We start from the raw sequence: 57671 nt of genomic DNA on the forward strand, positions 1-57671 counted from the left end.
ACAGCGCCCGGCGCCCCCGGCCACGCCGGCATCAACTACAAAGAAACCAACCAGCTGTCACAAACAGCTTGATAGATACCGCCCGCACGTCGAGTGCGCACGGAGCCATCGAATCGGTGGCAACGGGTGGCCGTGCCGGGTGGTGGCAACGGGTGGCCGCGCCGGGCCCGGCCGCCGTCACAGAGTGGCCAGGAGCCCGGCCGTCCGCTCCAGCGCTCCGGGAACCAGCGAGTAGTACGCCCAGGTACCCCGCTTTTCGCGGTGCAGGAGGCCGGCGTCGACCAGGATCTTCAAATGGTGCGAGACGGTCGGCTGACCCAGCCCCAGTGGCTCGGTGAGGTCGCAGACGCAGGATTCCCCCGATTCGCCGGCCTTGACGATAGAGAGCAGGCGCAGCCGATTCGGATCGGCCAGTGCCTTAAATATCAGCGCCTTCTGCCGCGCATCCCCGGCGTTGAGTGCGGGTGCGGCCGAGGGTACGCAGCAGTCCGGTTGGGCAGCCGGTGCGGGCGTCTGAAGTGAGGTCATGTGACCATTATCCAACAATATTGACATCCATCAATATATCCGCGGATACTTTATATCGATCACCATCAATCTTCACCAATCTGCAGGAGCCCCGTGAGTATCCAGACAATCCCACCGGCGCAACGGTCCGGAGAGGCCGCCGTCGCCGGCAGGCTCTCCACCCTGGACCGGTACCTGCCCGTCTGGATTATCGCCGCGATGGCCGCCGGTCTGCTGCTGGGCAATTTTGTCCCCGGCCTGAACACCGCACTGGACTCCGTGAAGGTCGGCGAAGTGTCGCTGCCGATCGCGGTGGGCCTGCTGGTGATGATGTACCCGGTGCTGGCGAAAGTCCGCTATGACCAGGCACACCGGGTTATCGGGGACCGGAAACTGCTGATCACCTCGCTGGTGATCAACTGGCTGGCCGCACCGGCGTTTATGTTCGCCCTGGCCTGGATTTTCCTTCCGGACCTCCCTGAATACCGCACGGGCCTGATCATTGTGGGCCTGGCGCGCTGCATCGCAATGGTGATGATCTGGAATGATCTCGCCTGCGGCGACCGTGAAGCCGCCGCCGTGCTGGTCGCGATCAACTCTGTCTTCCAGGTGTTTGCCTTCGGCGCCCTCGGCTGGTTCTACCTGCAGGTCCTGCCGGCGTGGCTGGGGTTGCCCGCCACCAGCGCCGACTTCTCTGTCTGGGCCATCACCGGCTCCGTCCTGGTCTTCCTCGGCATCCCGCTGCTCGCCGGTTACCTGACCCGCACCCTCGGCGAGAAAGCCAAGGGACGTCAATGGTACGAGGCCAAGTTCCTGCCCCGGCTCGGGCCCTGGGCTCTGTACGGACTGTTGTTCACTATCACCCTGCTGTTCGCCCTGCAGGGCGGCACCATCACGTCCCGCCCGCTGGATGTCGCCCGGATTGCCCTGCCGCTGCTGGTCTACTTCGTGGTCGTCTTCGGTGCCGGGATGCTCGCCGGGCGCCTGCTGGACCTGGGCTACGCGAAGACCACCACGCTGGCCTTTACCGCGGCCGGAAACAACTTCGAACTCGCAATCGCCGTCGCGATCAGCACCTTTGGGGTGACCTCGGGGCAGGCGCTTGCCGGCGTCGTCGGACCCTTGATCGAAGTCCCCGCCCTGGTGGCCCTGGTTTACGCGGCCCTGTGGACCAGGGACCGCTACTTCACCCCCGATAACCTCCGCCCCATCCGGACAGAAACTGCAGGAGAAAAACCTTGAGTACCGAAGCCAGCAAGAAGCCCTCCGTCCTGTTCGTCTGCATCCACAACGCGGGCCGGTCGCAAATGGCCGCGGCCTTCCTCACCACGCTCGGCGAAGGCGCGATCGAGGTCCGTTCCGCCGGCTCCCAGCCCGCGGACAAGGTCAACCCCGCCGCCGTCGAGGCCATGGCCGAACTCGGCATCGATATGTCCGCCGAAATCCCCAAAATACTCACCACCGAGGCCGTTAAAGAATCCGACGTTGTGATCACGATGGGCTGCGGCGATGAATGCCCGTACTTCCCGGGCAAGCGCTACGAGGACTGGGTTCTGGAGGACCCCGCCGGGCAGGGCGTGGCAGCCGTCCGCCCGATCCGGGACGAGATCAAGACCCGCATCGAGGCCCTGATCGCCTCCCTGACATGAACTGAGGCCACGTTGGATTCACTCAACAAACTTCCCGTTGCCGTAATCGGCGCCGGCCCCGTGGGCCTGGCTGCCGCGGCACACCTCCTCAAACGCGGTCTCGAACCCTTGATCTTCGAAGCCGGGCCCGCCGCCGGTGCCGCCATTGAACAATGGCGCCACATCCGGCTCTTCTCTCCCTGGCGGATCAACATCGACGCCGCCTCCGTCCGGCTGCTGGAGGCCGCCGGATGGGAAGCGCCGCGACCCACCGCGCTTCCGTACGGCGGAGACCTGATCGACCAGTACCTGGCGCCGCTGGCCGCCCTTCCCGTCATCAGCCCACGGCTGCACACAGGCGCCAGGGTTCTTGCGGTGACCCGTGCCGGGCTGGACAAGACCCACAGCCGCAGCCGCGAGGCCGCGCCCTTCATTGTTCGCGTCGAGCACGCGGACGGCGGCACCCGGGACCACACCGTCGCTGCCGTCATCGACGCCTCCGGCACCTGGCACACCCGCAACCCGCTCGGAACCTCCGGGCTGCCCGCCACCGGAGAAGACGCCGCGGGGACCTGGATCTCCGCACCGCTGCCGGACGTCACAGGCCGGGACCGCGCATCCTTCGCCGGACGTCGCGTCCTGGTCGTCGGCGCCGGGCACTCCGCCGCCAACACACTCATCAGCCTCGCCGGCCTGGCCAAAGAAGAACCGCAGACCCGGATCCTGTGGACCGTCCGCGGTGCCTCCGCCGGGAAGGTCCTCGGCGGGGGCGACGCCGATGGACTGCCGGCACGCGGGCAGCTCGGGAGCCGGCTGCGCCGGCTCGTCGAGGCCGGAACCGTCGAGCTGCACACCGGCTTCGGCATCAGCTCGCTGACGGCCCGCGCCGCGCAGGTAAGGGTCGCAGCTGTTGACGGCCGGACCTTGGACGTCGACGTCGTGGTGCCCTGCACCGGCTTCCGCCCGGACCTGGGCATCCTCCGCGAACTCCGGCTTGACCTTGACCCTGCTGTGGAAGCGCCGCGGCAGCTCGGCCCGCTGATCGACCCCGAATTCCACTCCTGCGGTACCGTCCCGCCGCACGGCGCCCGGTTGCTGGCCCACCCGGAGCAGGACTTCTACATTGTCGGCACGAAATCGTACGGCCGGGCGCCGACCTTCCTGCTCGCCACCGGCTACGAGCAGGTCCGCTCCGTCGTCGCGGCCCTGGCGGGGGACCGGGAAGCAGCGGACACCCTCCGGCTGGAATTTCCCGGGACCGGAGCCTGCTCCACCGACGCGGGCACCCGTGGCGACGACCCCGCCGTTCCGACGGCAGAACCGGCGGAGGACAGCTGCTGCGGCACCCCGGAACCAGTGCTGGTCGGGCTCCCCAACCAGGCTGTCTGACGGCCCCGCGGGCGGCAACTGAACGGGTGACCGCCACTGCGGGACCGCGCCCCGGAGCGGAGCGCGGGTCAACCCGCCGCTGTCCCGACGGTCCCGGAATGGCGGCGGAACAGGCTAGGGTAAAGGATCCGTGACGAGGATCCGCACCGCGCAGGCCTGGGCAGCGGCGGTCTTCAGCGCGGCGGCCTTGGGATCCGGGACGTCCAGGAACCGCAGCCTGGCCAGCGCGGCGTAGCGTTTCAGCGCGGGTTCGGCGAGGACGAGCTCCAGCAACGGCCGGTCCCCGCCGGGCGCCACATACTCTACCCGGTGGTCCGCGAAGATCCTGGCAGCGTGTTCAGCGACGACCCCGGCCAAGGCATCGGCCTGATTGGCGCGGCGCCGTGCCATGCGTTGCTGGGACGAGCCGCCCGTGGACGGGCGCCCTTGGATCCGGCCGGTGCCGGTTTTGGACGCCAGGATCTCCCCGTCGCGAATAACTGCCACGGAATATCCGCCGCGCCGGACCAGGACCGCGCCGATGCAGCGGGGCTGTCCGGCGAGGGAAATCAGGCGGGCCAGAACGTCGCTGCCGCGTCCGGGCCGTCCGTCCGCCGGCCACGGCGGTTGAAGCAGGGCGACGGCGCCATCCGGCGCACCCAGCTGCAGCCCGCCGTCGACGTCGGTCAGGACAGGCGTGCCATGGGCGGTGCTGAACCGCTCCACCCAGCCGGCAAGCCGGTCGCCGGAGACAAATGCCACCCGGGTGGTCGAACCGTCGTTAACTGCCATAAGTGCACCCTCTGCCTGAACCTTGTCCGTGGAAACTAGAAGTAGCCTATCTATGTGGATGATCTCTTTGGCACCGGACCCGACGACGACGACGGCGACGCCGATGGATCCTCCGCGGCGCCCCGGACCTCAGGCGGCCCCGCTTCGCCGCGCAGCCCGCTGGCCGTCCGGATGCGGCCCCGGACGCTCGATGACGTGGTGGGACAGCAGCACCTGCTGGGCCAGGGATCGCCGCTGCGGCAACTGGCGGCCGGGACCGACGCCACCGGCCCCGCAGGTCCGAGCTCCCTCATCCTGTGGGGCCCCCCGGGGACGGGTAAGACCACCCTCGCGCATGTCATTGCCAAGGGACCCGGCCGGAAGTTCGTCGAGCTCTCCGCCATCACAGCCGGCGTAAAAGACGTGCGCCGGGTGATGGATGAGGCCCTGACCGCCCGGGACCTGTTCAAGACCACCACGGTGCTTTTCCTTGACGAGATCCACCGCTTCAACAAGGCCCAGCAGGACGCGCTGCTGCCCGGCGTCGAGAACCGATGGGTGGTGCTCGTCGCCGCCACCACCGAGAATCCGTCCTTCTCCGTTGTGTCGCCGCTCCTGTCCCGGTCGCTGCTGCTCACCCTCAAGCCACTGACCGACGCCGATGTCGAGGGACTCCTGCACCGTGCGGTCACGGACGTCCGTGGACTCAGTGCCCGGGTGGAGCTCAGCGCCGAGGCTCTCGCCCACCTGGTCCGGCTCTCCGGCGGGGACGCACGCCGGGCCCTGACCGCGCTTGAGGCCGCTGCGGGGGTCGCATTCGGCGACGCCGACGACGCGTCAGCAGAGACCACCGTCCTGATCGAGCTCAAGCACACGGAGCGGGCGCTCGATGTCGCGGCCGTGCGCTATGACCGGGCCGGTGACCAGCACTACGACGTCGCCAGCGCTTTCATCAAATCCATCCGCGGCTCCGATGTTGACGCGGCACTGCATTATCTGGCCCGGATGCTGGAGGCGGGGGAGGACCCCCGGTTTGTGGCCCGGAGGATTGTCATCTCGGCGGCCGAGGACATCGGCATGGCCGATCCGACGGCGCTCCAGACCGCCGTCGCAGCAGCCCAGGCCGTCCAGCTGATCGGTATGCCCGAGGGCCGGATTGTCCTGGCGGAGGCCGTGGTGCACCTGGCCACGGCCCCCAAATCCAACGCAGCCTATCTGGGCATCAACCAGGCCATTGCCGATGTCCGGGCCGGCCTGGGCAACGGCATCCCGGCCCACCTCCGGGACGCCCACTATCCCGGATCCAAGCAGCTCGGCCACGGCCAGGGCTACAAGTACGCCCACGACGCCCCGCACTCAGTGGCCGCGCAGCAGTACCCACCCGATGACCTGGTGGGCCGCGACTACTACCAGCCCACGGCCAACGGCGCGGAACGGGAAATCGCCCCCCGGCTGGAACGGCTGCGGAACATCATCCGCGGAACCTGAGGGGCGGCTACACCGGCTGAGCCCACCGTTGACTTCCGCCCACGGAGGTCTAACGTGGAAACTGCGGCGGCATGAATCTGCTGACCGCTTGTGCGGCGCCGGGGACAGCGACACGCATCGCCGGAAGCCACATCAGCGACCCCGACGGGCCGGCGGAATCACGTTCCATCCCCGCGAACACTTTGAGCCCCAGGTAGGGTCCCATGCCCGTAAATTGCGTCACAGCCATGGCCATCAAGTCATTCGACACCCCGGACCGGAAGCGCCGCCCTGACAAGGCAGAGTTCGACCTGGTCACCGTGAACGACTACACGGTCGCACGGCTGGTCCTTGACCCGGGATGGCGGTGGTCAGGGGACATCAGGCAATACGAACAGACCGACTCCTGTCAGCACCACCATCTTGGATTCTGCATCTCGGGCGAGCTGGAAATAGCAACGGCCGACGGCCTGCGCTCAAAGATCCACGCCAATGACACTTACGCGATCCCCCCGGGCCACGACGAATGGGTGGTCGGGCAGGAACCGTTCGTGGCCGTGGAGTTCCTCGGGGCGGCCTCCTTCGGCCGGCGAAGCAGCCGGGGCGCCCACTCGCGGCTGTAACCTCGGCGTGTTCCCGACACGTCGCCTCCCGCAGCGGGTCCGCGCCAGGTCAGGCGCGGACTGCGCCGGGCCCCTCATGGTAGGATTGATCTTTGTCTGGCAAGGCACAGACGCGCTCCCCACCAAATCCCTGATTTGATCCGGCGGTGCCCTGTGCCCAGTAGCAAAAGGCAGCGGTTGGCCGATGCTCTCCATCGTGGAGGCCAGTAACACTGACACACCGCAGATATTGGAAGGACACAAGTGGCTAACAACACTCGTGCTCGCCGCACCGCACGCCTTTCGCGTGCACTCGGCATCGCTCTGACCCCCAAGGCCGCCAAGTACATGGAGCGCCGCCCGTACGGCCCCGGTGAGCATGGCCGTGCCCGTAAGAAGCAGGACTCCGACTACGCCGTACGTCTGCGCGAAAAGCAGCGTCTGCGCGCCCAGTACGGTATCCGCGAAGCCCAGATGACCCGTGCCTTCGAAGAAGCACGCCGCACCAAGGGCCTGACCGGCGAAAACCTGATCGAACTGCTCGAAATGCGTCTCGACGCCCTCGTGCTGCGTGCCGGTTTCGCCCGCACCATCGCATCAGCCCGCCAGCTGGTTGTGCACCGTCACATCATGGTTGACGGCATCCGCGTTGACCGCCCGTCCTTCCGCGTCGGCGAGGGCCAGCTGGTCCACGTCCACAGCCGCAGCGAGACCATGGCTCCGTTCCAGGTCGCAGCAGCAGGCGCCCACCGCGACGTTCTGCCCATGGTTCCGGCCTACCTGGACGTCAAGCTTGACGCCCTGCAGGCCCGCCTGGTGCGCCGCCCGAAGCGCTCCGAAGTTCCCGTAACCTGCGAAGAGCAGCTCGTCGTGGAATTCTACGCACGCTAGATCCAAGGCACGACCTACAAAGAAGCCCGTGGCAAGCGCCACGGGCTTCTTTGTATGTAAGGTACTGGGGGGAGTTCCCGGGTTGCCGGATGCGTCCTGCAGCCAATCCCCCCGGGGAATTGACGCACAACGCAGGTAACCACTGCAGTCCAAGGAGATGATTGACGATGTCTGGTGGCGATATTGCCGGCCTGGTAGCGGCCGGAGTGTTTGCACTGCTGGTTCTGTTGCTGGCCGTCCCGATTCTCAAGCTCGGAGCCGTCTTTGACGAGGTGCGCGGTTCCATCCGCTCACTCAGCGATGGCGCCACGCCGCTGCTGGACGAAGTCACCGCCACTGTCTCCACCACCAACGAGCAGTTGAAGAAGGTCGACGGGATCGCCTCAAACGTCTCGGACGCGTCGGCGAACATTTCTGCCCTGTCCTCGCTCGTGGCCGCGACCGTCGGGTCGCCACTGATCAAGGTGGCCGCCTTCAGCTACGGCGTCCGTTCGGCGTTCAGCGCCAGGAAAAAACCCGCCACCGGCCGCCGTAGCCGCTAAGCACTGCTGGAGAACCTGACATGAAGAGAATTATCTGGATGGGCATCGGCGTCGCGATCGGCGTCATAGCTTTCCGTAAGATCACCGAGGCACAGTCCGCCCTCGGTCCCGAGGGCCTGAACCGCGCCGTCGGGCGGCTCGCCGACGGGTTCTACGACTTCGCCGACGCAGTCCGGGACGGCATGAGCGAGCGGGAAACCGAGCTCCGTTCCGCCCTCGGCGTGGACGCGACGGGCTCCGGCCGGGATGCGGACCGGCGCTAGCCGGGAGAGAATTAGTCATAACGGTGCCCGGAAGGGCATCCCGGTGCGGCCGCCACGGCCGGGTCCATGCCGGAACTCCACCTGTCCCGCGGACGATGCCCGGGACCCCATTACGCAGTGAATACTGAAGGGTAAGAAAACAGCTCATGAAGTCGCAGGAGATCACCAAGCGCTGGATCGACTTTTTTGTCAGCAAGGGCCACACGGCGGTTCCCTCCGCCTCACTGGTCTCCAGCGACCCTTCCCTGCTGTTCACGGTGGCCGGCATGGTCCCGTTCATCCCGTACCTGACCGCCCGTGAGGAAGCCCCCTACAACCGGGCCACCAGCGTTCAAAAGTGCATCCGCACCGGCGACATCGAGGAAGTCGGCAAAACCGCACGCCACGGCACGTTCTTCCAGATGTGCGGAAACTTCTCCTTCGGCGACTACTTCAAGGAAGACGCCATCAAGTTCGCGTGGGAGCTGCTGACCACCGGCGTCGACGACGGCGGCTACGGGCTGCCGCCCGAGCGGCTCTGGGTCACCGTCTACGAAGAAGACGACGAAGCCAAGGAACTGTGGCTCAAGAACACCGGAGTCCCCGCTGAACGCATTCAGCGGATGGGCAAGGCCGATAACTACTGGTCCACCGGCCAGCCGGGCCCGGCCGGTCCCTGCTCGGAGATCTATTACGACCGCGGTCCTGCCTACGGCATCGAGGGCGGTCCTCTGGCCGACGAGACCCGGTATATCGAAATCTGGAACCTCGTGTTTATGCAGTACCAGATCGACAACGTCCGCTCCAAGGTCGACTTCGACATCACCGGTGAGCTGCCCAAGAAGAACATTGACACCGGCCTCGGCATGGAGCGTCTCGCGATGATCCTGCAGGGCGTTGAAAACATGTACGAGACCGACCAAGTCCGGCCCGTGATCGACAAAGCCGCCGAACTCTCCGGCAAGGACTACACCTCGGCCGAAACGACCGCGGACCCGCACCACACGGACGACGTCCGGATGCGCGTCGTTGGCGACCACATCCGGTCCGCGCTGATGCTGATCGCTGACGGCGTCAGCCCGTCCAACGAAGGCCGCGGTTACGTGCTGCGCCGCCTGATCCGCCGTGCTGTGCGCTCCATGCGGCTGCTTGGCGTCGAGAAAGCCTGCCTGCCGGACCTGCTGCCGGCATCCCGGGACGCCATGAAGGGCGTCTACCCGATCGTCGAGACCGACTTCGACCGCATCAGCCGGATCGCCTACGCGGAGGAGAAAGCGTTCCTGCGGACCATCGCCTCGGGCACGGCCCGGCTTGAGGACGCCGTCCAGGAGTCCAAAGCCGCCGGCCAGCCGCTGTCCGGCGCCGACGCCTTCGCCCTGCACGACACTTACGGCTTCCCGATCGACCTCACCCTCGAAATGGCCGAGGAAGCCGGGCTCAAGGTTGACGAACCCGAATTCCGCAAGCTCATGCTGGAACAGCGCCAGCGCGCCCAGGCCGACGCCAAGGGCAAGAAGGGCGCCCACGCCGACCTCTCCGCTTTCCAGGAACTGCTGGCCGCCGGCGAAACCGTCTTCACCGGGTACACCGAGCTCCAGGGCGAATCAAAGGTCCGCGGTCTTCTCTCCGGTGGCCGAAAGGTCAACCAGGCCTCCACGGGCGATGAAATCGAACTCGTCCTGGCCGAGACACCGTTCTACGCCGAAGCAGGCGGCCAGTCCGCCGACACCGGGCTTATCACCGGAGACGGCTTCGTCGTCGAGGTCCTGGACGTCCAGCGCCCGATCAAGGGCCTGAGCGTTCACAAGGCCATCGTCCGGGAGGGCGAAATCGGCGCCGATTCAATGGTCCAGGCCGCCGTGGACCGGGAACGCCGCCACGCCGCCGAGCAGGCCCACACCGGCACCCACATCGTGCACGCCGCCCTGCACCAGGTTCTTGGCCCGGAAGCGCTCCAGCGCGGCTCTTTCAACAAGGCAGGTTACCTGCGCTTCGACTTCGCCTGGGGCGAAGGCCTTAGCGCCGCCACGCGCTCCGAAATTGAGGAAGTTTCCAACATCGCCATCCGGAACAACTTCCGGGTCGAAACGAAGGTGATGGGCCTCGCCGAAGCCAAGGAACTTGGAGCCATGGCCCTCTTCGGCGAGAACTACGGCAACGAAGTCCGCGTCGTGGAGATCGACGGCGACTGGTCCCGGGAACTGTGCGGCGGCACCCACGTCGACAACACGTCCCTGATCGGCAGCCTGTCCCTGCTCGGTGAACAGTCCGTCGGCTCGGGAAACCGCCGCGTGGAGGCGTTCGTCGGGATGGACGCGTTCCGCCACCTCGCCGCCGAACGCGCCCTCGTCACCGAACTCACCGAAATGCTCAAGGTCCCCTCAGGGCTGCTCACGGACCGGATCGCCAGCACCCTCGCCAAGCTCAAGACGGCCGAGAAAGAACTTGAGCGGCTCCGCAAGTCGCAGCTCTCGGCCGCTGCCGCGCAGCTCGTCGGAACGGCCACGGACGCCGCGGGCATCGCAGTCATCTCCCACGACGCCGGCCAGGTCAGCGGCGCCGATGACCTCCGCGGCCTCGCCCTGGATCTGCGTGCCCGGCTCGGGTCCGCAGCCAGCGCTGTCGCCGTCGCCGGCGTCAGCAACGACCGCCCGGTGATCCTGATCGCCACCAATGACGCTGCCCGCGCCGCCGGAGTGAAGGCCGGCGCGCTCGTCCGCCTCGCGGCCGGCATCCTCGGCGGCGGCGGCGGTGGCAAGGACGACGTCGCCCAGGGCGGCGGCACCGACGCATCCAAGGTCGGTGCTGCCCTCAGCGCCGTCGTGGATTCCATCACCCGCCGATAACGGGACTCTCCGTGACTGAAGCTGCCGCGCCCCCCGACTACCCCCACGGTGTGAAACTGGGGGTGGACGTCGGAACCGTCCGTGTGGGAGTCGCCGTCTGCGACCGGGATGGCATTTTGGCGACCCCGCTGCGCACCCTGGCACGCAATGCGAAGAAAAACACGGACGTGCGCATCCTCGCGGCACTCGCCGCCGAGCTGGATGCCGTGGAGATTTTCGTCGGGTTGCCGCGGACGATGAAGGGCGAGGAACACGCCTCCGCACGGATGGCCACCGAGTACGCGACGCTGCTGGCCGGAGCCCTCCGGGGCGCCGGATCTAAAGTGCCCGTGCGTCTGGTGGATGAGCGGCTCAGTACCGTAACGGCCCACCGCAACCTGCATCAGGCTGGCATGAGCAGCAGGGATCACCGTAAAGTGGTGGATCAGGTTGCGGCCGCGGGTATCCTGCAACATGCAATCGATATGCAAAAGGCCAGGGGGACGGAGGTCGGGGTCCGCGTCAACGCGGAGCCCGTTCCGGGGCCGGCAGGAGATGGCGCAGCCGCCGAAACGGCGGTGCACGCGCCGGCAGAGCAAGAGCCGGCAGAACACACACGATCCTCGGACCATGGAAGGCTACAGTGAGCCCCGTCAACAGTGATGACTCCGCCGGTGAGGTTTCTGGCGGCGGCCGACCGCTGACTCGCAAGGAGATCAGGGCCAGGGAGAAGCTCCAGACCACCCAAGGGCAAAGCATCATCCCGCCGCAGGCCTTCGAAACCGGCCCGGCCGGGGACCCGACACCGCCGGAGCCTGCGCAGCAGATGCCATCCAAGCCGGAGCCTGCGCGGCCGGAGCCTTCTCTGCCGCAGCCGGCAGACCCGCAGACGATGATGCAGCCTGCGCAACCGCCGGCTGACGCTCCCGGTGAATCCTATCCCGGAGACGCCGGAGACGAGCCGGCGATTGATTCCCGGGACCACCCGCAGGCCGCACCCACGGTGCACGAACCGGAAACCACGGCACTGTATACCGTCGCGGCTGACAATCCGGCCCCGGCAGCGGACAACGGGTACTACGACCACCATGAGGACGCGCCCACTGGCCCGTACGCCGAAACAGAGGCGCATTATGTTTATCAGGACGCCGGGCTCCACCCGGCAGGCACGTACTCACCTGACGGGCAGGCCGGCGTCGAGTATCACGGCGACGACGGAGAGGACCTGATGGCGCGCGCTGCCAGCCGTGCCCCCAAGGGACCGTCCAAGAAGATCCGGCGGCGGCGCCGTTTCCTGGCACTGGTCCTGACCCTGACCCTTTTTGTTGTGGCGTTTTCCGTGGGTTCGCAGTTACTGAAACCCCTGCTCGGGGCCGATGCGGTGGCAGATTACCCGGGCCCCGGAACCGGCGAGGTGACGATCACCGTGCCGCCGGGGTCCGGTGCCAAGGCGGTCGCCGATGAACTGCGCGCGAAAAACGTCGTGGCCAGCGCCGATGCCTTCCTCAAGGATTTCATGGCAGCCGGCGGTGCCCTGAGCCCGGGCGACTTTTCGATGCGCGAAGAGATGAAGAACTCGGACGCCGTCGCGGTTCTGCTGGACAGGGAACAGGGCAAGGTTATGTACATCGCCTTGAGTGCCGGGTTGCGCGTCAACGAATCGCTCCAGGCTATCTCCGAGGGCACCGGAGTCTCCGTCCCCGAACTGACAGCCCTCAGCAACGACCCCGGCCAGTTCGGTGTCCCGAGCCGGGCGAAAAACCTCGAGGGCTTCCTTGCCCCGGGGGAATACCGGTTCCCGCTCGGCACGTCCGCCACGGACATCCTGCAGAAGCTCGTCACAACCACCCTGGACGAACTCAAGGCACAAGGCATCACCGATCCGGCCAAGCAGTATGACGTCGTCACCGTCGCCAGCATCGTGCAGGCGGAAGGCGGCCAGGCCGAGTACGGCGATGTTGCGGGAGCCATTTACAACCGGCTCAAGCCCACCAATACCGAAACCAATGGACTCATCCAGTCCGATGCCACCGTCACGTACGGGCTCGGCATCAGGAGCTTCTACATCGATGAAGACCAGAAGGCCGACAAAACCAACCCGTACAACACGTACGCCAACACCGGGCTGCCTGCCGGACCCATTGGATCGCCCGGCAAGACGGCTATCGACGCCGCCGCCAAGCCCACCTCCAACGACTACATGTACTGGGTGACCATTAACCTGGACACCAAGGAAACCAAGTTCTCCCGCACCCTGGCCCAGCACAACGTCTACGTGGCACAGTACAACGCGTGGTGCAACGACAACCCCGGACGCTGCGTATGAGGCAACGGGCGGCCGTCCTGGGCCATCCGATCGGCCACTCAAAGTCCCCGGCGCTCCATCAGGCCGCCTACGCGTCGCTGACCGCGGAGATCGGCTACACGGCCATCGACGTCACGGCAGCAGCACTGCCGGATTTTATGGCCCGGGTGCGGCACGAAGTAGAAGCCGGAGAAGGCTGGCGCGGGTTGTCCGTGACGATGCCGCTGAAGTCCGCCATGGTCGGCGAGGTCGATGAGGTCCGCGGAGTGGCCCTCGCCCTCGGGGTAATCAACACGGTCGTCTGTGACCGCGGCAGCCGCAGCGACGGTCCGGCCCGCCTGATCGGCTACAACACCGACGTCACCGGCATCGTCAACGCCCTGCTGTACGCGGGCGTGGCACCCGGGCCCGCTTCCGTTGTACTCGGCGGCGGAGGGACAGCGGCCGCGGCCATCGCGGCACTGCAGGAACTCGGCGCACCGTCCGCCGCCGTGTACGTGCGGGACGTGACCCGGGCCGCCGAGGCCCGTGCCGCGGCAGCCATGCTCCGGTTCCCGATCGACGTGTACCCGATCGCCGGTGCGGCGGCCGCCATGGCCGCTGCCGACGTCGTAGTCTCCACCCTGCCGCCGCGGGCAGCGGACCCCCAGGCTGCAGCCCTCATACAGGAACTGGCCGGCCGCTCCGAAGCCGGGACGGCGCCCGCCGTGCCCGGGGTGCTTCTGGACGTTGCCTACGATCCGTGGCCCAGCCGCATTGCCGCGGTCTGGCAGAACGCAGGCGGGACAGTTGTCCCGGGCCTGGAAATGCTCATCTACCAGGCCGTGGAGCAGGTGCGCCACTTCACCGGACTGGATGGCGCCGTACCTGCCGAAGTCATAGATGTGATGTGTGACGCAGTCGGGGCACCCCGGCGGGTGTTCTAAGTGCCGGACATGGCAGGATGGATTGTATGTTGCGTTGGTTGACTGCCGGAGAATCCCATGGTCCGGCCCTGGTCGGAATTATTGAAGGCGTGCCCGCCGGTGTCGAGCTCACCAGCGCCCGGATCGGTGAGGCACTGGCACGGCGCCGCCTCGGCTACGGCCGTGGCGCACGGATGAAGTTTGAGCAGGATGTTGTCACGATCCTTGGCGGCGTCCGTCACGGGCTGACCCAGGGCGGCCCCGTCGCCATCCAGGTCGGCAACACCGAATGGCCCAAATGGGAGCAGATCATGTCTGCAGACCCTGTTGATCCCGAAATCCTGGCCGACCAGGCGCGTAACGCCCCGCTGACCCGGCCCCGGCCCGGCCATGCCGACTTCACCGGCATGCAGAAATACGGCTTCGACGAGGCCCGCCCCGTCCTTGAGCGGGCCAGCGCCCGTGAGACCGCCACCCGTGTGGCCCTCGGCACCGTCGCTGCGGCGTTCCTGCAGCAGCTGGGCATCGAGCTCGTGTCCCACACCGTCTCCATCGCCAGTGTCGCCGTCCCGGAAGGCCGGCCGCTCCCGCTGCCCGGCGACGTGATTGCCCTCGACACCGACCCCCTGCGCTGCTTCGACCGCGAAACATCGGACGCCATGGTCGCTGAAGTCGACATCGCGCACAAAGAAGGCGAAACCCTCGGCGGCGTCGTCGAAGTGCTCGCCTACGGCCTGCCGCCGGGACTGGGCAGCTACGTCCACTGGGACCGGCGCCTCGACTCCCGCCTTGCCGCCGCCCTGATGGGTATCCAGGCGATCAAGGGCGTGGAGGTCGGCGACGGCTTCCTGACGGCCGCGCGCCGCGGCTCCGCTGCGCACGACGAAATCGTCAAAGACTCCGCCGGCAGGATCATCCGCACGAGCAACCGCGCCGGCGGGATCGAAGGCGGCATGAGCATCGGCGACGTGCTGCGGGTGCGGGCTGCCATGAAACCGATCGCCACCGTTCCCCGGGCGCTCAAGACCATTGACGTCAGCACCGGGGAGGCGGCCAAGGCCCATCACCAGCGCTCGGACGTCTGTGCCGTCCCGGCCGCCGGGGTTGTCGCCGAAGCCATGGTCGCACTGGTCCTGGCAGAGGCCGTGGCCGAGAAGTTCGGCGGAGACTCCGTCGCGGAGACCGCCCGGAACATCAAGGGGTACCTGGGCAGCATTCCGGCGTCCCTGGACTCGATCGGGCACTAGTGCGGGCACGGGGTAACGACCGGCCCGGCGCTGCAGGGCAGGAGTTCACGGCAGCGACGCCGATCGTCCTGATCGGACCGATGGCCGTCGGCAAGTCGGCCATCGGACGGCAGCTGGCCAATCACCGGGCCGCAACGTTCGTGGACACCGACGATCTCGTGGTCGGTCAGCACGGTCCCATTGCGGAGATTTTCGCCAGGAGGGGTGAGCCGGCATTCCGCGAGATCGAGGCGCGTGCCGTTGCCCAGGCCATTGAACAATCACTGGGCAACAGCGCCGTCATTTCACTCGGCGGCGGAGCGGTCCTGGACTCGGGCACCCAACAGCTCCTCGGCCGGTGCATGGTGGTCTATCTCGAATGCGACGCCGCCACCGTCGCAGAACGCATCGCGAGAAATTCCGTCCGGCCGCTCCTGGCGGGCGATGCCATTGGCCGGTGGCAGACTCTGTTCGCCGCGCGGAAGCCGGTCTATGAACGGCTCGCCAATCTTGTTCTCGATGTCCGCAGCGGTACCGTTCCTGAGCTGACGCGCCGGCTCGAAAATGCGCTGCAGGGGTACGCCGCCGAGACGGCCGCCGTCGCTCCCATGCCAGCGGCAACAAAGAAAGTTGACTAGTGAATACCGAATCAACCGTCATCAAGGTCACCGGCACCACCCCCGGTGAAAACTACGACGTCGTAGTGGGCCGCGGACTGCTGGCCAGCCTGCCGGCACTCCTGGGGGAGCGGGTCCAACGCGTCCTCGTTATCCACCCGCGCGCGCTGCGCCTCACCGGCGACACCGTCCGGGAAGAGCTGGCCGCGGCCGGATTCAACGCCCTGACTGCCGAGATACCGGATGCCGAAGAAGGCAAACACATCGAGGTCGCCTCCTTCTGCTGGCAGGTTCTGGGGCAAAACGACTTCACCCGCTCCGATGCCGTGGTCACCGTCGGCGGCGGCGCCGTGACCGATCTCGGCGGTTTCGTCGCGGCCACCTGGCTGCGCGGCGTCAAGGTCATTCACATGCCCACCAGCCTGCTCGGCATGGTGGATGCGGCCGTCGGCGGCAAGACCGGCATCAACACCGCCGAAGGCAAAAACCTCGTTGGCGCGTTCCACCCGCCGGCCGGTGTGCTCGCTGACCTTGACACCCTGGACACGCTGCCGAAAAATGAACTCATCTCCGGCATGGCCGAGGTGATCAAATGCGGATTCATCGCCGACCCGATAATCCTGGACCTGATCGAAAAGGACACGGCCGCCGTCGCCGACCCCCGGTCGGCGCTCCTGCGGGAGTTGATCGAGCGGGCCATCAGCGTCAAAGCCGAGGTCGTCTCCGAGGACCTTAAGGAATCCGGGCGGCGTGAGATCCTCAATTACGGACACACCCTGGGCCACGCGATTGAACTCGCCGAACGGTACTCCTGGCGGCACGGGGCCGCCGTGTCCGTGGGCATGATGTTCGCCGCCGAGCTGGCCCGCAGTGTCGGGCGCCTCAGCGACGCCGACGCCGACCGGCACCGCAGCATCCTGGAAAGCCTGGGCCTGCCCATCACCTACCGCCGGGACCGCTGGCAGGCGCTGCTGGACGGCATGCGCCGGGACAAGAAGTCGCGGGGCGACCTGCTGCGTTTCGTGGTGCTCGACGGCGTGGCCAAGCCGGGGATCCTGGACGTCCCTGACACCTCTCTGCTGTTCGCCGCCTACCAGGAAATCGCCTCCTGATGCTCCTGGCCGCATCCTCCAGCGAATGGCCCGAGTCGGGATTTACAGGCATAAAAATCAACCCGGAAAGTCTGCTCCCGGAGGTTGTTAATGCGGAATCGTGCGCCGCGGCCTTGGCTGCATCCACGGATCCCGCAGACCTGATCTACGTCCGACTCGTTGAGGGTCGGACGGCTGAGGCTGCGGAACTGCTGGCCTCGGCCCGTTGCCGGCAGCCGAGCGCGATTCGTCTGCGCCTCTTTGAAGCCGTTCTGCTGCGCATGGCCAACCGGCTGGACGCATCCGCGGAGCTCTATGCCCAGTTGCTGGCTGAGACGCAGGGCACCCTGCAGGAGGCAGCCGTCCTGCAGCACCAGGGCCGCTCGCACTTCGCGGTGGGGAACATCGCCGCCGCCGTGGACAGCCTCGCAGCGGCACTGGATCTTCGGGTGGCCGCTTCCGACGACGCTGCCCTGATCTACGCGTCCACCGTGGCGCTGCAGCGTGCCAGGCATGTGCTCGAACAGGCCAGCTAAGGTCCGTCCGGGGGCCGCGTCGGGCAGGCCTCCCGGGAAACCGGTAGAATAAGTTTTGGATTTTTGATAATACGAGCGGGCATGCCGTTTGGCATGCCCGCCTGACATACCCGGCCGGCAGCTCGACCCCGCCGGAAACGAAACCAGAGGATACAGTGGCAACCACTAACGACATCAAGAATGGAACCGTCCTTAAGCTTGAGGGCCAGCTTTGGAACATCATCGAGTTCCAGCACGTCAAGCCGGGCAAGGGCGGGGCGTTCGTCCGCACCAAGATGCGCAACGTGATGTCCGGCAAGGTCGTTGACAAGACCTTCAACGCCGGGCTCAAGATCGAGACCGCCACCGTCGACCGCCGCGACTACCAGTACCTGTACCAGGACGGCGCTGACTACGTGTTTATGGACACCAGCGACTTTGACCAGCTCACGGTCTCCGCTGCCACCGTCGGCGATGCCACGAACTTCATGCTGGAAAACCAGATGGTGAACATCGCCATCCATGAGGGCAACCCGCTCTACATCGAACTGCCCCCGAGCGTCGTCCTGGAGATCACCTACACCGAGCCGGGCCTGCAGGGCGACCGCTCCTCGGCCGGCACCAAGCCCGCCACGCTCGAAACCGGATACGAGATCCAGGTGCCGTTGTTCGTGGAGAACAACACCCGGGTCAAGGTCGACACCCGTGACGGCAGCTACCTCGGCCGGGTCAACGACTAGTGAGTGCCCGCGGTAAGGCCCGGAATCGGGCCCTGGATGTTCTGTTCGAGGCGGAGCAGCGCTCCCTCTCGGCGTTCGATGTGCTGCGGTCCCGCCGGGAGCAGACCGACCAGATCGTTAACCCGTACACCCTCGAAATCGTTGAAGGCGTCGTCTCCCACCAGGCGGCCATCGACGAATTCCTGGAGACCTATTCGCAGGGCTGGACCCTGGAGCGGATGCCCTCGGTGGACCGGATCATCCTCCGGATCGGCACCTGGGAACTGCTGTACAACGACGACGTCCCCGACGGCGTCGCCGTGAGCGAGGCTGTGGCACTGGCCAAGACGCTCTCCACGGACGAGTCGCCGACGTTCATCAATGGCTTGCTGGGGCGGCTGCAGCAGCTCAAGCCCTCCCTGCTCGCCTAGCGCCTCTGAGCTTGTAAGAACCCCGTTCAGGTCCCCTGAACGGGGTTCTTTTGTTGCCCGCCGGGTCCCTGCGAATCAGAGCAGGCCAAGGGCCGGGTCAGCGCAGGACTGCGTCGCGGAGGACCGCGATGTGGGCGAGCTGGTGCCGTTCGTCGAGCTGGTGGGCCGCCACGTCCCGGCCGCTGAGGACCCGTTGCCGGGTGAACGCAAGCCGGGTTGCTGCGCGCAGGAACGCTTTCATCTGCGGACGCCGGCCGCTGGAGGCGGCCCAGCGCAGCGCCGTGCGGCGGCCGGAAGCGGTGGCCAGTACGTCCACCTCGGAAGCGGCAAACCAGCCGGCGGCAGCGTACTCCCGCAGCCGCTGCCGGGTGAGCCTGTTCTCCGCTACCCGCAGCAGCACGATCACCAGGACCGTGGCCAGGAAAATCGGCACCTGAACAAACAGGTACTGGACCAGGAAGTCCGACCCCATACTGTTCCAGCTGCTGTGCAGCACCATCGCCGGAACGAGCCCAACGCCGAACGCGACGACGGACAGCCCGGGCCCCGCGCGGCGGGCGGCTAAACCGAGGACAAGTCCGGTTGTTCCGGTGAAGATGGCGTGCGCGAAGGGGGACATCACACCACGCAGGAAGAACACTGCCGCGAGCTCCGCCCCGGGTGTGTCCGAGCCTGCGATGGCGCGGCCGAAGTACAGGATGTTCTCGGTGAAGGCGAAGCCACCGGCAATCGTGAAGGCGAACACGACGCCGTCGACGGGCCCGTCAAAATGCTTCCGGGCGAACAACAGGATCAGCAGCAACCCCAGCGACTTGGCGAATTCCTCGACCACGGGTGCCTGGACCGTCGCCGCGAAGGTCGTCGGATCCAGTCCGGCGGCCGGACCCGCGGCCAGCGCGAAAAACGGCTGGATCAGCATCGTGACGGCAATGGACACGACCGCCCCCCACATGAATGCGAAGAGCAGCAGACGCTTCGGTTCGGGTTCCCAACGGTCAATCACAAACACGGCCAGCAGCACTGCCGAGAGCGGGACCAGGGATGCCACGAAGCCCACGACGAAGCCTGCCGCTCCTGTGCGCTGCAGCAGGAACGGCAGCACCATAAACAGGCCGAGGAGACTCAGCACCCCGCCGGCCGCCACCAGTCCGGCCAGGCCGCGGGTGGCGCGTTGTCCCGCGGCCGGATACGCGGGCGGCAGGACGGGCCGGACACCACCGCCGTCGTGCGGGGCCGGCCGGTAATACCGGGGCTCGACCTGCCCCAGCCAGGTGGGGTTGGCCTGTTGGGGAAATGGCGCCCTGCTTCCGGGAGTTCCGCCGGAGTGAGGATAGGACGGCCCGTTATTCGTCATGGACCCAGCGTAGGCGGCAGGCGCCCCGCAGCCCTAGCCAATGTGATGCAGACCGCCAGTCCCGGGGCCGTGCCGCGGTGCCCCTTGTGGTAATTTGAAAGCACACATGTTCCTTTTTTAATTCCGTCCCGTGAGGCGGGGAAAGGGGAGACGAGCTTTGACTTCAGTGCCATCAGCGCCGGGTCCGGCAAAGGTTGTGCTCACCAGGGTTGTCCTTAACCAGGCTGACATCGACCGCGCTCTCACTCGTATTGCCCACGAAATTCTTGAGGCCAACAAGGGCGCCCAGGACCTCGTCCTGCTCGGAATCCCGCTCCGCGGGTACCCGCTCGCCGTTCGCCTCGCCGCCAAAATCGCCGCCGCTGATCCTTCCGTGGACGCCGCCGCGATCGTCGGCCAGCTTGATGTGACGATGTTCCGCGATGACCTCTCACACCAGCCGACCCGCCCTCCGTACCCCACCCAGCTGCCGCGGACCGGCATCGACAACAAGGTGGTCGTCCTGATTGACGACGTCCTGTATTCCGGCCGGACCATCCGCGCCGCCCTGGACGCCATCATCGATCTCGGCCGCCCCCGCATTGTCCGGCTGGCCGTGCTGATCGACCGGGGCCACCGGGAACTTCCCATCCGGGCCGACCACGTTGGTAAGAACCTGCCCACCGCCTCATCGGAAAAGGTCCGCGTCCGGCTGGCGGAAACTGACTCGGTGGACGGTTCTCCAGTCAACGAGGTCGTTATTGAGGCCTTCGCATGAGGCACCTGCTTTCCACCCAGGATCTGGGCCTGTCCGACGCCGTCCGCATCCTCGACACCGCCGAGGAAATGGCGGCCGTGGGGGAGCGCGAAGTCAAGAAGCTCCCTGCCCTGCGCGGGCGCACCGTCGTGAACCTTTTCTTCGAGGATTCCACCCGCACCCGGATCTCGTTCGAAGCCGCAGCGAAGCGGCTCTCCGCGGATGTTATTAACTTCGCTGCGAAAGGCTCTTCCGTCTCCAAGGGTGAATCCCTCAAGGACACCGCCCAGACACTGGCTGCAATGGGCGCCGACGCCGTCGTCATCCGGCACTGGGCTTCCGGCGCCCCCCACCGGCTGGCAGCCACCGACTGGATCGATGCTGCCGTCATCAATGCCGGTGACGGCACCCACGAACACCCCACGCAGGCGCTGCTGGATGCTTTCACGATGCGCCGGCACTGGTCGCGGCTGGCCGGCACTCCGTCTGCGGGTGCGGACCTGACGGGGATGCGGATCGCCATCGCGGGTGATGTCCTGCACTCCCGGGTGGCCCGGTCCAATGTCTGGCTGCTCCGTACCCTGGGCGCCCACGTCACCCTCGTCGCACCGCCAACCCTGCTGCCCATTGGCGTGGACGCGTGGCCCTGCGAGGTCAGCTATGACCTCGATGCCACCCTCGCGAAAGGCGTCGACGCCATGATGATGCTCCGGGTCCAGGGTGAACGGATGAATGCCTCGTTCTTCCCGACCGCCCGCGAATACTCGCGGCGCTGGGGCTTCGATGACAACCGGCTCCGTGCGCTCGACAGCCTCGGCCTGAAGGACACCATCATCATGCACCCGGGCCCGATGAACCGTGGCCTGGAAATATCCTCCGCCGCCGCGGACTCCCCGCGGTCCACCGTGCTCGCCCAGGTCCGCAACGGCGTCTCCATCCGGATGGCGGCCCTCTACCTGCTGCTCTCCGGCGACACCCGCGAGCCGGCCGCCCCGGCCATTGCCGCCCATTCCACCGCCGCCACTTCGAACAGGGAGAGCCACTGATGGCTGAACAGCAACAGACCGAAAGCAACAGCGGCGCTTACCTCATCCGCGGTGCCGCGATTCTCGGCGGAGCAGCCGAGGACCTCCTGATCCGCGACGGCCTCATCGCCGAACGCGGACAGAACCTTCAGGCCGGCGGCGCCACCGTCATCGACGCCGAAGGCCTCGTGGCACTTCCCGGCATGGTGGACATCCACACCCACCTGCGCGAACCCGGCCGCGAAGACGCCGAAACGGTTGAGACCGGCTCCAGGGCCGCCGCCCTTGGCGGCTACACCGCCGTCCATGCGATGGCCAACAGCACCCCGGTGGCGGACACCGCCGGTGTAGTTGAACAGGTCCATACCCTCGGCCGGACTGCCGGCTGGGTCGACGTCCGCCCAGTGGGGGCCGTCACCGTGGGCCTCGCGGGGGAACAGCTTGCCGAGCTGGGCGCCATGGCCGATTCCCGCGCCCGCGTCAGGGTCTTCTCCGACGACGGCATCTGCGTTCACGATCCGGTGATCATGCGCCGCGCGCTCGAGTACGTCAAGGCCTTCGACGGCGTCGTGGCCCAGCATGCCCAGGAGCCCCGCCTCACGGCAGGCGCCCAAATGAACGAGGGCGAAGTCTCCGCCGTCCTCGGCCTCGCCGGCTGGCCCGCCGTCGCGGAGGAGAGCATCATCGCCCGCGACGTCCTGCTCGCCCAGCACGTCGGATCGCGGCTGCACGTCTGCCACGTTTCCACCGCCGGGTCAGTGGAAATCATCCGCTGGGCCAAGTCCCGCGGAGTCAACGTCACAGCCGAGGTCACGCCCCACCACCTGCTGCTGACCGATGAGCTGGCCCGCAGCTATGACCCCGTCTACAAGGTCAACCCGCCGCTGCGCACCGACGCCGACGTCCAGGCGTTGCGGGCCGGCCTCGCCGACGGAACGATCGACGTCGTCGGCACGGACCATGCGCCGCATCCGAGCGAACACAAGGAATGCGAATGGGCCCAGGCCGCGATGGGCATGACCGGCCTGGAAACCGCGCTCTCCGTGGTTCAGCACAGCATGATCGAAACCGGGCTGATGGGGTGGGCCGATTTTGCCCGGGTCACATCAACGGCGCCAGCCGGCATTGGACGGCTCACGGACCAGGGCCGCCCGCTGGAGGCAGGGGAGCCCGCCAACGTCATACTCGTCGACCCGGCTGCGCGCTGGACCGTGGACCCTTCTAAGATGGCAACCATGGGCCGTAACTCACCGTTTGCCGGCCGGGAACTTCCCGGAAAGGTAGTGGCGACGTTCTTCAAGGGCCACCCCACCGTCCTCGACGGCGAACTCAACACACCCTACCGGTGGCTTCCGGAAACCCCGGCCCGGCCGGACGCCGACGCGGCGGGCAGGAACTGATGGACCGGATCCCCGCCGGACTGGCCATGCTGGCCTTCGCCGTCGTTGTCATCGGACTGCTGGGCATCGGCTGGCGGAACCGGCTGCGCCGGCAGGCCGACGTCGAGCCCCTGCCGGAGGTTCCCGCTGTCCTGGGTGCCGCGCTGGCCGCGGCCGAAGGCCAGTACGTGGCATCCACCACGTCCGGTGACTGGCTGGACCGGATCGCCGTGCACAACTTAGGCATCCGTACCAGCGCCGAACTGAACGTGCACCCGGAAGGCGTGCTGTTCGAACGATCCGGCGCCGGCCCGGTGTTCATCCCGGCGGCGCGGCTCACCGGCGTCCGCCAGGACAGCGGCATGGCGGGTAAATTCGTGGAAAAAGACGGCCTGCTGGTGTTGAGCTGGATGCTGGGCGCCCGCGAGCTGGACACCGGTTTCCGCACCCGACGTGCGCAGGACAAAACAACCCTTCTTATGGCCTTGCAGGAATTGATCTCCGCAGCCCCTCAGGCAAATGCCGATAGTGGAAAGTAACAACGTGACGGACCCCAACGCAGTAAAAACCGAAACACCAGCAACCGCAACAGTCTCCGCCCCCGCCGCCCTCGTCCTGGAGGACGGGCGGATTTTCCGGGGCGCCAGCTATGGCGCCACCGGAACCGCACTGGGGGAGGCGGTCTTCGCCACCGGCATGACCGGCTACCAGGAGACCATCACCGATCCTTCCTACGCCCGCCAGCTTGTCGTCCAGACAGCGCCGCACATCGGCAACACCGGAGTCAACGCCGACGACGCCGAGTCCCGGCGCATCTGGGTCGCCGGCTATATCGTCCGCGACGCCGCCCGCCGCCCGTCCAACTGGCGCTCCGAACGCAGCCTGGACGAAGAACTCATCGAACAGGGCATCGTAGGCATCCAGGGCGTTGACACCCGCGCCATCACCCGCCACCTGCGCGAACACAAGACCATGCGCGCCGGCATCTTCTCCGGCGACGCCGCCCGCGCCACCGACAAAGAACTCGTCGACTCCGTTCTGGCCAGCGCACCGATGGAAGGCTCCCGGCTCGCCGAAGAGGTCAGCGTCGACGCCGCCTACACAGTGGAACCCAAGGACCACGGCTGGGACGGTGAACCGCGGTTCAGTATCGCCGCGATCGACTTGGGCATCAAGCGGATGACCCCCATCCGCTTCGCCGAACGCGGCATCCGCGTGCACGTCCTGCCGGCCACGGCGACCCTCGCCGACGTCCGGGCCGTCAACCCGGACGGGTTCTTTATGTCCAACGGCCCCGGGGACCCCGCCACCGCGGACAACCAGGTCAAACTGCTCCGGTCGGTGCTCGACGCAAAGATCCCATACTTCGGAATCTGCTTCGGCAACCAGATCCTCGGCCGCGCCCTCGGCTTCGGGACCTACAAGCTGCGCTACGGCCACCGCGGCCTCAACCAGCCGGTCATGGACCGCCGGACCGGTAAGGTCGAGATCACCTCGCAAAACCACGGATTCGCCGTGGACGCACCGCTGGACGGCGCCACCCAGGCCCCTGAGGAGCGCTACGGCCGCGTTGAGGTCAGCCACGTAAGCCTCAACGACGACGTCGTCGAAGGTCTTTCCTGCCTCGATATTCCGGCGTTCTCCGTGCAATACCACCCCGAAGCCGCCGCGGGCCCGCACGACGCCGCGTACCTCTTCGACCGCTTCATTGACCTGATGGCCGATGCTGCAACCGTCACAAAGACTGCCACTGATTCCAAGACTGAGGACAAGAAGTAATGCCCAAGAGAACTGACCTCAAGAGCGTCATGGTTATCGGGTCCGGCCCGATCGTGATCGGCCAGGCGGCCGAATTCGACTACTCCGGAACCCAGGCACTGCGCGTCCTCAAGGAGGAAGGCCTGCGGGTCATCCTCGTCAACTCCAACCCGGCCACGATCATGACGGACCCCGAGTTCGCCGACGCCACCTACGTCGAGCCGATCACCCCGGAGGTGGTTGAGAAGATCATCGCCAAGGAACGGCCCGACGCACTCCTGCCCACCCTGGGTGGCCAGACCGCACTCAACACCGCCATCGCACTGGACAAAAACGGTGTGCTGGCGAAATACAACGTGGAGCTGATCGGCGCGAACATCGCCGCGATCGAACTCGGCGAGGACCGGGAAAAGTTCAAGGGCGTCGTCGAGCGCTGCGGCGCCGAATCCGCCCGCAGCCACATCATCCACTCCATCGACGAGGCACTCGCCGCGGCCGAGGACCTCGGCTACCCGATGGTCGTCCGGCCCTCCTTCACGATGGGCGGGCTCGGCTCCGGCCTGGCCTATAACGAGTCCGACCTCCGCCGGATCGTCGGCCAGGGCCTGCAGTACAGCCCCACCAGCGAGGTGCTGCTCGAAGAGAGCATCCTCGGCTGGAAGGAATACGAGCTCGAGATGATGCGGGACAAAAACGACAACGTCGTGGTGGTCTGCTCCATCGAGAACTTCGATCCGGTAGGCGTCCACACCGGCGACTCCATCACCGTCGCCCCTGCCCTGACCCTCACGGACCGCGAATACCAGCGGCTGCGCGATATTTCCATCGCCGTCATCCGCGAGGTCGGCGTTGATACCGGTGGGTGCAACATCCAGTTCGCCGTCGAGCCGGACACCGGACGCGTTGTGGTGATTGAAATGAATCCGCGTGTCTCGCGCTCCTCGGCCCTTGCCTCCAAGGCCACGGGCTTCGCGATCGCCAAGATCGCCACCAAGCTCTCGCTCGGCTACACGCTGGACGAGATCCCGAACGACATCACCCAGAAGACCCCGGCGTCCTTCGAACCGACCCTGGACTACGTCGTGGTGAAGGTCCCGCGCTTCGCGTTCGAGAAATTCCCGGCCGCAGATCCCACCCTGACCACCACGATGAAGTCGGTCGGCGAGGCCATGGCCATGGGCCGGAACTTCACCGAGGCGCTGCAGAAGGCCTTGCGGTCTCTGGAGCAGAAGGGCTCGCAGCTGGACTTCAGCCACGTCCCGGAATGGGAAGTCCCGGAGCTGATTGAGAAGGCCAAGCGGCCCACCACCGAGCGCCTGCACCAGGTCCAGCGCGCCCTGCTCGGAGGGGCCACCCTGGAACAGCTCTTTGAAGCCACCAAGATCGACCCCTGGTACCTGGACCAGCTGCAGCTCCTGAACGAGATTTCCCGGGAGATCCGGGCCGCCAGCGCCCTGACCCAGGAAATGCTCACCCGGGCCAAGAGGCACGGCTTCTCCGACGAGCAGATCGGCGCCCTGACGCACAATTCCGAGGCCGTCGTCCGCGGCGTCCGGCAGGCCCTCGGCATCCGCCCCGTCTACAAGACCGTGGATACGTGCGCCGCCGAATTTGCCGCCTACACCCCGTACCACTACTCCTCCTACGATGAAGAGGACGAGGTGGCGCTGCACGCCAAACCGTCCATTATCATCCTCGGCTCCGGACCGAACCGGATCGGCCAGGGCATCGAGTTCGACTACTCCTGCGTGCACGCCTCCATGGCCCTGCGCAAGGCCGGCTACGAGACCGTGATGGTCAACTGCAACCCGGAAACCGTCTCAACGGACTACGACGTCTCCACCCGGCTGTACTTCGAGCCGCTCACCCTCGAGGACGTCCTGGAGGTCATTGCGGCCGAGGAACGTACCGGCGGCGTCATGGGTGTGTTTGTCCAGCTCGGCGGGCAGACCCCGCTCAAGCTCGCGCAGCAGCTCGCCGACGCCGGCGTGCCGATCCTGGGCACCTCCCCGGAGGCGATCGACCTCGCCGAGCACCGCGGCGCCTTCTCCCGGGTCCTGGACGAGGCCGGGCTCATTTCGCCGAAGAACGGCACCGCCGTGTCCTTCGACGACGCCAAGAAGATCGCCGACGAGATCGGCTATCCCGTCCTGGTCCGGCCGTCCTATGTCCTGGGCGGCCGCGGCATGGAGATCGTCTACGACGAGCCCAACCTTTCGCGCTACATCGCCAACGCCACCGAGATCACCCCGGACCACCCGGTCCTGATCGACCGTTTCCTCGAAGACGCCGTCGAAATTGACGTCGACGCCCTTTACGACGGCACCGAAATGTACCTTGGCGGCATCATGGAGCACATTGAGGAAGCCGGCATCCACTCCGGCGACTCTGCGTGCGTCCTGCCTCCGATCACCCTCGGCGGCAACGTCCTGGACCGGGTCCGCACGGCTACCCTCGCCATCGCCGAAGGCGTCGGGGTCCGCGGCCTGATCAACATCCAGTTCGCGCTTGCCTCCGACGTCCTCTACGTCCTCGAAGCCAACCCGCGCGCATCCCGGACCGTGCCGTTCGTTTCCAAGGCCACCGGTGTGCAGATGGCCAAGGCCGCCGCCCTGATCGGCACCGGCGTGACCATCAACCAGCTGCGCACAGCGTACAAGATGCTGCCGGAAACCGGGGACGGGTCCACCCTGCCGCTGGACGCGCCCGTCTCGGTCAAGGAAGCGGTGCTGCCGTTCAGCCGCTTCCGCACCGTGGAGGGCAAGGTCGTCGACTCCCTCCTCGGCCCGGAAATGCGCTCCACCGGCGAGGTCATGGGCATCGACAAGCACTTCGACACCGCCTTCGCCAAGAGCCAGGCGGCCGCGAACAACGCCCTGCCGACCGAGGGCAAGATCTTCGTTTCCGTCGCGAACCGGGACAAGCGCTCGGTCATTATGGGTGTCAAGCGGCTCTCCGACCTCGGGTTCGAGATTGTCTCCACGGGCGGCACCGCGGACGTGCTCCGCCGCAACGGCATTCAGGCCACCCCGGTCCGGAAGGTCGCCGAAGGCTCCAGTGCTGCGGGCGAAGGCACCATTGCCGACATGGTTATTGCCGGCGAGATCGACATGGTCTTCAACACCCCCTCCGGCGGTGAAGCCCGCAGCGACGGTTACGAACTCCGTGCCGCGGCGACGTCGATCGGGATCCCCTGCATCACGACGGTGGCCGAATTCAACGCCGCCGTGCAGGCCATCGAGGCGCTGCGCACCTACGAATGGTCCGTGACCAGCCTGCAGGAGCATGCCGCCGCACTGACGGCATCACAGGCTGCGCAGCAGGCAGCCGCCCGGGAAGCGGCTGCGCAGGATGCCTGACGCAGACGCCGCCACGGCCGGCACCGTCCCCACGGGCCGGGAGTCCTTCGGCTCCCGGCTCGGCCAGGCCATGGCCGGCCGGGGGCCGCTGTGCGTCGGCATCGATCCGCACCCGTCGCTTTTGCGTGACTGGGGGCTGAACGACGACGCCGCCGGGGTGGAACGCTTCTCGCTCACCGTGCTGGAGGCCGTGGGCTCACTCGCGGCCGCGGTCAAGCCGCAGGTGGCACTCTACGAACGTCACGGCTCCGCCGGTATGGCGGTGCTGGAACGGACCCTGGCCGCGGCCGCGGACGCCTCTGTGTTGACCATTGCCGACGCCAAACGCGGGGACATCGGCTCCACGATGGCCGCTTACGCAGACGCCTGGCTGCGGGACGGTTCGCCGCTCGCAGCCGACGCGGTGACACTGAGCCCGTACCTGGGCTTCGAGTCGCTCCGGCCGGCCCTGGACCTCGCAGCTGAGACAGGCCGCGGCGTGTTCGTCCTGGCCCTGACATCGAACCCGGAGGGCGCCTCCGTCCAGCACGTCGGCGGGATGGATTCCGTGGCCCGCCGGATCGTCCAGGCCGCTGCGGCGGAGAACCGGCGCTACGCCGTCTCGGTGCCCGGTAACCTCGGATCAGTCGGACTCGTGGTGGGGGCCACGGTAGGTTCTGCCCTGACTGACCTGGACCTGGATCTCGCCGCGACGTTCGGGCCCATCCTGGCACCCGGGCTGGGGGCCCAGGGTGCAACGGCCGCGGTCCTGCGGCGCACGTTCGGGCCCGCCTACCCGCAGGTCCTGGGGACGTCCAGCCGGGATATCCTCGCCGCCGGACCCCACATCAGGTCCCTGCAGGATGCGGCCCGGCGGACCAGGGACGAACTGCTGGCCACCTAGCATTCCCGACGGCCCGGCGTAATGCCGGGCCGCCGGACGTGTTCCGGTTCGCCATTGATTTCTGCTGTCCCAAGACGGTAGGTTCAGGGCACGGCTTCGGTATCGGTGCCGTACGGAGGACCGGTAGCCGGTCAGCTGCACGCACCGTCCGGGCCGGCCAACCGGAGGACGGACACGGAGGACCCAGTGACTTTGCGACCCCTCACTTCGCAGGAGCGGGCCGACGCCCTGCGCAAGGCCGCCGCCGCCAGGACGACCCGGGCCACGGCCAAGGAGCGGTTGAAAGCCGGGGACCTGACTATCGCGCAAATCATCGGTTCCGCGGAATCCGATGACGCCATCGCCCGAATGCGGATTGTGGAGCTGCTGGAGGCGTTGCCGGGCATCGGACGGGTGCGCGCCGCGGCCATCATGGAACAACTCGGTATTGCGCAGTCCCGACGGGTCCGCGGTCTGGGAATTCATCAGCGCCGGGCGCTGGTAGATTTTATTGACGACAAGCAGCCCGCTTCGCCGGGCTGACCAGACACCGCCCAAAGGAACATGTGAGCAACAAACCGGGACTGACAGTCCTCGCCGGCCCCGACGGCTGTTGGCAAAGGCACCGTGTCCACCTTCATCCGGGACAACTATCCCGAAGTTTGGCTTTCTGTCTCGGCTACGACCCGTCCGCCGCGGCCCGGTGAGATCGATGGGGTGCATTACTTCTTCAAGTCCAAGGACGAGTTTGAAGCCCTCGTGGCCGCAGGGGAACTCTTGGAATGGGCCGTGGTGCATGGGCAGAATACGTACGGCACCCTCAAGAGCACGGTAGACGCGGCCATTGCTGAGGGTCGATCCGTGCTTTTGGAGATTGATCTTCAGGGCGCACGCCAGGTGAAGCAGGCCGTTCCGGACGCCCAGTTTGTCTTCCTGGCGCCCCCCAGCTGGGAAGAATTGGTGCGCCGCCTGGTGGGTCGCGGCACGGAATCGGACGAAGAACAGCAACGACGACTGGAAACCGGTAAAGTAGAACTAGCCGCTGAACCGGAGTTCGATCACACCGTCATCAATGATGACGTTCGACGGGCAGCGGACGAGCTTGTTTCACTCATGGGGCTGACCCCGCACCCGCACTAACCGCAGGGTCGGATCGGCCCGTTAGAATTTGGAGAATTCGTGTCCACGAACCTTGAAGGCATCATCAACCCGCCGATCGACGAGCTGCTGAAGGCTGCCGATTCGAAGTACGGACTGGTGATTTTCGGTGCCAAGCGCGCACGCCAGATCAACGCGTACTACGCCCAGCTGCACGAGGGCCTGTTTGAGTACGTCGGTCCGCTGGTCGACACCAAGCTGAACGAGAAGTCGCTCTCCATCGCACTGCGCGAAATCAACGAGGGCAAGCTCGTCTCCACGCCGATCGAAGCCGCAGAGTAATATCCCTGCTGGAAAGCAGAGTAAAGACTGCCTGTTGACGGAGATCACGTGCGCATAGTCCTCGGAGTCGGGGGAGGGATTGCCGCCTACAAGGTGGCGTCACTCCTCCGGCTTTTTACTGAAGCCGGTCACGACGTCACCGTCATTCCGACCGAGGCGGCCACCCGTTTCGTCGGTGTCGCCACGTGGGAAGCCCTGTCCGGGCATCCGGTCACCAGCAATGTTTTCGACGCCGTCGACACGGTAAACCACGTCCGGCTCGGCCACGAGGCGGACCTGATCGTCGTGGCCCCGGCCACCGCCGACCTGCTGGCGCGCGCGGCAACCGGACTGGCCGGCGATCTCCTGGGCACCACACTGCTGATGGCCCGCGGCCCGGTGCTGATGGCCCCGGCCATGCACACCGAGATGTGGCAACATCCGGCGACCCGGGCCAACGTCGAAACGCTGCGCAGCCGTGGAATTACGGTGCTGGACCCCGCCAGCGGCCGGCTCACCGGCACCGACTCCGGCCCCGGGCGGCTGCCCGAGCCGGAAGCGATCTTTGCGGCAGCCCTGGCCCTGGCCGGGACGGCCGCGGCATCCGCTGCCGGGACAGCCTCAGGAACTTCTGCGGTGCCTGCCTCCGGTCCGGTGCTGGCCGCACCGGACTCCGCTCCGGGTCCGGACGCTGCCGGCCGGCTGGCCGGACTCACCATGACCATCAGCGCCGGCGGCACCCGCGAACCGCTTGATCCCGTCCGCTTCCTCGGGAACCGGTCTTCCGGTAAACAAGGCGTGGCGCTGGCACTGGCAGCCCGCGACGCCGGCGCCAAGGTCCGGTTTCTGGCCGCCCACATGGAGGTCCCGGCGCCTGACGGCGTCGAAGTTGTGCTGGTGGAGACCGCCCTTGAACTGCGTGCGGCCGCCCTGCACGCCGCAGCGGACTCCGACGTCGTAATTATGGCAGCCGCCGTCGCGGACTTCCGGCCGGCGGACGTGTCCGGCACCAAGATCAAAAAGCGTGACGACGCCGCGGATCCCGTTATCGCGCTGGTCCGCAACCCGGACATCCTGCAGGAACTCGTCGAGGTCCGTGACGCGGCCTCCCACGGGCAGCTCATCATCGGGTTCGCGGCCGAAACGGGCGACGCCGAGGGCGATGTCCTGGAGTACGCGCAGGCCAAGCTGCGCCGCAAGGGCTGCGATTTGTTGGTGGTCAACCACGTCGGCCGGGATTTGGTCTTCGGCCAGGACACCAACTCCGTGGTCATCCTTTCCCGGACCGGCTCCGAACCTCAGGAGGCATCGGGTTCAAAATCCGATGTCGCGGCAGCCGTGATAGACCGGATCAGCGTCGAACTGAACCGGGTTGTCCCGCCGGCCTGAGCCCGGAGTAAGCAACGTCTCCTTAGTATGGAGACACACGTCCCCGGGCGTCCGTTTCCCAACCAGTAAGGTAGTTGAGTGACTTTACCGCTGCACATCCCAGACTTCCACGGGTCCGTTCCCGCCGCGCTCCGGCTGTTCACGTCCGAGTCGGTGACCGAAGGACACCCCGACAAGATCTGTGACCAGATCAGCGACGCGATCCTCGACGCCCTCCTGGCCAAGGACCCCGAATCGCGGGTTGCCGTGGAGACACTGGCGACCACCGGCCTCGTCCACGTCGCGGGCGAGGTCACGACCGATGCCTATGTCGAAATCCCGCAGATTGTCCGCGAGACCATCCTCGGCATCGGCTACGATTCCTCAGCCAACGGCTTCGACGGCGCCCGCTGCGGCGTGTCCGTCTCCATCGGCCAGCAGTCCAACGACATCGCCGGCGGCGTGTTCAACTCCCTGGAAGCCCGGGAAGGACGCCAGGAGGACGACTACGACCTCCAGGGTGCCGGCGACCAGGGCCTGATGTTTGGCTACGCCAGCGATGAAACTCCCTCCTACATGCCGGTTCCGATTTGGCTCGCGCACCGGCTCTCCGAGCGGCTGACGGAGGTCCGTAAAAACGGCGAGCTCGATTACCTGCGCCCGGACGGAAAGACCCAGGTGACAGTCGGGTACGACGGAGAACGCCCCGTCTCCGTCGAGACCGTCGTAATTTCCAGCCAGCACGCCGAAGGTGCCAGCCTCGACCAACTCCGCGCCGACCTGGCCGAATACGTCGTCAACCCCGTCCTGTCGATGTCCAACCTGGACATCTCACGGGCCCGGAACATCCTCAACCCGGCCGGTGCGTTTGTCATCGGCGGTCCCGTCGGCGACGCCGGACTCACCGGACGCAAAATTATCGTCGACACCTACGGCGGCATGGCCCGCCACGGCGGCGGCGCGTTCTCCGGCAAGGACCCGTCGAAGGTGGACCGTTCCGCGGCCTACGCGATGCGCTGGGTAGCGAAGAATGTGGTGGCCGCAGGGTTGGCCAAGCGCGCCGAAATCCAGATCGCCTATGCGATCGGCCAGGCCCGCCCGGTAGGAACGTATGTGGAAACCTTCGGGACCGAAACGGTGGACCCGGCCAGGATCAGCGCGGCGATCGCCGAGATCTTCGACCTGCGCCCCCGCGCCATCATCGATGCCCTTGACCTGAAGCGTCCGATCTACGCCAAGACCGCAGCCCACGGCCACTTCGGCCGCGAGGATCCCGATTTCACTTGGGAACGGTTGGACCGGGTCGATGCGCTGAAGGCCTTCTTCAACGCCTGAGGCTCAGCCTCGACGCCCGCCGTATGATGTGGTGCGCTGAGCCGTTTGCCTGAATGTCAGTGCCCTGTGGTGTGCTGGAACCAGGCCGTCTTCCGGCGGCCTGGTTTCTCATTTCCAGGCTGCATCGCATCGTTGCCTTCCCGAGGTGTCGGTGCAGAACGGTTGTTGAACGGAGGAAGTTGCCATGTCGACCGTCCGTTCCGGTGCGTCGGCGCCGGACGAACCCTTCCAGTTGTCGCTGCTCCATGGCTTCCCCACGGGTCCGGTTGCCCCGCCGGGGCCGGAGCTCGCCGCAACCCTGCCGGTAGCGCGGGTGCTGATCGAATCGTCGTTGCCGCATCTGGACCGGCCGTTCGACTACAGCGTTCCGGCCATCCTCGACACCGCGGCGCAGCCCGGAGTCCGGGTCCAGGTGCGTTTCAACGGCCAGGAATTATCGGGTTATCTCCTGGAACGGACTGCCGACTCGGACGCCGGGCACAGCCTCCTGCCGTTGCAGAAGGTGGTCTCCGCCGTGCGCGTGTTGACCCCCGCCATCGCCGAACTCGCACTGCGGATCGCCGAACGGTACGCCGGAACGGTCAGCGACGTGCTGCGCGTCGCCGTACCGCCCCGGATGGCCCGGCTGGAAAAGGAGTTCGCCCCGGACGGACGGCTGGACCCGGAGCTGTTCCTGGCCGGCCCGACGCAGGATCCCGGCCTGGCTGCATCCGCCGCGCCATCGGTACACGCCGCACCGTCGGCGCCGTCAGCCGGGCCCGTCGTCGGCGCGGGGGTCTCCCGCTGGGCGGCTTACCACAACGGCCCGGCCTACCTCCAGCACCTCGGCGCGGGGGAGTCGCCCCGCGCCGTGCTGAGCGCCCTGCAGGGTTTCGGGCCCGGCGGCTGGCCCCGGCTGATCGCGGAAGCGGTGGCCGCCGTCCGGCTCTCCGGCCGGGGCGCCGTGGTGGTTGTGCCCGACTACCGGGACCTGGACCGGGTGGAAGCCGCCCTTCTGGAACTGCTCCCCGCCGGCGATGTCGCCCGCCTGACCGCCGACGACGGTCCGACGCCGCGCTACCGCAACTTCCTCCGGCTCCTCAGCGGCGCCGCCGGGGTGGCGGTTGGCACCCGGTCCGCTGCCTACGCTCCGGTCCGTGACCTTGGACTCGTGGTCTGCTGGGACGACGGCGACGACCTCCACATCGAACAACGCTCCCCATACGCGCACTCCCGCGAAGTGCTGCTCCTGCGGGCCGGCCAGGAACGCGCCGCGTGCCTGCTGGCGGGTCACACGCGCAGCACGGAGGCGGAACGCCTGGTCGAATCCGGCTGGGCCAGGGCGGTGGAGGCCGAGCGCACCGTCCTGCGGCGGACCGTCCCGCGCGTCCTGAACACCGCCGACAGCTTCGAGCAGGAACGTGATCCACTCGCCCGCATCGCCCGGCTGCCGGGCGCGGCCTGGCGGGCCGCCAAGGAGGGCTTGCTCCGCGGTCCGGTCCTGGTCCAGGTGGCCCGGGCTGGCTACGCACCTTCGCTCGCCTGCGAGACCTGCCGCGAACCGGCCCGCTGCCAGGCCTGCAGCGGACCGCTGGCCATTGCCGGGGCCGTGGGAGCCTCGGCGGTACCGCAATGCCGCTGGTGTTCCGCCCCGGCCCAAGCCTGGCGTTGCACCCACTGCAACGGCATGCGGCTGCGCAGGGGTGCCACCGGCGCGCTCCGCACCGCCGAGGAGTTGGGCCGCGCTTTCCCCGGCACCCCGGTGATCACCTCGTCCGGGGACCACATCAAGGCCGCAGTCCAGGACAGCCCCGCCCTGGTCGTGGCGACGATCGGCGCCGAGCCGGTGGCCGCCGGCGGGTACGCGGCGGCACTGCTGCTCGACGGAGACTCACTGCTGCGCCGGGAGAACCTGCGCGCGGGCGAAGACGCGGTCCGGCGCTGGTTTAACGCTGCTTCGCTGGTGCGTCCGGCACCTGAGGGTGGCCTCGTGGTCATCACTGCGGACGATGCCGCCGGGGTCGGAGCGCTGCTGCGCTGGGATCCGGCCGGCTACGCCTCCCGCGAGCTGTCGCTGCGGCGGGAGCTGTTGTTGCCGCCAGCCGTCCGGATCGCCTCCGTCACTGGCGGCCGGACCGCCGTCGGGCACTTCACTGGAGATGTTGAACGGCGGCTGGCGGGACAGGGAATTGTGCTCAGGACCGCCGGACCGGCGCCCCTGGTGATGACCGGGGGAGCCACGGGCGTCACTTCCGGGGGCGGACCGTCCGCGGCCCGCCAGGCGCCGGGCCGGAATGATGACGATGTCCGGACCCTGATGTTCATCCCTTACGCCCAGGCCGCGGACGCCGCCGGGGTGATGCGCGCCGTCAAGGCCGCAGCTGCCGCCAAGCGGAGCGATGACCCAGTCCAGCTCCGGCTCGACGGCGTCGATATTCTTTAGGGCGGGAGGTTGGGCGCTGTTCTGACGGCCCTGTGCTGACGGCCCCGCAATGGCGGGCGCTGGGCCGTGGCAGCCCGCGAAACCTACCGGACCCGGCCGTTCCGCAGCGCCACGGCCTCGCCGGCCAGGTCCACGAGCTTGCGTGCGGAAGAATCCCAGCTGAAGTCCGCGGCACGCTCCACCGACCGGCGTGAGCGTGCCTTCCACAGTTCCGGCTCCTCGAGTTTCCGGACGGCCGCGGCGAATTCGGCGGGCGAGTCGGGGTGCACGTAGCTGACGGCATCGTCGCCGACCTCGCGGAAGATCGGGATGTCGCTGGCGATCACCGGGGTGCCGTGGGACATCGCCTCGACGAGGGGCAGTCCGTAGCCCTCCGCCCGGGAGAGGCTGATCAGGGCGGTGGTCCGGGCCAGCATTGCGTCGTATTCGGCGTCCGTGACGCCATTGTGGAAGACCACGTTGGCCGCGGCGGGAACCTGGGCTTCCAGCCCGGCGCGGAGCTCCGGGGAAATCCGGCTGAGCAAGTGCAGGGTCATGTCCGGCAGCTCTGCCATCCCTGCGATCATCGTTTCGACGTTTTTGTAAGGCATAAATGAGCCCATGTAGAGCAGGGTTTTATCCGCTCCCGTCTCCGGGTCCCGGGGTGTGTGGCCGTGCTGGGGGGCATTGCCCACGATCCGGACCGGCCGCCGGGTGAGGCGGTACTTGGCGATCAGGGCGGCCGTGGTGGAACTGATCGTCGCGACGACGTCTGCCCGGTTCAGCAGGAGGCGTTGCGGCCAGAACGCCTTGTGGTAGAGGCGCCACAGGACCCGAACCGGGGCCGGGAGGAATCCCGGCGGTTCCGGGTGCTCGTAGTAGATGAGGTCGTGAAGCGTCAGCACCAGGGCGTACTTCCGGCCCCAGCTGCCCATCGTCTGCATGGGGCAAACCACAACGTCGGCGCCGAGCTTGTTGACCTTGGCGGCCACGAACAGCTCAGCCGGCGAGAGCGGGCTGTTTATGAGTGTGTAAGGCACCTCGGGGAGCAGGGCCAGCTGGCGGCGGTCACTGATGAGCATGGAGACATCGGCGATCCTGGCGGCAGCCGCAATGAGGCTCGCGCCGTAGCGGCTGATGCCGTCGTGGTGGTCCAGGCGGGTGAATCGCGCATCGACGAGAATTTTCATGCGGTGGGCTCTTTCAGGAAGTCTCTGATGTAACGGGCCGCCGGCTCGGGGGTCTCGTAGTGGATCAGGTGCCCGACGCCGGGGATGACCCCGAGGAGGCCGTCCGGCAGCCGGGCAACGAGCTTGTGCTGGTCCGGCAGCATGGCGATCTCATCCTGTTCGCCCGCGACCAGCAGAACCGGGAGCTCCAACCGGTGGGCGACCTCGGAGACATGGCTGCCGACCGACGCTTTAAAGGCCTCCAGCAGACTGTCCCGGTCGGCGAAGGCGGAGAAGTAGGCGCTGTGCTGTGCATGGACGAACCGGCGGATGTCCTTGTCCCTGGTTTTCGCCATGGCTTCACTCATCACCCGGACAATCAGCTGGCTCCGAAGCAGGGCCTGACCGGGCCGCCGGGGCAGCCGCGCCGCGGCCTCATAGTAAAGGACCGCGAGCTTGGTCATGAGTCCCTTCGGCCCCTCGAGCGCTGGCGCTGCGATCGGGTTGATGAGGATCAGCCGGCACACGGCGGCGGGATGGTCCGCCACGAAATGACTGGTGATGATCGAGCCAAACGAATGACCCAGCAGGACCGTCTCCGGGCCCAGGCCCAGCGCGGCCATAAATTCGCCAATGAATTGTCCGTAGCGCTCCACGGTATGACTTGCGCCGGCAAAGGCCGCGGAGCTGCCAAAGCCCGGCAGGTCCGGCATGATGAGCCGCATCTCCGGAAGGTGGTCGGCCACCCGGAGCAGGCCGTGGTGGTCGCCGCGGAAGCCGTGGATAACCAGGATGGTACGGGTCTCGGGGGTCACCCGGACCGGCTCATACGTCCAGTAGGCTACCCGGCCGCCATCGAGGTCAACGGCAGCAGACCGGGTCCGGGCGTCGAGTCCGCTGCTGAACAGGGGCGCGGGGGAGGACTTGATGTCCACGTGTTCCATGCGTTGGATTCCTAGTTGACGTTGTCGGGATGGGAGCCACTGCGGAAACCGCGCTCAAGCGCAGCGAGTTCCGTCATGTCGCGGACCGAGAGTTCGAATCCGAAGACGTTATGGTTTTCGTGGATGCGGTCTGAAGAGCTGGCCTTTGGGATCGTGACGTTGCCCAGCTGAAGGTGCCAGCGGAGGATGATTTGGGCTGCTGTCCGGTCATGTTCGGCGGCGAGGGCGAGGATGACCGGGTCTTTCAGGACCTGGCCGCGGCCGAGCGGGCTCCATGCCTCGGTGCGGATACCAAGCTGTTCGTGCTTCTCCCGCATTGCGGCCTGCTGGAGCCACGGATGGAGCTCTATCTGGTTCACGGCCGGCACGACTTCGGCGGTCTCCAACAGGCGGTCCAGATGCTCCGGCTGGAAGTTCGAGACGCCGATGGCGCGCACCTTGCCCTCACGGTAGAGCGTTTCCAGGGCGCGGTAGGTCTCACGGAACAGTCCACGCTTCGCACACGGCCAATGGATCAGATAGAGGTCGATATACTCCAGGCCGAGGTTGGCGATCGAAGTATCGAAGGCGCGCAGCGTAGCGTCGTAGCCGTGATCCTCATTCCACACCTTGGTGGTAATAAAAAGGTCCTCGCGTGATACGTACGGGGCGGACTCGCCGGGGCCCGCGTCCCGTTCCGTCGAATCCGGACAGGCCCCCGATTCCCCGGCCGACGCCCGTTTCATTGCCGTACATGGAGGCCGTGTCGAAGTGACGGTAGCCAGCCTCGATCGCCATCGTTACCAGACCGGCTGCGTCGGCCGGCGGGACCTTGTACAACCCGAAGCCCAGCCTGTCGATCAGCACGCCGTTATTCAGGGCCAGCCGCGGGGAGATTCTCATAGCACTGACTTTACCCACTGACCGGCGGCTGTGTACGGCGCGGCCTGTCGGGCTGCCCCGGCAGGCCGCCCGGCTCAGGCGATGCCATTGAAACTGACCAGCCGGCGGGCGCTGGCCTCGTCGAGGATGAGGTCGGTGGCCAGGCCCGCGGCAAGTGCACCGCGGAGCCCGTTGATCTTCGATGCCCCGGAAATCACGCAGATGCGGCGCCGGACCTGCCGGAGCTGGGCCAGGTCCGGTCCGGTGGAACGTTCGTTCAGGGTGATGCCGTCCGAGGAACCGTCGGAGCGGAAGAACACGGTCGCGACGTCCCCGACGACGTCGGACGTGGCCAGCGTGGCAAGGTCAGCCTCGTCGAGGTACCCGCCCGCGTAAACGTGGCTGGGGTAGTCGGCATCGACTGAGCCCACACCGAAGATCGCAATGCTCATGCGGGCCTGCAGGGCCAGGATGCGTTGCACACTGCGTTCATTCCACATGGCCGTTTTGGTCGTTGCGTGGTCGAAAAACGCCGGGACAGGGAACTGCTCCACCCGGGCTCCGTAGGCGCTGCCGAAGCGCCGCATGATGTCGGAAGCATAGGTGATGCCGGTCGTCTGCATGTTGCCCGCCCCGTTGAGCTGCACGACGACGCTGTCATGGGTGATTTTGCGGGTCAGGTGCCGGCTCACAGCGCTCAGGGTGGATCCCCAGGCGACCCCGATGATGGCGTTGGAATCGACCAGCGGGCCGATCGTCCGGGCCGCCTGCATCGCCACCCGGTCCAGTGTTTCCGCCTCATTGAGGGTGTCGACCACCGGAACGACGTGCACATCGACCTTGTACTGGGCCCGGATGATGCTTTCCAATTCAGGTCCGGTGTCCAGCGGACTGCGGATCTGGATCTGAACCAGACCGGATTCCCGCGCCGCCGACAACAACCGCGAAACGGTCGACCGGGACGTCCGCAATTCCCGTGCGATGGCGTCCATGGTCAGGTCCTGGAGATAGTAGAGCTGGGCAGCCCGGAGGGCGTCGGACTGACGTGAAGGTGTCATTTCGGTTCCGTTCTGCACGTTTGTGCATAGTGCTTGACTCCATTTTCCAATACTCCGAACAATAGTGGTGAACGGCGTCACGCAATAGAGTGTGGCGCATAGGACCAAACCCAAGGGAGCAGTTTTGGGACAGCAGGATTTATCCCCCATGCAGGGCCCGGCCAGCGAGCGCACATCGGTCGAGAAACTGCGGTCGCGGCGCCGGGCGCAGGTGCTGATCGTCGGCGGCGGCATCAACGGGGTCGGTACTTTCCGGGATCTCGCGCTGCAGGGGGTGGATGTGGTGCTCGTGGAACGCGGCGACTACTGCCAGGGTGCCAGCGGCGCCTCGTCCCACATGATCCACGGTGGCATCAGGTACCTGGAAAACGGCGAGTTCCGCCTGGTCCAGGAATCCGTCGTAGAGCGCAACCGGCTCCTGCGGATCGCGCCTCACTACGTCAAGCCGCTGCAGACCACCATTCCCATCTTCAGCACGTTTTCCGGCGTCCTGTCAGCTCCGCTGCGATTCCTCACCCACAAGCAGCAGGGCAAGCCCAAGGAACGTGGGGCCTTCCTCATCAAGCTTGGCCTCAGCCTTTACGATTTCTTCTCCCGCGACGGCGGCACAGTGCCCCGGCACCAGTTCCGGGGCCGCAAAAAGGCACTGGCTGAGCTGCCCCGGCTGCACCCGGGCATCAAATACACGGCCACGTACTTCGACGCTTCCGTCCATAACCCCGAGCGGCTGACCCTGGATGTCCTGCAGGATGGCGAGAAAGCCGGACTTGCCGGCGCCGGCCAGGCCCGGGCCAGCAACTATGTCTCGCTGGTCTCACTCAAGGAAGCGGCCGGTACCGGCGGGGGCAGCACCGTCGAACTCCGCGATGAGCTGACCGGCGAGGTCTTCGACTTCACGGCGGACGTCATCGTGAACACCACCGGCGCGTGGGTGGACCTGACCAACGAGGCCATGGGAGCGGCGTCGGCGTTTATGGGCGGCACGAAGGGCTCACACATCGTGCTGGACCACCCCGAGCTGCTCAAGGCTTGCAACGGCGGTGAGATCTTCTTCGAGCACACGGACGGCAGGATCGTCCTGATCTACCCGATGGGGGACCGTGTCCTCGTCGGCACCACGGACGTCTTTGCCGACATGGCCGAGGACGCCGTCTGCACCGAGGCCGAGATTGACTACTTCATTGACCTGATTGGTCATGTGTTCCCGGATGTGTCCGTTGACCGCGGCCAGATCGTCTATTCCTTCTCCGGTGTCCGACCGCTCCCGAAGAACGATGCGACCCAGCCCGGCTTCGTCAGCCGCGATTACCGGATCGAACGCCGTACCGCGGCCCGTGACGGAGCAGCAGGAGGCGCCGTCGTGCTGAGCCTCGTGGGCGGGAAATGGACCACCTTCCGGGCACTGTCCGAGCACATGACCAACGACGTCCTCACCGAACTCGGCATGGAGCGGAAGACCTCGACGGCGAAGCTGGCCATCGGAGGCGGGGCTGACTTCCCGGATACCGAAGAGGGTATCCAGCGGTGGATTAAGGCCCACATGTCCGCAGACCGCGACGCGGACCGGGCCACCCTCCTGTTGACCCGGTACGGGACCCGCGCCGAAGACGTCATCGCTTACCTGGATCTCGCACCGGACCGGCTGCTGCGATCCACCCGGGAACTGAGCGTCCGCGAACTGGAGTTTATGGCCGAGAACGAGCAGATCGGTCATCTGATCGATGTGCTGATCCGCCGGACGTCCCTGGCCTTCCGGGGCCTGGTGACCGGCGAACTCCTCAACGAGGTATCGGAGATCCTGTCCGGCCCGCTGGGCTGGGATGCGGCACGCCGGGCCTCGGAAATCACCCACGCCCAGGAGGTGTTGCAACGGTTCCACGGCGTCACGGTGGACAGCCTGGTCGCCTGATTCAACTTGCGCGTCCGGGCGGGGAAGCCCGGGGGTAAGCACTGTGCGGTCCGCTTCGGCGGCCCGCGCAGTGGCGGACCGGCAGCGTCGACACGCTGCCGGTCCAACAGCCCTTCAAACCCGCGAAGGGCTGACAACAGAACATAGAGGAGTCAAAGATGTCTCTTGGAATAGTTTTTCTATCCGAAGTATTCGGCACAGCGATGCTGACACTGCTCGGTTGTGGTGTTGTTGCCAACGTCGCCCTCAAGGGCACAAAGGGCAACAATGGCGGGTTTCTGATGGTCACCTGGGGTTGGGGCATCGCCGTGTTCGCCGGCGTGTACGTGGCCGTAATGTCAGGCGCACACATCAACCCGGCCGTGACGTTTGGTCTGCTGGTCAATGGCAAGAGCGAGTATGCACCCGGGGTCCCGGTGGACATTGCCTCGACGCTGACCTACTTCGGCGGTGAGCTGCTGGGGGCCTTCCTGGGCGCCGTGGTGATGTGGCTGGCGTACAAGCAGCACTTCGACGCCGAACCCGAGCCCGCCAGCAAGCTGGGCGTCTTCTCCACCGGCCCGGCCATCCGCTCCACCACCTGGAACCTGGTCACCGAGATCATCGGTACCTTTGTCCTCGTTTTCGTCATCCTGACCTTCGGCGGGACGCCCTCCGGGCTCGGCCCGCTGGCCGTCGCCCTGCTCGTTGTCGGCATCGGCGTGTCACTCGGTGGCCCCACCGGATACGCCATCAACCCTGCCCGTGACCTCGGTCCCCGTATCGCCCACGCGCTGCTGCCGATCAAGGGCAAAGGCTCCAGTGACTGGAGCTACTCCTGGATCCCCGTTGTTGGACCGCTGGTCGGTGGCGGCCTCGCCGGCATTGTCGCCGCCGTCGTTCCGATCATCGCCAGGGCCGCCGCCTGACCGGGCGATCCGCCGCAGCCGCATCAGCCATCGCTTGATCGGCCGGTCAGCCGCCCGGCCACAACCAACCAGACAAGGACGTCAACATGAACCAGTATGTAATCGCCATTGACCAGGGCACCACCAGCAGCCGCGCCATCGTTTTCGACCACAGCGGCAGCATCGTCTCGTCCGGACAGCTCGAACACGAACAAATCTTCCCGCAGGCCGGCTGGGTCGAGCACGATCCCGCCGAGATCTGGAACAACACCCGTGAAGTCATCGGCAACGCGCTCTCCAAGGCAAACCTGACCCGACATGACATCGCTGCCGTTGGCATCACCAACCAGCGTGAAACCGCAGTCGTTTGGGATAAGACCACCGGCAAGGCCGTCTACAACGCGATCGTCTGGCAGGACACCCGCACCCAGCCGATCGTCGACGAGCTCGCCAAGGACGGCGGCGTGGAGCGCTTCAAAGCAAAGGTGGGACTGCCGCTGGCCACCTACTTCTCCGGCACCAAGATCAAGTGGATCCTGGACAACGTCGAGGGTGCGCGGGAGAAGGCAGAAGCCGGCGACCTCGTATTCGGCAATACGGACTGCTGGGTGCTCTGGAACCTGACCGGAGGCACCGACGGCGGCGTGCACGTCACCGATGTGACCAACGCGTCCCGGACCATGTTTATGGATCTCGAGACACTGTCCTGGGACCAGGACATCCTGGACGCGTTCGGCGTCCCGGCCTCCATGATGCCGGAGATCAAGTCCTCCTCCGAGGTCTATGGGACCGTGCACACCTCGCAGCTGCTGCGTGAAGTACCGGTCGCCGGGATCCTGGGCGACCAGCAGGCCGCCACTTTCGGGCAGGCGGCGTTCGAAGCCGGCGAAGCCAAGAACACCTACGGCACGGGCTGCTTCCTGATCTTTAACACGGGTGAGGAAATCATCCACTCGAAGAACGGGCTGCTGACCACGGTCGGCTACAAGCTCGGCGATGCAGCACCGCATTACGCGCTGGAAGGCTCGATCGCGGTGACTGGTTCGCTGATCCAGTGGCTGCGCGACAACCTGGGCATGATCAGCAGCGCCCCTGAGGTCGAAAAGCTCGCCGCCTCGGTCGAGGACAACGGCGGCGTGTACATCGTGCCGGCGTTCTCCGGCCTGTTCGCGCCGTACTGGCGGTCCGACGCCCGCGGCGCGATTGTTGGCTTGACCCGTTTTGTGAACAAGAACCACATCGCCCGGGCCGCGCTGGAAGCCACCGCTTTCCAGACCCGCGAGGTGCTCGATGCGGTCAACGCCGACTCCGGCGTCCCGTTGACCGAGTTGAAGGTCGACGGCGGCATGGTTGCCAACGACGCCCTGATGCAGTTCCAGGCCGACATCCTGGGCGTGCCGGTCATCCGGCCGAAGGTCGTGGAGACCACCGCTCTGGGGGCCGCTTACGCGGCCGGCCTTGCCGTCGGCTTCTGGAAGGACCTGGGCGAATGCTCGGCCAACTGGTCCGAGGACAAGCGCTGGGAACCGCAGATGGACGACGCCGAGCGTGACCGCCAGATGCGCCTCTGGAAGAAAGCCGTCACGAAGTCGATGGATTGGGTCGACGAGGACGTCAAGTAGGCGCCTGACCCGCGCTTAGCGCGGCGTACAGCAAAGAGCTCCGGCCAGGTGATCTGGCCGGAGCTCTTTGCTGTCCGGTGATCTGACTCTTCGGTGATGGGATTCCGTGGTGAAATTTCGATGCTGTGCCGGTTGGTGGATTCGGCAACGAATCTGGTGGCGTCCGGCCCCGGGGCGCTACCCCGGGCCGGACATGTCTCAGGAGTCGTGCCCGTGGCAGTCGCTGCTGACGGCACGGTGTGCCCGTGGTGTCTTGGCGTAGACGTCCGGGCTGACCCGGTAGCCGCGCCGGTCCAGTTTAAGAGCTTGATTGTTGACCCGATTCAATTGGGCGCACGTGAGCTTCGTGATCTTGATCAGGTCCAGAAACTCCTGGCTGTTGCCTCCGGCTGCGGTGACTTTTACCAAACCGGTTCCGGCGGCGTAGAACTTGCGCTGGTTGCCGGCGCTGGCACCCTCCAGCGGGTTGAATTCGTCAATCTCCAGCACACCCGTGTAGGAACCTGCCGGGACGCTGACACGCCTGTTCGTCCTGAATACGTCGCCGCAGTCGAGGAAATCAACGGTCGGTGCATAGGCCTGGACGTAGGCCGGTGTATTGAGCTTCGGCTCGGCCTGCATGGCGATGCCGGCCTGTGCCTTGTCGATGCCGCTGATGAACGTGCTGGGTGCGCCTGCGAGCTTGCCGTTCTCATATTCCTCCGGATACTCGCCGAAGAGCCAGACCGTGCCGGCTCTCGTCTGTGCGAAGAAGGCGAGTTCTGATTCAACAAGCTCACCATTGGAATAGTCGCGGTCCCACATCACAAGCGTTTTGACGCCATCGACCAGCTTTGTCAGCCCGGTGACGGTGTGAAGAACGGTGCGGGTGGAGGTGCCCTCGACGGCGTCCTTCACGGTGCCGCGTGTGAGGTACTGCATGCCGGGCTTCAAGGGAAACCACTTGTTGTTGATCTTCGGCATCGGGGGAAACGCAGAACGGTCGAATTTGATCTCGGAGCCCGGTCCGCAGAGTGCCTGCGAACCGGAGCCCCTGACGGTTGATGGGGCTGCCGCTGTGTCCGCCGACGTTGCCGTCAGCGACCCCAGCGCCAGCAGGACCGCGCTCCCGTAAATAATGATGGTTGTGCTTCGATGACCCATCGGTCATGCCTTTCGATACGGGTGCGCGGGCCGCAGCTAAATGGCTGCGACGGGGTCGGGCTGACGGTGCCCGGGAAGCCGTCCGCCGTGCTTCTTGGCGAACTTGAGGTACAGCGACGGAACGATGAACAGGTTGACCAACGTCGAGGTGACGAGGCCGCCCAGGATCACCACCGCCATGGGGTGTTCAATCTCGTGACCCGGGATGTTTCCCATGACCACCAGCGGCACGAGTGCCAGGGCCGTGGCGAGAGTCGTCATTAGGATCGGTGACAAACGCTCGGCGGCGCCCCGCAGCACCAGGGCGGGCCCGAAGGTCATGCCTTCATGGGTTTCCAGGTGCTGACAGTGGTTGATGAGCAGGATGCCGTTGCGGGCAGCGATACCCATCAGGGTCAGGAATCCGACGAGGGACCCGAGAGAGAGGATGCCACCGCTCATGTGCGCGGCAATGACACCGCCCACCAGGGCGACCGGGAGCGTCAGGATCGCCAGGGTGGCCAGCCGCCAGCTCCGGAATGCTGCCTGGAGCAGGAGGTAAACCACGAGCAGTGCGCCAATCGAATAGAGCATCAGCCGGGAGGATGCCGCCTGCCGCTCCGTGTACTCGCCGAGGATGGCGGCGCTGTATCCGGTCGGGAAGTCGACGGTCGCCATTTCGGCTTCCAGCGCCTGCACGACCTTGCCCAGGTCCCCTTCCACAACGTTGGCACTGACATCTAGCCGCCGGGACCCTTCCGAACGCTGAATCGAGTTCGGTGTCGGTGCCACGGTGATCTTGGCGACGTCCGCGACCCGGATCCTTTGTCCGCTGGGGGTATCCAGCGGGAGGTTCTCGATGCTCGTCACGCTGGTGCGGAGCTCCGGAGGGCTCCAGACCTGGACGTCGTAGGCCTTACCGTCCCGATAGACGTCTCCGACTTCCTCACCCGCGACTAAGGTCGCAGCCGCACGGCGCACGTCGCCGGGTTTGAGGCCATAGCGCTGCGCAGCCTCCAGATCGACCTCGACGTTCATTTGCGGGATATTGGCTTGAAGTGCAACCTTGGCCCCGACGGCCCCCTCGATCCCTCCGAGAATGGACTTGACCTTGTCGGCCTCCGTGCGCAGGACGTCCAGATCATCTCCATATACGCGGACAACAACTGCGTAGCCCGTGCCCGTCAGGACTTCCCGGATACGCTCTTTAAGGTACGTCTGGACGTCCCGGACGATGCCCGGATAGCCTTCCACGACCTCTTCAACCGCAGCCAGCGTCTCGTCGTAATCCACCGAGGGATCCACACTGATCCAGTTTTCCCCAAAGTTGACGCCCACGACCTCATCGGCTGCGAAAGCCTGGCCGATATGCGAGCCGCAGTTGTTCACCCCGGGAATTGTCATCAACTCCTTACACGCGAGCTGACTGACCCGGACCTCCTCGGAATTGGAGGCACTCGGCGTCGTCAGCCAGTGCATCAGGAAGTCGCGTTCCTTGAAGGACGGCAACAGCGACTGTCCCAGGAGCGGAGCAGCAACGATGCCGACGACGCCCATGGCGCCCAAGGCGAGGTAGCCCGGGGCGGGGCGGCGCACGATGGGCCGCAGAGCGGCGTCGTACCAGCGCTTGAGAACCCGCACCAGTGGTGGGTCCCGGTCTTCCAGCTTGGCATTGCGCAGGAAGATGTACGCCATGGCAGGCGTGACGGTGAGGGCAACCAACATCGAAGCAATCACCGCGAGCGTGTAAGCAGTGGCCAGCGGTCGGAAGAAGGCGCCGGTCAGGCCGTCGAGGAAGAAAATCGGCACGGTCGCAGCGACGATGATGAGTGTCGCATACACGATTGGTCCGCGGACTTCCAGGGACGCATCGACCACTACCTTGGCGGTGCTTCCGGCACCACCGGCTGCCCGGTGGTGTCTCAGGCGGCGGACGATGTTCTCGACGTCGATGATCGCATCGTCCACCACGACCCCGACGGCAATTACCAGCCCCGCCAGAACCATGGTGTTCACTGTGCCCCCGGTCCAGTAGAGGACAAGTGCCGCAGCCACCAGGGAGAGCGGGATGGCCGCCACACTCACGAGTGCCGTCCGCCACTGGAAGAGGAAGAGACCCAGGACCATGATCACGAGCAGAGTTCCCAGCAGCAGCGCCAGGCTCAGGTTGCTGAGGGATTCTTCAATGAAGGTGGCCGGCCGGAAGAGTGTTGTATCCACCGCGATGCCGGTAAGCCCCGGCTCCATCGTCTTGAGTGCTTCCTCGACGCCACGGGTGACTTCCACGGTGTTGCCCCATGGCAGTTTTTCGACGATCAGCATGATGCCGGGGCCACCGTTGATGACCGCATCACCAATGAGCTGCTGGTGGTCCTCGACGACGTTGGCTACGTCGGCGAGCCGGAGTGGCGGTTTGCCTTCTTCCTGATCAAGGGACACCTGAGCGAGATCGGCCGGGGATGTGATCGGCTGGATATGCCTGATACCCATGGTCTGGTTGGGTGTGTCCAGCGATCCGCCGGTACCGATCAGCGAACCGGGGGAGTATTTGAGCAAGCCGGCATCCAGCGCGTCAGACGTTGAGTTCATCACATTCTCGAGCGTGACGTCATTGGCGGCCAGCTTGGCCGGATCAACCTGGACCTGCAGCATCTGCAGCCGCTCACCCCAAATGGCGACGTTCGCCACGCCGGGGACGCGCAGCAGGTGCGCCCGGATGCTCCAGTACGAGATCATCGACATTTCGATGAGCGACCTCGTGTCCGATGACAAACCGATCTTCATGACACGGCTGGTCGAGGACAGCGGCTGCAGCATCAACGGGGGTGCAGCCCAGGTGGGCAGCGTCGGAATGACGGTAGCCATCCGCTCTGCCACCAGTTGCCTTGCCGTGAGCAGATCCATGTCGTGCTTGAATTCCAGGATGATGGAGGAGAGCTGGGATACGGACTTGGACCGCATATGATCCAGCCCGTCGATCCCGTTGAAGGCCTCCTCCAGCGGCACCGAGACCAGTTGCTCGACTTCGGATGCGGTGAGCCCCAGGCAGGCTGTCTGGACCTCGACCTTTGGCGGGGCGAACTCGGGAAAGACATCGACGGATGCGCTGCTTAGTTGTGTGCCGCCTACGATCATCAGTGCCGCCGCCATCGCTATGATGATGGAGCGGAATCTGAGGCTCGCTGCGACTATACGGCGCATGTCACTTCGCCGAATCGAACTCGGCGCCGAACAGTTCTGTCGCGCCTACGGTTACAACTGCTGTGCCCACCGCCGGGCCGGCCGTCGCCGTGACGACGCCGCCTTCCACCCGTGCCACGGTCACACTCTGCCGCTGGAAGACCCCCGGCGCCGGGTTGGTGAAGACCCAGGTCTTGCCGTTGGCATCGTAAAGCAGAGCCGAGTATGGCACGGTGATGTCCGTTCCTGCTCCGGCGTTGACGGTGTCGGTCTTCATGTCCAGGCGTTCCATGGCCCGTTCGGTGAGGGTGATTTTGGCGATGCCGGTGTCGACATTTTTTTCAACCTTCGCCGGAGCGTTGGCGTTTTGGGCGGCGGCGGGCGTTACTGATGCCGTCTGCCCACAAGCGGGGACCGAGAACAACAGTGCGGCGCTGATACCTGCCGCCAGGGACAGGCGCCGCAGGTTCATTTGGTTGGTCATGATACTTCCACCTTTTCCTGCGATACGGGCATGACGGGTAGGTCCGCTTCGTAGACTGAATCCCATTCCTCGGGGCCGGATCGTGGCCCGAACAGGATCATCAACAGAGGCAGGACGAGGATTCCGACGAGCGTGGTCGTGACGAGTCCGGCGCCGATGATCAGTGCGATGGGGCCGAAAACCGCCTCACCGGCGACTCCGCCGAACACAGCCGGTGGAATCAGGATCAGGAGCGTGATCAAAGCGGACTTCAGGACCGGCACCAGGCGCTCCCTGGCTGCCCGCATGACGACCGTAGTATGGAGTGAGCCCGGGGACTGCCGCCAGTGTTCGTCAGCGCTGGCCGACAGCAGCGCCGCATTGCGGGCTGCGACTGCCAGAACTGCTGCAAACGCCGTCAGGGTCAGGAGGGACACGGACGCCCCGGCCAGCCAGCCGGCAATCGCCGCCCCGGCCAGGGCCGCGGGCATTGTCAGGAAAATGGCGAATGCAAGCTTCCAGTTCCGGACTGCTGTCTGGATCAGGATCAGGATCATCGCGAGGGCAGCTGCCCAAAGCCAGAGGAACACGGTCCAATCGGCCTGCTGGCTACCGTACGCCGTCGGAATCTGCGCGTGGTATTCCAGCGGGAACTCGATGTTCTTGATCGCGGCCGTAATATCCCGCTGCACATCCGCGAGCGGCCTTCCGCTGACATCGGCCTCCACATCGATCCGGCGCGAGGTCGCATCGTGCAGGACGACGACTTCGTTGGGAGCGAGACGGACGTCTGCGATCTGGCCCAGCAGGACATGCCCGCCGTCGGGGGTGTCTATCAGCATTTCGCGGATACTCGTCAAGTCATCCCTGACGTCGACGGCGCCTCGGACCACTACTTCGAAAACCTTCTGCTGTTCGAAGAGGTTGCCGACCACAATTCCCTGCATCAGGGTAGCGGCGGCACGCCGGGCGTCGCCGGGCTTGATGCCGACTTTCTGTGCTGCCTCAAGGTTGACTTCGACTTCCACAACGGGCGTCATGGCAGTGGCGTTGATGTGCGGGTTCTGAACACCCTCAACGCCTTCGATCGCCTTCCGGACTTCTTCGGCCTTGTCCCGCAGGATGCCCATATCAGTGCCGTAGACCCTGACCGCGAATCCGGGTTCCATGCTGCTGCGTTCGGAACCGATCTGCTGCTGGGAGTAGTGCATGACGTTGTTGGCTATGCCGGGATAGCCCTGAACGATCTCGCGTACGGCCTTCTCGGTCTGGCTGAAGTCCGCGTCAGGAGTAATGGAGACCCAGAGCTCGGCCGAGCTGCTGCCAACGACCTGGTCGGAGGATATGGCGCGGCCAACGTGGCCGCCCACACTGGAAACCCCCGGCACGGCCCGCAATTCCTGCGATGCACGTGAGGCGATCCTGCGGACCTCGTCCGTGGACGCGCCTGCCATGGTGTCCCACTGGACCAGTAGGGTCCGGTCCGGGAAGGTCGGCACGATTGGCCGGTCGCCGGAGAGTTGGGATCCTGCGGCCAGGCCCAGAGCTCCCACGACGGCTACCGCCACGAGGGACGCTGCCGTCCGGCCGCGGACTGCGTGCATTGTCCGATCGTGATAGGCCCTGGTCTTCCGTACTGCGGGTCCTTCGGTTTCCTGCTCGATGCCGCGCGGCAGCAAGAGTTGAACCAGGACGGGGGTCACGGACAACCCGACCACCATGGCGATGAGCAGGGCAAGGGCCGCCGTCCAGAACACCGGCTGGAAGAAGGCGCCGGGCACTCCCGAGAGGAATAGCGTCGGTGAAAGGGCAACCAGCATGATCAGTGATGCGTGCATCAACGGCGTGCGGACCCTGTGCACCGCCTGAATGACGCGTGTGCGCCGGTCAGAGGCAACCAATGGCTCGGGGACCGGAACAGCGCCCGGCCGACGCTTGGCCTGGAAATCCTCGACGATGTCGCCGACGATCACCGATATGGCCAACATCATGCCGATGAGGACAGTGATGTTGAGAGTGGCTCCTTGGAGGTAGAGCACCCCGGCAGCCGTGGCCACCGTGGTGGAGATGGCCACCAGTGCGATGACGGCAACACGCCAGGACCTGAAAAGCAGCCAGAACAGGATCACGGCCAGCAGGAGGCTCAACAGCAGCGCAGTTCCGATACTGTTCACCGTGTCCTGGAGGAAGGTGGCCGGCCGGAAGACCGAGGTGTCCATCTGCACGCCGGAAAGTCCGGGCTGCAGTTCCTTGAGTGCAGCCTCCACGTCCTGGGTGACCTGCAGGGCGTTGGCCCCGGGGAATTTCTCCACCACGAGCAGCAGGCCGGCGTCCTGACCGAAGGTGTCACCGATCAGCGGCTGGTGGTCTTCCTTGACCTGCGCCACATCACCGAGATTCATCTTCCCGCCACTGTCCTCCAAACTGACCTTGGCCAGGTCGGCCGGGGTCCGGATTGGCAGGACGTGCTGGATTCCCAGGCGTTGGTTCGGCGATTCCACGAAGCCGCCGGTACCCGGCGTCGAAGCTTCGAGGTAGCTCAGCGGCGACACCCACACGGCGTTGCCGGCAGTCTTTACAACCTGTTCGAGGGTGACTCCTTTGTCGCGAAGCTGGTTGGGATTGACTTCTACCTGGAGCTGCTGCTCACGCTGTCCCCAGATGGAAACATTGGCAACACCCGGAATGCCGATCAGGCGCGGCTTGATCTGCCAGCGCGCGAGCACGGACATGTCGATGCCGGAAAGCTCGGTGGAGTTCATTTTCACCATCAGGACGCGGCTCGTCGATGAGGTCGGCTGCATGATCAGCGGCGGCGCCGAAACGTTCGGCAGCGCGTGGGCCTGGGTCATCCGTTCGGCCACAAGTTGCCTGGCCCGCAGCAGGTCGGTGCCGGGCTCAAAGATGAGTTCGATCGATGAAAGCCCCGCCACGGATTTGGACCGGATTTCATCCAGCCAGGCCACCCCGTTGAGGAGGTCGGCTTCCATCGGGGCGGTGATGAGCTGTTCAACTTCAACAGCGGAGAGGCCAAGGGCCTCGGTCTGGATTTCGACCTGCGCAGGCGAGAACTCCGGCATGCTGTCAACTGCAAGACGCGGCGCGTTGACGACACCGAAAGCAATGAGCCCGGCGGCAAGGGCGAGAACCAGGATGCGGAACTGCATACTGAAGCGGGTAACCCAGCCAAACATGGCTAATCCATTTCCATGGAGCCGGAAAATCCGAGGCTCACGGCCGGTATTTCTGGTTTACTCGCGCAGGAAGTTCGAACGTGCGACATAACAGGCTCCTCAACCTGAGACCAGTGCGAATCCCCCCATGAGATCCGTGGCATGCGACCCTGAGAGAATACTGATCCGATCCAATGCCAATGGCAATAAGCCCAATTTGGAGGGCTACGCGCAGTCTGCTCTCAGTGTTTTCTCAGCAAGGGACAGCATCATTGAGGTGAAGCATTGTTCTCTCGCGGAAATACGTGGCACGACAAAAAGTTCCACTTGCCGGGTCCGGCGTGCTACTTGGAAATCGAGAAATTAGCACTTGGAATGTATCGTCAATTACTTGATCTAATGCATGGGTCAACGTCAGTAATACGTTACTTATCCCTATTCACGTTTTATGTAACAATTCGGCTACGCCGACTTTTCGGCCCTTTCTGCCTGCTTTTACGAACAGGTTTTTGTCACGCGGGGGCTGCGTCTGGGTCGGCGGGCCGGAATGCGGTTCAGCGGATCAAGTGTGGGAGCCGGCCTGGATGCCCCGCAGGTGTTCGGTAAGGTTCAGCGGGAACTGGCCTGAGACGCTAAAGTGGACGTATGCCTGTGAACCTCCTGCTTAGCTAGCCGCCCGGTATTCGAACGGAATCCGGATCATCGAGCGGCAGCCCCTCCTAACGAGGGGCTTTTGTGTGTCCGGGGTCCGTTACGGACAGCTAGCCGCGGCGGCCGTTGGGGTTAGACAGCATCAGGTGAGGTATTCAGGCGTGACAGAACACGTGACAGAACAGAAGAGGCCAGCAGTGAGCGTTCAGCCGGAGACAGATACCGGAACAGCATCAGCCGCGACGGATGCGCCCGAAGAGGGCGCCTACAACTTCGCGGCGATGGAAGCCAAGTGGCCCCAGGTCTGGGAAGACCTGAAGGTGTTCACTCCGGTCGACGACGGATCGAAGGAACGCCGCTATGTACTGGACATGTTCCCGTACCCTTCCGGCGACCTGCACATGGGCCACGCCGAGGCGTTCGCGATGGGCGACGTCGTCGCACGGTACCTGCGGCAGCAGGGGTATGACGTACTGCACCCCATCGGCTGGGACTCCTTCGGCCTCCCGGCAGAAAACGCTGCCATCAAGCGCAACGCACACCCGAGCGAGTGGACCTACGCCAACATCGAGACCCAGGCGGCGTCGTTCAAGCGGTATGCCATCTCTGCCGACTGGTCCCGCCGGATCCACACCTCAGATCCCGACTACTACCGCTGGACCCAGTGGCTCTTCACCCGCTTCTACGACCGGGGCCTTGCCTACCGGAAGAACTCGCCGGTCAACTGGTGCCCGAAGGACCAGACGGTGCTCGCCAACGAGCAGGTCGTCAACGGCGCGTGTGAGCGCTGCGGGACCCCTGTCACCAAGAAGTCGCTGAACCAGTGGTACTTCAAGATCACCGAGTACGCCGACCGGCTGCTTGAGGACATGGACGAGCTGCGCGGCCACTGGCCCGAGCGCGTCCTGGCGATGCAGAAGAACTGGATCGGCCGTTCTGAAGGCGCCCACGTCAACTTTGTCATCGAGGCCACCGAGGCCAAGCAGGCCAAGGACGTTACGGTGTTCACGACCCGCCCGGACACTCTCTACGGAGCGACGTTCTTCGTGGTCGCTGCTGACGCCGCGCTGGCAGTCGAGCTTGTCACGGATGAGCACGCCGAAGCGTTGGATGCCTATCGCGAGCAGGTCAAGGCGCTCTCCGAAATCGAACGCCAGTCCACCGAACGCGAAAAGACCGGTGTTTTCACCGGACGCTACGCCATCAACCCGCTCAACGGCGAAAAGCTGCAGGTCTGGGCCGCCGATTACGTCCTGGCGGACTATGGCACGGGCGCCATCATGGCCGTCCCGGCGCACGACCAGCGCGACCTCGACTTCGCCCGCACCTTCGGCCTGCCGGTCCGGGCGGTGCTCGATACCGGGGCCGAAGATCCTGCCGTCACGGGCACGGCCACTACCGGCGAAGGCACCCTGGTCAACTCGGGCGACCTCAATGGACTGCCGAAGGCAGCGGCCATCCCTGCCGCCATTGACATCCTGGAACGCCAGGGCACCGGCGAGAAGTTCGTCAACTTCCGCCTGCGCGACTGGCTGCTGAGCCGCCAGCGCTTCTGGGGTACGCCCATCCCGATCATCCACTGCCCGGCCTGCGGCGAAGTTCCGGTCCCGGACGAGCAACTGCCCGTCACGCTGCCGGCCGAGCTGCGCGGCGAGGCCCTGGCCCCGAAGGGCACCTCACCGCTGGCCGCCGTCGAAAGCTGGGTCAACGTCGAGTGCCCCACCTGCCAGGGTCCGGCCAAACGCGACACAGACACAATGGACACCTTCGTGGATTCGTCCTGGTACTTCCTGCGCTTCGTTTCGCCGCAGTACACGAAGGGGCCCTTCGATCCGGCGAAAATCAACGACTGGATGCCGGTGGGCCAGTATGTAGGCGGCGTGGAGCACGCAATCCTGCACTTGCTCTACGCCCGGTTCTTCACCAAGGTCATCCATGACCTTGGCCTGATCGAGGCGGACGAGCCCTTCAGCGCGCTTTTGAACCAGGGCCAGGTGCTCAACGGCGGTAAGGCCATGAGCAAGTCCCTCGGCAACGGGGTGGACCTTGGCGAGCAGCTGGACAAGTTCGGCGTCGACGCCGTGCGCCTGACAATGATCTTCGCCTCCCCGCCGGAGGACGACGTCGACTGGGCGGACGTGTCGCCGTCGGGATCCGCGAAGTTCCTGGCCCGCGCCTGGCGGCTCGGACAGGATGTCGCCAGTGAACCCGGTGTCGACTTCAACACCGGCGACCGCGCCCTGCGCACCGTCACCCACCGCACCATCGCCGGCGCCGCGGCACTGCTGGACCACAACAAGTTCAACGTTGTGGTGGCCAAACTCATGGAACTGGTCAACGCGACCCGCAAGACCATCGACACCGGAGCCGGCGGAGCGGACCCCGCCGTCCGCGAGGCCGTGGAAGCCGTCGCGGTTATCCTGAGCCTCTTCGCCCCGTACACGGCAGAGGACCTTTGGAACACCCTGGGGCATCCCGCGTCTGTGGCCAACGCCGGCTGGCCTGCACATGACGAGTCCATGCTGGTGCAGGATACGGTCACCGCCGTCGTCCAGGTCCAGGGCAAGGTACGCGACCGCCTTGAGGTGTCCCCGGACATCAGCGAGGACGACCTGCGCGAACTCGCGCTGGCCTCGGAAAATGTCCAGCGGGCCCTCGACGGCCGCGGCATCCGCACGGTCATCGTGCGGGCACCTAAACTGGTCAATATCGTCCCGGCATAGACGGACCCGGCCGCCGGCACCCGCGGGCGGCCGGATGGACCGGCCAGCCCCGTCAACCAGCCCCCACAGCAGGAGTGTTCCGTGACTGACGCCGAACCAGCAGGACAGTCCTGGCTGCGGGGGCGGTTTCTTCGGCTCCGCGATGCTGCCCGGTCCGGGACTCCTCCGGCGGCGGTCGTTCGAACCGCCATTGTCACCGACTCGGCTGCCGCACTGCCGGCGGACTGGGTCCGGGACCTCGTTGCCGACGGCCGGCTCACCGTCGTTCCGATGCCGGTTATGGTCGGTGCCGAGATCTACGGCGAAGGTGACGACGACATCGCCGGGACCATTTCCGTCGCCCTGGCCACCGGTACACCGGTCAAGACCTCGCGACCCTCGCCCGGACAGTTTGACCATGCGTATCTGGCAGCCAAGGAACGCGGGTTTGACGCCGTGGTGTCAGTCCATCTTTCGGGGGACTTGTCCGGCACCGCCGACGCCGCACGCCTCGCCGCGGGTCGGGCCGGTATTCCCGTCGAAGTCCTCGATTCCCGGACCGTGGGAATGGCCCAGGGAATGGGTGTACAGAGCGCGGTCGCCGCCGCCGAGGCCGGGGGCGCCGTCTCCGACGTCCGGGCGGCAGCCGAGGAACGGCTCGCCCGCACCAAGGTCTACTTCTACGTCCCCAGCCTTGAACAGCTGCGCCGCGGCGGAAGGATCGGTGCTGCTGCGTCCGTATGGGGAACAATGTTTGCCATCAAGCCCATCCTGGCAGTGGAGAACGGCAGGATCGTGCCGCTGGAGAAGGTCAGGTCCGCGGCAAAGGCAGTTGCCCGGCTTGAAGAAATCGTAGCGGCCGACGCCGCCGCCAGGCCGTCCGGGAAGGCCCGGTTGGCGGTCCATCACTTCGGCAATCAGGCGGAAGCCGAGCAGTTGGCTGCCCGCCTCGCGGCGTTGCTGCCCAGCTGCCCGCCTGCGCAGATCAGCGCGCTCCCGGCAGTCCTCGCCGCACACGCAGGACTCGGGGTGCTGGCGGTGATCGTAGGGGAGTCCGAGGCGCCAAACACGGTCGGATCCTCGCCGCTCCGGAACGGTTCGCCGGTTTAAGGCTCCAGAATGTAGTCCGGCTGCGGGCCCGAGCCGGGGATCCACAAGCTGGCGGTCGCCTGCCGCGCGGCCCCGGCCTCAAACCACCACAGCACCCGGGTGTTGCAGCGGTACGTGACGGTCACGTGTGCCAGCGCCCCTTCCGAGGGGACAGCCTCAACGGCGGTATCGGCCGATTTCGTCTGCCAGATGAACCTTTGACCAGCCGTCATTCCCTCGCTTCCGTTCACCGTCACATAGGAAATGCCATACAGGCCGTTGTCAGGACAGAACTGCTCGGACACGGAGATAGTAACGGTCCGGGTCGATGTGGATGGAGCGGGCGAAGCCGGAGGGACGGGTGGTGTCGGCGCGGGTGGGGTGGACGCGGGTGGGACCGACCCGGCCTCGAATGCGGATGCCGCTGATGGGGCCTTGATGGAGGGTGGGGCCGAGCCGGCACCTATGGCCAGTGCAGCTGAGAGGACCCCGACGGGTGGCAGTACTGGGCTTGGTGCAGCCTCTGTTGTAGATGGCAGTGCTGGGGTTGTTGGTTCCTCTGTTGCGGGTGGCAGTGCTGGGGTTGTTGGTTCCTCTGTTGCGGGTGGCAGTGCTGGGGTTGTTGGTTCCTCTGTTGCGGGTGGCAGTGCTGGGGTTGTTGGTTCCTCTGTTGCGGGTGGCACTGATGAGTTTGGGGGTTCCTCTGTTACTGGTGGCACCGGTGGGGCCGGTAGGATTTCGGTTGCTGTCGTGGGTGCGGTCGGCGAAGCGGGCACTGCCGCGGAAGTATCTGGCGCCGAAGTCACGTATGGATGCGTTGTGGCCGTATCGGCGGGCGGCGTTAGCAGGGCAGCCTGTAGCGCGAGCAGGGCAACCGGCAAAAAGATCAGTGGCATGGCACACCAGCTTTCGACGCATGCAGGGCGTCCGGTCGATCAGGGTTGCCCCCAGCTGGCAGCTCATTCTTCGATGGAGTATGCAGACAGTATCACCGGCAACCGGCTTGGAAAAGAGTAGAGCCAGTCCAAGTAGCGGCGCCGGGACGGGTGCTGCGTCCGACTGTCCACATACGCGCGGTGAGTGATATCCGCTGCGATGAGTTGTTCTTACGCTGGATTCCATGCCGCGCCGGTCCCAGGAAACCCAAGACACAGCCGCACCGCACCCTGCCCGGGACCGCCTCGCAGCCACCC

The 57671-nt window shown here is 65.9% G+C and carries 47 protein-coding genes and 2 pseudogenes (1 of these 49 only partly in view); 37 read left to right on the forward strand and 12 right to left on the reverse strand.

The window, feature by feature from the left end:
* Positions 1-72, forward strand: the end of a protein-coding gene (locus tag KY499_RS01635; protein ID WP_123253733.1) for an IS3 family transposase. 972 nt of this gene lie to the left of the window's left edge; 72 of the gene's 1044 nt are visible here — the last part of the coding sequence; its start codon lies off the left edge, out of view; its stop codon occupies positions 70-72.
* A 105-nt stretch (positions 73-177) separates the two neighbouring features.
* Here KY499_RS01635 and KY499_RS01640 read toward each other — a convergent pair whose 3' ends face one another.
* Positions 178-528 (reverse strand): metalloregulator ArsR/SmtB family transcription factor, encoded by a 351-nt coding sequence (locus tag KY499_RS01640; RefSeq protein WP_123254745.1) that lies wholly within the window; start codon positions 526-528, stop codon positions 178-180.
* A 93-nt stretch (positions 529-621) separates the two neighbouring features.
* Here KY499_RS01640 and arsB point away from each other — a divergent pair, with 93 nt between their 5' ends.
* From arsB to KY499_RS01655, 3 genes are read left to right on the forward strand one after another with little or no spacing between them, the layout of a single operon-like run.
* Positions 622-1749, forward strand: a complete 1128-nt coding sequence (gene arsB / locus KY499_RS01645; RefSeq protein WP_123254746.1) for an ACR3 family arsenite efflux transporter — start codon at positions 622-624, stop codon at positions 1747-1749.
* Complete coding sequence (locus KY499_RS01650) at positions 1746-2156, forward strand: arsenate reductase ArsC (protein ID WP_123254747.1); 411 nt, start codon at positions 1746-1748, stop codon at positions 2154-2156. The genes arsB and KY499_RS01650 overlap by 4 nt, the downstream gene beginning before the upstream one ends.
* A gap of 12 nt (positions 2157-2168) precedes the next feature.
* Entirely contained in the window at positions 2169-3524 is a 1356-nt protein-coding gene (locus tag KY499_RS01655) for an FAD-dependent oxidoreductase (protein ID WP_123254748.1), read from the forward strand.
* Positions 3525-3638: 114 nt separating this feature from the next.
* Here KY499_RS01655 and KY499_RS01660 read toward each other — a convergent pair whose 3' ends face one another.
* Positions 3639-4295, reverse strand: a complete 657-nt coding sequence (locus KY499_RS01660; protein WP_123254749.1) for an acVLRF1 family peptidyl-tRNA hydrolase — start codon at positions 4293-4295, stop codon at positions 3639-3641.
* Between the two features lie 54 nt (positions 4296-4349).
* Between KY499_RS01660 and KY499_RS01665 the strand changes: the two genes are divergently transcribed.
* The 15 genes from KY499_RS01665 to nusB all read left to right on the forward strand — a co-directional run bounded on the left by KY499_RS01665 (position 4350) and on the right by nusB (position 18652).
* The gene (locus KY499_RS01665; RefSeq protein ID WP_123254750.1) at positions 4350-5762 is read left to right on the forward strand and encodes a replication-associated recombination protein A; all 1413 of its coding nucleotides are present in this window, start codon (positions 4350-4352) and stop codon (positions 5760-5762) included.
* A 203-nt stretch (positions 5763-5965) separates the two neighbouring features.
* A complete protein-coding gene (locus KY499_RS01670) occupies positions 5966-6364 on the forward strand; it encodes a cupin domain-containing protein (RefSeq protein ID WP_123254751.1) in 399 nt (132 codons plus the stop codon).
* Positions 6365-6607: 243 nt separating this feature from the next.
* Entirely contained in the window at positions 6608-7234 is a 627-nt protein-coding gene (rpsD, locus tag KY499_RS01675) for a 30S ribosomal protein S4 (protein ID WP_123254752.1), read from the forward strand.
* A gap of 167 nt (positions 7235-7401) precedes the next feature.
* Positions 7402-7776: a DUF948 domain-containing protein gene (locus tag KY499_RS01680; protein WP_219886098.1), complete on the forward strand. Its 375-nt coding sequence runs from the start codon at positions 7402-7404 to the stop codon at positions 7774-7776.
* A 20-nt stretch (positions 7777-7796) separates the two neighbouring features.
* Entirely contained in the window at positions 7797-8039 is a 243-nt protein-coding gene (locus KY499_RS01685) for a DUF6167 family protein (protein WP_219886099.1), read from the forward strand.
* Between the two features lie 146 nt (positions 8040-8185).
* Positions 8186-10864: an alanine--tRNA ligase gene (alaS, locus tag KY499_RS01690; RefSeq protein WP_219886100.1), complete on the forward strand. Its 2679-nt coding sequence runs from the start codon at positions 8186-8188 to the stop codon at positions 10862-10864.
* A gap of 11 nt (positions 10865-10875) precedes the next feature.
* On the forward strand, positions 10876-11490 hold the full coding sequence (gene ruvX / locus KY499_RS01695) for a Holliday junction resolvase RuvX (protein WP_219886101.1): 615 nt from the start codon (positions 10876-10878) through the stop codon (positions 11488-11490).
* Positions 11487-13169 (forward strand): endolytic transglycosylase MltG, encoded by a 1683-nt coding sequence (gene mltG / locus KY499_RS01700; RefSeq protein WP_219886102.1) that lies wholly within the window; start codon positions 11487-11489, stop codon positions 13167-13169. Before ruvX ends, mltG begins: the two co-directional genes overlap by 4 nt.
* Positions 13166-14074 carry a shikimate dehydrogenase gene (locus tag KY499_RS01705; protein ID WP_219886103.1) on the forward strand — a complete coding sequence of 303 codons (909 nt, stop codon included), beginning with the start codon at positions 13166-13168 and terminating at the stop codon, positions 14072-14074. Before mltG ends, KY499_RS01705 begins: the two co-directional genes overlap by 4 nt.
* Before the next feature lie 26 nt (positions 14075-14100).
* Positions 14101-15300: a chorismate synthase gene (gene aroC, locus KY499_RS01710; protein ID WP_123254758.1), complete on the forward strand. Its 1200-nt coding sequence runs from the start codon at positions 14101-14103 to the stop codon at positions 15298-15300.
* Between the two features lie 80 nt (positions 15301-15380).
* Positions 15381-15917 carry a shikimate kinase gene (locus tag KY499_RS01715; protein WP_219886889.1) on the forward strand — a complete coding sequence of 179 codons (537 nt, stop codon included), beginning with the start codon at positions 15381-15383 and terminating at the stop codon, positions 15915-15917.
* Positions 15917-17008: a 3-dehydroquinate synthase gene (gene aroB / locus KY499_RS01720; protein ID WP_219886104.1), complete on the forward strand. Its 1092-nt coding sequence runs from the start codon at positions 15917-15919 to the stop codon at positions 17006-17008. The genes KY499_RS01715 and aroB overlap by 1 nt, the downstream gene beginning before the upstream one ends.
* Entirely contained in the window at positions 17008-17523 is a 516-nt protein-coding gene (locus KY499_RS01725; RefSeq protein WP_219886105.1) for a tetratricopeptide repeat protein, read from the forward strand. The genes aroB and KY499_RS01725 overlap by 1 nt, the downstream gene beginning before the upstream one ends.
* A 155-nt stretch (positions 17524-17678) precedes the next feature.
* The gene (gene efp / locus KY499_RS01730; protein WP_123254761.1) at positions 17679-18242 is read left to right on the forward strand and encodes an elongation factor P; all 564 of its coding nucleotides are present in this window, start codon (positions 17679-17681) and stop codon (positions 18240-18242) included.
* A complete protein-coding gene (gene nusB, locus KY499_RS01735) occupies positions 18242-18652 on the forward strand; it encodes a transcription antitermination factor NusB (RefSeq protein ID WP_123254762.1) in 411 nt (136 codons plus the stop codon). Before efp ends, nusB begins: the two co-directional genes overlap by 1 nt.
* A gap of 97 nt (positions 18653-18749) precedes the next feature.
* On the opposite strand, the gene KY499_RS01740 is transcribed toward nusB, so the two are convergent.
* Complete coding sequence (locus KY499_RS01740) at positions 18750-20006, reverse strand: PrsW family intramembrane metalloprotease (protein WP_219886106.1); 1257 nt, start codon at positions 20004-20006, stop codon at positions 18750-18752.
* A 157-nt stretch (positions 20007-20163) separates the two neighbouring features.
* Between KY499_RS01740 and pyrR the strand changes: the two genes are divergently transcribed.
* The 13 genes and pseudogenes from pyrR to KY499_RS01805 all read left to right on the forward strand — a co-directional run bounded on the left by pyrR (position 20164) and on the right by KY499_RS01805 (position 35669).
* Positions 20164-20763 carry a bifunctional pyr operon transcriptional regulator/uracil phosphoribosyltransferase PyrR gene (gene pyrR / locus KY499_RS01745; RefSeq protein ID WP_123254764.1) on the forward strand — a complete coding sequence of 200 codons (600 nt, stop codon included), beginning with the start codon at positions 20164-20166 and terminating at the stop codon, positions 20761-20763.
* On the forward strand, positions 20760-21788 hold the full coding sequence (locus tag KY499_RS01750; protein WP_123254765.1) for an aspartate carbamoyltransferase catalytic subunit: 1029 nt from the start codon (positions 20760-20762) through the stop codon (positions 21786-21788). Before pyrR ends, KY499_RS01750 begins: the two co-directional genes overlap by 4 nt.
* The gene (locus tag KY499_RS01755; protein WP_219886107.1) at positions 21788-23167 is read left to right on the forward strand and encodes a dihydroorotase; all 1380 of its coding nucleotides are present in this window, start codon (positions 21788-21790) and stop codon (positions 23165-23167) included. The genes KY499_RS01750 and KY499_RS01755 overlap by 1 nt, the downstream gene beginning before the upstream one ends.
* Positions 23167-23685, forward strand: coding sequence for a hypothetical protein (locus KY499_RS01760; RefSeq protein ID WP_123254767.1), 519 nt, complete (start codon positions 23167-23169; stop codon positions 23683-23685). The genes KY499_RS01755 and KY499_RS01760 overlap by 1 nt, the downstream gene beginning before the upstream one ends.
* Positions 23666-24925 carry a glutamine-hydrolyzing carbamoyl-phosphate synthase small subunit gene (gene carA / locus KY499_RS01765; protein ID WP_123254768.1) on the forward strand — a complete coding sequence of 420 codons (1260 nt, stop codon included), beginning with the start codon at positions 23666-23668 and terminating at the stop codon, positions 24923-24925. The genes KY499_RS01760 and carA overlap by 20 nt, the downstream gene beginning before the upstream one ends.
* Positions 24925-28263, forward strand: a complete 3339-nt coding sequence (carB, locus tag KY499_RS01770) for a carbamoyl-phosphate synthase large subunit (protein ID WP_123254769.1) — start codon at positions 24925-24927, stop codon at positions 28261-28263. The genes carA and carB overlap by 1 nt, the downstream gene beginning before the upstream one ends.
* Positions 28256-29146, forward strand: a complete 891-nt coding sequence (pyrF, locus tag KY499_RS01775) for an orotidine-5'-phosphate decarboxylase (RefSeq protein WP_219886108.1) — start codon at positions 28256-28258, stop codon at positions 29144-29146. The genes carB and pyrF overlap by 8 nt, the downstream gene beginning before the upstream one ends.
* A 186-nt stretch (positions 29147-29332) precedes the next feature.
* The gene (gene mihF / locus KY499_RS01780) at positions 29333-29668 is read left to right on the forward strand and encodes an integration host factor, actinobacterial type (RefSeq protein ID WP_123254771.1); all 336 of its coding nucleotides are present in this window, start codon (positions 29333-29335) and stop codon (positions 29666-29668) included.
* Positions 29669-29691: 23 nt separating this feature from the next.
* Positions 29692-30265: pseudogene (gene gmk, locus KY499_RS01785) on the forward strand (guanylate kinase).
* Positions 30266-30304: 39 nt separating this feature from the next.
* Entirely contained in the window at positions 30305-30565 is a 261-nt protein-coding gene (gene rpoZ / locus KY499_RS01790) for a DNA-directed RNA polymerase subunit omega (RefSeq protein WP_090581074.1), read from the forward strand.
* Between the two features lie 48 nt (positions 30566-30613).
* Positions 30614-31933 (forward strand): phosphopantothenate--cysteine ligase family flavoprotein, encoded by a 1320-nt coding sequence (locus KY499_RS01795; protein WP_123254773.1) that lies wholly within the window; start codon positions 30614-30616, stop codon positions 31931-31933.
* Positions 31934-32011: 78 nt separating this feature from the next.
* Complete coding sequence (gene metK, locus KY499_RS01800; RefSeq protein ID WP_123254774.1) at positions 32012-33247, forward strand: methionine adenosyltransferase; 1236 nt, start codon at positions 32012-32014, stop codon at positions 33245-33247.
* Between the two features lie 184 nt (positions 33248-33431).
* Positions 33432-35669 (forward strand): primosomal protein N', encoded by a 2238-nt coding sequence (locus KY499_RS01805; RefSeq protein WP_219886109.1) that lies wholly within the window; start codon positions 33432-33434, stop codon positions 35667-35669.
* An 83-nt stretch (positions 35670-35752) separates the two neighbouring features.
* On the opposite strand, the gene KY499_RS01810 is transcribed toward KY499_RS01805, so the two are convergent.
* From KY499_RS01810 to KY499_RS01825, 4 genes and pseudogenes are all read right to left on the reverse strand, one after another.
* The gene (locus KY499_RS01810) at positions 35753-36838 is read right to left on the reverse strand and encodes a glycosyltransferase family 1 protein (protein WP_123254776.1); all 1086 of its coding nucleotides are present in this window, start codon (positions 36836-36838) and stop codon (positions 35753-35755) included.
* Positions 36835-37761 (reverse strand): alpha/beta fold hydrolase, encoded by a 927-nt coding sequence (locus KY499_RS01815; RefSeq protein ID WP_123254777.1) that lies wholly within the window; start codon positions 37759-37761, stop codon positions 36835-36837. The genes KY499_RS01810 and KY499_RS01815 overlap by 4 nt, the downstream gene beginning before the upstream one ends.
* 11 nt (positions 37762-37772) lie before the next feature.
* A pseudogene (locus KY499_RS01820) lies at positions 37773-38643 on the reverse strand (aldo/keto reductase).
* A 74-nt stretch (positions 38644-38717) separates the two neighbouring features.
* Positions 38718-39680 (reverse strand): sugar-binding transcriptional regulator, encoded by a 963-nt coding sequence (locus KY499_RS01825; protein WP_219886110.1) that lies wholly within the window; start codon positions 39678-39680, stop codon positions 38718-38720.
* Positions 39681-39828: 148 nt separating this feature from the next.
* On the opposite strand from KY499_RS01825, the gene KY499_RS01830 reads away from it, so the two are divergent.
* The 3 genes from KY499_RS01830 (at position 39829) to glpK (ending at position 44098) form a co-directional block, all read left to right on the forward strand.
* A complete protein-coding gene (locus tag KY499_RS01830; RefSeq protein WP_123254779.1) occupies positions 39829-41589 on the forward strand; it encodes a glycerol-3-phosphate dehydrogenase/oxidase in 1761 nt (586 codons plus the stop codon).
* 158 nt (positions 41590-41747) lie between these two features.
* Positions 41748-42497, forward strand: a complete 750-nt coding sequence (locus KY499_RS01835; RefSeq protein WP_123254780.1) for an MIP/aquaporin family protein — start codon at positions 41748-41750, stop codon at positions 42495-42497.
* A gap of 86 nt (positions 42498-42583) precedes the next feature.
* A complete protein-coding gene (gene glpK, locus KY499_RS01840) occupies positions 42584-44098 on the forward strand; it encodes a glycerol kinase GlpK (RefSeq protein WP_123254781.1) in 1515 nt (504 codons plus the stop codon).
* A gap of 198 nt (positions 44099-44296) precedes the next feature.
* Here the strand turns inward: glpK and KY499_RS01845 are convergent, their stop codons facing one another.
* Genes KY499_RS01845 through KY499_RS01860 form a run of 4 tightly spaced genes read right to left on the reverse strand, consistent with a single transcriptional unit; the run spans position 44297 to position 52057 of the window.
* Entirely contained in the window at positions 44297-45241 is a 945-nt protein-coding gene (locus KY499_RS01845; RefSeq protein WP_258190892.1) for a hypothetical protein, read from the reverse strand.
* A 36-nt stretch (positions 45242-45277) separates the two neighbouring features.
* A complete protein-coding gene (locus KY499_RS01850) occupies positions 45278-48370 on the reverse strand; it encodes an efflux RND transporter permease subunit (RefSeq protein WP_258190893.1) in 3093 nt (1030 codons plus the stop codon).
* A gap of 52 nt (positions 48371-48422) precedes the next feature.
* Positions 48423-48884: a hypothetical protein gene (locus tag KY499_RS01855; protein WP_219886112.1), complete on the reverse strand. Its 462-nt coding sequence runs from the start codon at positions 48882-48884 to the stop codon at positions 48423-48425.
* The gene (locus tag KY499_RS01860) at positions 48881-52057 is read right to left on the reverse strand and encodes an efflux RND transporter permease subunit (protein ID WP_219886113.1); all 3177 of its coding nucleotides are present in this window, start codon (positions 52055-52057) and stop codon (positions 48881-48883) included. The genes KY499_RS01855 and KY499_RS01860 overlap by 4 nt, the downstream gene beginning before the upstream one ends.
* Before the next feature lie 827 nt (positions 52058-52884).
* Between KY499_RS01860 and leuS the strand changes: the two genes are divergently transcribed.
* Both leuS and KY499_RS01870 read left to right on the forward strand, forming a co-directional pair.
* Positions 52885-55410 (forward strand): leucine--tRNA ligase, encoded by a 2526-nt coding sequence (leuS, locus tag KY499_RS01865; protein ID WP_219886114.1) that lies wholly within the window; start codon positions 52885-52887, stop codon positions 55408-55410.
* Positions 55411-55491: 81 nt separating this feature from the next.
* Positions 55492-56499: a DegV family protein gene (locus KY499_RS01870; protein ID WP_123254234.1), complete on the forward strand. Its 1008-nt coding sequence runs from the start codon at positions 55492-55494 to the stop codon at positions 56497-56499.
* Here the strand turns inward: KY499_RS01870 and KY499_RS01875 are convergent.
* Positions 56496-56783, reverse strand: coding sequence for a hypothetical protein (locus tag KY499_RS01875; protein ID WP_123254233.1), 288 nt, complete (start codon positions 56781-56783; stop codon positions 56496-56498). The two genes, KY499_RS01870 and KY499_RS01875, sit on opposite strands and share 4 nt — an antisense overlap.
* Between the last annotated feature and the right edge of the window lie 888 nt (positions 56784-57671).

It is taken from the genome of Arthrobacter sp. PAMC25284 (assembly GCF_019443425.1).
Lineage (GTDB): Bacteria > Actinomycetota > Actinomycetes > Actinomycetales > Micrococcaceae > Arthrobacter > Arthrobacter oryzae_A.

Coding starts and splice junctions, on each gene's coding strand:
- KY499_RS01680 (WP_219886098.1), top strand. CDS start 7,402: ATGTCTGGTGGCGATATTGCCGGCCTGGTAGCGGCCGGAGTGTTTGCA.
- glpK (WP_123254781.1), top strand. CDS start 42,584: ATGAACCAGTATGTAATCGCCATTGACCAGGGCACCACCAGCAGCCGC.
- carB (WP_123254769.1), top strand. CDS start 24,925: ATGCCCAAGAGAACTGACCTCAAGAGCGTCATGGTTATCGGGTCCGGC.
- KY499_RS01640 (WP_123254745.1), bottom strand. CDS start 528: ATGACCTCACTTCAGACGCCCGCACCGGCTGCCCAACCGGACTGCTGC.
- KY499_RS01660 (WP_123254749.1), bottom strand. CDS start 4,295: ATGGCAGTTAACGACGGTTCGACCACCCGGGTGGCATTTGTCTCCGGC.
- aroC (WP_123254758.1), top strand. CDS start 14,101: ATGTTGCGTTGGTTGACTGCCGGAGAATCCCATGGTCCGGCCCTGGTC.
- KY499_RS01830 (WP_123254779.1), top strand. CDS start 39,829: ATGCAGGGCCCGGCCAGCGAGCGCACATCGGTCGAGAAACTGCGGTCG.
- KY499_RS01725 (WP_219886105.1), top strand. CDS start 17,008: ATGCTCCTGGCCGCATCCTCCAGCGAATGGCCCGAGTCGGGATTTACA.
- KY499_RS01850 (WP_258190893.1), bottom strand. CDS start 48,370: ATGGCGGCGGCACTGATGATCGTAGGCGGCACACAACTAAGCAGCGCA.
- pyrF (WP_219886108.1), top strand. CDS start 28,256: ATGCCTGACGCAGACGCCGCCACGGCCGGCACCGTCCCCACGGGCCGG.
- KY499_RS01750 (WP_123254765.1), top strand. CDS start 20,760: ATGAGGCACCTGCTTTCCACCCAGGATCTGGGCCTGTCCGACGCCGTC.
- alaS (WP_219886100.1), top strand. CDS start 8,186: ATGAAGTCGCAGGAGATCACCAAGCGCTGGATCGACTTTTTTGTCAGC.
- KY499_RS01685 (WP_219886099.1), top strand. CDS start 7,797: ATGAAGAGAATTATCTGGATGGGCATCGGCGTCGCGATCGGCGTCATA.
- KY499_RS01815 (WP_123254777.1), bottom strand. CDS start 37,761: ATGGAACACGTGGACATCAAGTCCTCCCCCGCGCCCCTGTTCAGCAGC.
- KY499_RS01715 (WP_219886889.1), top strand. CDS start 15,381: ATGGCCGTCGGCAAGTCGGCCATCGGACGGCAGCTGGCCAATCACCGG.
- KY499_RS01825 (WP_219886110.1), bottom strand. CDS start 39,680: ATGACACCTTCACGTCAGTCCGACGCCCTCCGGGCTGCCCAGCTCTAC.
- KY499_RS01805 (WP_219886109.1), top strand. CDS start 33,432: ATGTCGACCGTCCGTTCCGGTGCGTCGGCGCCGGACGAACCCTTCCAG.
- KY499_RS01855 (WP_219886112.1), bottom strand. CDS start 48,884: ATGACCAACCAAATGAACCTGCGGCGCCTGTCCCTGGCGGCAGGTATC.
- KY499_RS01760 (WP_123254767.1), top strand. CDS start 23,167: ATGGACCGGATCCCCGCCGGACTGGCCATGCTGGCCTTCGCCGTCGTT.
- KY499_RS01810 (WP_123254776.1), bottom strand. CDS start 36,838: ATGAAAATTCTCGTCGATGCGCGATTCACCCGCCTGGACCACCACGAC.
- KY499_RS01835 (WP_123254780.1), top strand. CDS start 41,748: ATGTCTCTTGGAATAGTTTTTCTATCCGAAGTATTCGGCACAGCGATG.
- KY499_RS01755 (WP_219886107.1), top strand. CDS start 21,788: ATGGCTGAACAGCAACAGACCGAAAGCAACAGCGGCGCTTACCTCATC.
- KY499_RS01670 (WP_123254751.1), top strand. CDS start 5,966: ATGCCCGTAAATTGCGTCACAGCCATGGCCATCAAGTCATTCGACACC.
- KY499_RS01845 (WP_258190892.1), bottom strand. CDS start 45,241: ATGGGTCATCGAAGCACAACCATCATTATTTACGGGAGCGCGGTCCTG.
- KY499_RS01740 (WP_219886106.1), bottom strand. CDS start 20,006: ATGACGAATAACGGGCCGTCCTATCCTCACTCCGGCGGAACTCCCGGA.
- KY499_RS01860 (WP_219886113.1), bottom strand. CDS start 52,057: ATGTTTGGCTGGGTTACCCGCTTCAGTATGCAGTTCCGCATCCTGGTT.
- KY499_RS01705 (WP_219886103.1), top strand. CDS start 13,166: ATGAGGCAACGGGCGGCCGTCCTGGGCCATCCGATCGGCCACTCAAAG.
- carA (WP_123254768.1), top strand. CDS start 23,666: ATGCCGATAGTGGAAAGTAACAACGTGACGGACCCCAACGCAGTAAAA.